The organism is Mesorhizobium sp. M1328 (assembly GCF_040318075.1).
Classification (GTDB): domain Bacteria; phylum Pseudomonadota; class Alphaproteobacteria; order Rhizobiales; family Rhizobiaceae; genus Mesorhizobium.
Map to the genome: position 1 here is coordinate 107743 of NZ_JAMYLO010000003.1, position 54079 is coordinate 161821.

Annotated in this window: 58 protein-coding genes, 2 tRNA genes and 3 pseudogenes (1 of these 63 cut by a window edge); 32 read left to right on the forward strand and 31 right to left on the reverse strand. The window is 62.7% G+C overall.

Annotated elements, in window-relative coordinates; translation table 11 throughout:
* From NKH23_RS09010 to NKH23_RS09025, 4 genes are all read left to right on the forward strand, one after another.
* Nucleotides 1-65 carry the 3' portion of a DUF2270 domain-containing protein gene (locus tag NKH23_RS09010; RefSeq protein WP_502908322.1) on the forward strand. Its footprint begins 622 nt before the window's first position, so 65 of the gene's 687 nt are visible here — the last part of the coding sequence; its start codon lies off the left edge, out of view; the stop codon is at nucleotides 63-65.
* Nucleotides 66-250: 185 nt separating this feature from the next.
* The gene (locus NKH23_RS09015) at nucleotides 251-2473 is read left to right on the forward strand and encodes a cation:proton antiporter domain-containing protein (protein WP_502912338.1); all 2223 of its coding nucleotides are present in this window, start codon (nucleotides 251-253) and stop codon (nucleotides 2471-2473) included.
* 378 nt (nucleotides 2474-2851) lie between these two features.
* Entirely contained in the window at nucleotides 2852-3085 is a 234-nt protein-coding gene (locus NKH23_RS09020) for a DUF680 domain-containing protein (protein WP_352977718.1), read from the forward strand.
* 270 nt (nucleotides 3086-3355) lie between these two features.
* Nucleotides 3356-3628 carry a DUF680 domain-containing protein gene (locus NKH23_RS09025; protein ID WP_352911386.1) on the forward strand — a complete coding sequence of 91 codons (273 nt, stop codon included), beginning with the start codon at nucleotides 3356-3358 and terminating at the stop codon, nucleotides 3626-3628.
* 114 nt (nucleotides 3629-3742) lie between these two features.
* Here NKH23_RS09025 and NKH23_RS09030 read toward each other — a convergent pair whose 3' ends face one another.
* The 7 genes from NKH23_RS09030 to NKH23_RS09060 form a co-directional block, all read right to left on the reverse strand.
* Nucleotides 3743-4258 (reverse strand): SixA phosphatase family protein, encoded by a 516-nt coding sequence (locus tag NKH23_RS09030; RefSeq protein WP_352911385.1) that lies wholly within the window; start codon nucleotides 4256-4258, stop codon nucleotides 3743-3745.
* Nucleotides 4259-4262: 4 nt separating this feature from the next.
* Nucleotides 4263-4364, reverse strand: coding sequence for a hypothetical protein (locus NKH23_RS09035; protein ID WP_352911382.1), 102 nt, complete (start codon nucleotides 4362-4364; stop codon nucleotides 4263-4265).
* Nucleotides 4365-4375: 11 nt separating this feature from the next.
* Nucleotides 4376-4579, reverse strand: a complete 204-nt coding sequence (locus NKH23_RS09040) for a hypothetical protein (protein WP_352911381.1) — start codon at nucleotides 4577-4579, stop codon at nucleotides 4376-4378.
* Nucleotides 4580-4627: 48 nt separating this feature from the next.
* Nucleotides 4628-5329, reverse strand: a complete 702-nt coding sequence (locus NKH23_RS09045; protein WP_352911379.1) for a class I SAM-dependent methyltransferase — start codon at nucleotides 5327-5329, stop codon at nucleotides 4628-4630.
* A gap of 166 nt (nucleotides 5330-5495) precedes the next feature.
* Complete coding sequence (gene purN, locus NKH23_RS09050) at nucleotides 5496-6203, reverse strand: phosphoribosylglycinamide formyltransferase (RefSeq protein ID WP_352911376.1); 708 nt, start codon at nucleotides 6201-6203, stop codon at nucleotides 5496-5498.
* Entirely contained in the window at nucleotides 6200-7264 is a 1065-nt protein-coding gene (gene purM / locus NKH23_RS09055) for a phosphoribosylformylglycinamidine cyclo-ligase (RefSeq protein WP_352717616.1), read from the reverse strand. Before purM ends, purN begins: the two co-directional genes overlap by 4 nt.
* 618 nt (nucleotides 7265-7882) lie before the next feature.
* Nucleotides 7883-8641: a hypothetical protein gene (locus NKH23_RS09060; RefSeq protein ID WP_353024973.1), complete on the reverse strand. Its 759-nt coding sequence runs from the start codon at nucleotides 8639-8641 to the stop codon at nucleotides 7883-7885.
* A 75-nt stretch (nucleotides 8642-8716) separates the two neighbouring features.
* On the opposite strand from NKH23_RS09060, the gene NKH23_RS09065 reads away from it, so the two are divergent.
* The 3 genes from NKH23_RS09065 to hdaA are packed head-to-tail and all read left to right on the forward strand — an operon-like array spanning nucleotide 8717 to nucleotide 11194.
* Nucleotides 8717-9274, forward strand: coding sequence for a CDP-alcohol phosphatidyltransferase family protein (locus tag NKH23_RS09065; RefSeq protein ID WP_352911370.1), 558 nt, complete (start codon nucleotides 8717-8719; stop codon nucleotides 9272-9274).
* Nucleotides 9246-10487 carry an AI-2E family transporter gene (locus NKH23_RS09070; protein WP_353024974.1) on the forward strand — a complete coding sequence of 414 codons (1242 nt, stop codon included), beginning with the start codon at nucleotides 9246-9248 and terminating at the stop codon, nucleotides 10485-10487. Before NKH23_RS09065 ends, NKH23_RS09070 begins: the two co-directional genes overlap by 29 nt.
* A 5-nt stretch (nucleotides 10488-10492) precedes the next feature.
* Nucleotides 10493-11194: a DnaA regulatory inactivator HdaA gene (gene hdaA / locus NKH23_RS09075; RefSeq protein ID WP_254820322.1), complete on the forward strand. Its 702-nt coding sequence runs from the start codon at nucleotides 10493-10495 to the stop codon at nucleotides 11192-11194.
* A gap of 387 nt (nucleotides 11195-11581) precedes the next feature.
* Here the strand turns inward: hdaA and NKH23_RS09080 are convergent, their stop codons facing one another.
* Entirely contained in the window at nucleotides 11582-12544 is a 963-nt protein-coding gene (locus NKH23_RS09080) for a GlxA family transcriptional regulator (RefSeq protein ID WP_353034577.1), read from the reverse strand.
* Between the two features lie 195 nt (nucleotides 12545-12739).
* On the opposite strand from NKH23_RS09080, the gene NKH23_RS09085 reads away from it, so the two are divergent.
* Nucleotides 12740-13567, forward strand: coding sequence for an alpha/beta fold hydrolase (locus NKH23_RS09085; protein ID WP_352911363.1), 828 nt, complete (start codon nucleotides 12740-12742; stop codon nucleotides 13565-13567).
* Between the two features lie 123 nt (nucleotides 13568-13690).
* On the opposite strand, the gene NKH23_RS09090 is transcribed toward NKH23_RS09085, so the two are convergent.
* Nucleotides 13691-13767, reverse strand: a tRNA-Pro gene (locus NKH23_RS09090).
* Between the two features lie 160 nt (nucleotides 13768-13927).
* On the opposite strand from NKH23_RS09090, the gene NKH23_RS09095 reads away from it, so the two are divergent.
* The 3 genes from NKH23_RS09095 to NKH23_RS09105 all read left to right on the forward strand — a co-directional run bounded on the left by NKH23_RS09095 (nucleotide 13928) and on the right by NKH23_RS09105 (nucleotide 15639).
* The gene (locus tag NKH23_RS09095) at nucleotides 13928-14233 is read left to right on the forward strand and encodes an ETC complex I subunit (protein ID WP_023677641.1); all 306 of its coding nucleotides are present in this window, start codon (nucleotides 13928-13930) and stop codon (nucleotides 14231-14233) included.
* A 50-nt stretch (nucleotides 14234-14283) separates the two neighbouring features.
* Nucleotides 14284-14360: transfer RNA gene (locus NKH23_RS09100), tRNA-Arg, on the forward strand.
* Between the two features lie 58 nt (nucleotides 14361-14418).
* Nucleotides 14419-15639 (forward strand): anion transporter, encoded by a 1221-nt coding sequence (locus tag NKH23_RS09105; RefSeq protein ID WP_352911360.1) that lies wholly within the window; start codon nucleotides 14419-14421, stop codon nucleotides 15637-15639.
* 107 nt (nucleotides 15640-15746) lie between these two features.
* Here NKH23_RS09105 and NKH23_RS09110 read toward each other — a convergent pair whose 3' ends face one another.
* The 4 genes from NKH23_RS09110 to NKH23_RS09125 form a co-directional block, all read right to left on the reverse strand.
* The gene (locus NKH23_RS09110; RefSeq protein ID WP_352911357.1) at nucleotides 15747-16061 is read right to left on the reverse strand and encodes a cupredoxin domain-containing protein; all 315 of its coding nucleotides are present in this window, start codon (nucleotides 16059-16061) and stop codon (nucleotides 15747-15749) included.
* 11 nt (nucleotides 16062-16072) lie between these two features.
* Nucleotides 16073-16597, reverse strand: a complete 525-nt coding sequence (locus tag NKH23_RS09115; protein WP_352911354.1) for a DUF4142 domain-containing protein — start codon at nucleotides 16595-16597, stop codon at nucleotides 16073-16075.
* Nucleotides 16598-16701: 104 nt separating this feature from the next.
* Nucleotides 16702-17373 carry an RNA polymerase sigma factor gene (locus NKH23_RS09120; protein ID WP_352911351.1) on the reverse strand — a complete coding sequence of 224 codons (672 nt, stop codon included), beginning with the start codon at nucleotides 17371-17373 and terminating at the stop codon, nucleotides 16702-16704.
* A gap of 253 nt (nucleotides 17374-17626) precedes the next feature.
* Nucleotides 17627-18796 carry a cystathionine beta-lyase gene (locus NKH23_RS09125; RefSeq protein ID WP_352911348.1) on the reverse strand — a complete coding sequence of 390 codons (1170 nt, stop codon included), beginning with the start codon at nucleotides 18794-18796 and terminating at the stop codon, nucleotides 17627-17629.
* 427 nt (nucleotides 18797-19223) lie between these two features.
* Between NKH23_RS09125 and NKH23_RS09130 the strand changes: the two genes are divergently transcribed.
* From NKH23_RS09130 to NKH23_RS09145, 4 genes are all read left to right on the forward strand, one after another.
* Entirely contained in the window at nucleotides 19224-20252 is a 1029-nt protein-coding gene (locus NKH23_RS09130) for an amino acid ABC transporter substrate-binding protein (protein WP_352911345.1), read from the forward strand.
* Between the two features lie 63 nt (nucleotides 20253-20315).
* On the forward strand, nucleotides 20316-21503 hold the full coding sequence (locus tag NKH23_RS09135) for an amino acid ABC transporter permease (RefSeq protein ID WP_352911342.1): 1188 nt from the start codon (nucleotides 20316-20318) through the stop codon (nucleotides 21501-21503).
* A 4-nt stretch (nucleotides 21504-21507) separates the two neighbouring features.
* Complete coding sequence (locus NKH23_RS09140; protein WP_352911339.1) at nucleotides 21508-22665, forward strand: amino acid ABC transporter permease; 1158 nt, start codon at nucleotides 21508-21510, stop codon at nucleotides 22663-22665.
* Nucleotides 22666-22734: 69 nt separating this feature from the next.
* Nucleotides 22735-23484: an amino acid ABC transporter ATP-binding protein gene (locus NKH23_RS09145; RefSeq protein ID WP_031194215.1), complete on the forward strand. Its 750-nt coding sequence runs from the start codon at nucleotides 22735-22737 to the stop codon at nucleotides 23482-23484.
* A gap of 117 nt (nucleotides 23485-23601) precedes the next feature.
* Here the strand turns inward: NKH23_RS09145 and NKH23_RS09150 are convergent, their stop codons facing one another.
* From NKH23_RS09150 to NKH23_RS09160, 3 genes are read right to left on the reverse strand one after another with little or no spacing between them, the layout of a single operon-like run.
* Nucleotides 23602-24042, reverse strand: a complete 441-nt coding sequence (locus NKH23_RS09150) for a YqaA family protein (protein WP_352911336.1) — start codon at nucleotides 24040-24042, stop codon at nucleotides 23602-23604.
* Between the two features lie 13 nt (nucleotides 24043-24055).
* Nucleotides 24056-25564 (reverse strand): multicopper oxidase family protein, encoded by a 1509-nt coding sequence (locus NKH23_RS09155; protein WP_352911334.1) that lies wholly within the window; start codon nucleotides 25562-25564, stop codon nucleotides 24056-24058.
* 47 nt (nucleotides 25565-25611) lie between these two features.
* Nucleotides 25612-25764, reverse strand: a complete 153-nt coding sequence (locus tag NKH23_RS09160; protein WP_352911333.1) for a hypothetical protein — start codon at nucleotides 25762-25764, stop codon at nucleotides 25612-25614.
* 376 nt (nucleotides 25765-26140) lie between these two features.
* Here NKH23_RS09160 and NKH23_RS09165 point away from each other — a divergent pair, with 376 nt between their 5' ends.
* Nucleotides 26141-28057 carry a multicopper oxidase domain-containing protein gene (locus NKH23_RS09165; protein WP_353034580.1) on the forward strand — a complete coding sequence of 639 codons (1917 nt, stop codon included), beginning with the start codon at nucleotides 26141-26143 and terminating at the stop codon, nucleotides 28055-28057.
* A gap of 74 nt (nucleotides 28058-28131) precedes the next feature.
* On the opposite strand, the pseudogene NKH23_RS09170 reads toward NKH23_RS09165, so the two are convergent.
* The 3 genes and pseudogenes from NKH23_RS09170 to NKH23_RS09180 form a co-directional block, all read right to left on the reverse strand.
* Nucleotides 28132-28844, reverse strand: a pseudogene (locus tag NKH23_RS09170) (HoxN/HupN/NixA family nickel/cobalt transporter).
* 30 nt (nucleotides 28845-28874) lie between these two features.
* Nucleotides 28875-29903 (reverse strand): cation diffusion facilitator family transporter, encoded by a 1029-nt coding sequence (locus tag NKH23_RS09175; protein ID WP_502908324.1) that lies wholly within the window; start codon nucleotides 29901-29903, stop codon nucleotides 28875-28877.
* Entirely contained in the window at nucleotides 29900-30163 is a 264-nt protein-coding gene (locus NKH23_RS09180; protein ID WP_352911326.1) for a metal-sensing transcriptional repressor, read from the reverse strand. Before NKH23_RS09180 ends, NKH23_RS09175 begins: the two co-directional genes overlap by 4 nt.
* Before the next feature lie 104 nt (nucleotides 30164-30267).
* Between NKH23_RS09180 and NKH23_RS09185 the strand changes: the two are divergent.
* Nucleotides 30268-30938: pseudogene (locus tag NKH23_RS09185) on the forward strand (TIGR02117 family protein).
* Here NKH23_RS09185 and NKH23_RS09190 read toward each other — a convergent pair.
* From NKH23_RS09190 to NKH23_RS09200, 3 genes are all read right to left on the reverse strand, one after another.
* Nucleotides 30939-31157 (reverse strand): hypothetical protein, encoded by a 219-nt coding sequence (locus tag NKH23_RS09190; protein ID WP_352911320.1) that lies wholly within the window; start codon nucleotides 31155-31157, stop codon nucleotides 30939-30941.
* Between the two features lie 241 nt (nucleotides 31158-31398).
* A complete protein-coding gene (locus tag NKH23_RS09195) occupies nucleotides 31399-32634 on the reverse strand; it encodes an FAD-dependent monooxygenase (RefSeq protein ID WP_352911317.1) in 1236 nt (411 codons plus the stop codon).
* A gap of 19 nt (nucleotides 32635-32653) precedes the next feature.
* Nucleotides 32654-32899, reverse strand: a complete 246-nt coding sequence (locus tag NKH23_RS09200) for a zinc-finger domain-containing protein (protein ID WP_254820632.1) — start codon at nucleotides 32897-32899, stop codon at nucleotides 32654-32656.
* A 150-nt stretch (nucleotides 32900-33049) separates the two neighbouring features.
* Between NKH23_RS09200 and NKH23_RS09205 the strand changes: the two genes are divergently transcribed.
* Together NKH23_RS09205 and ppx are read left to right on the forward strand one after the other, a co-directional pair.
* Nucleotides 33050-35251, forward strand: coding sequence for an RNA degradosome polyphosphate kinase (locus NKH23_RS09205; protein ID WP_352911314.1), 2202 nt, complete (start codon nucleotides 33050-33052; stop codon nucleotides 35249-35251).
* The gene (gene ppx / locus NKH23_RS09210) at nucleotides 35251-36783 is read left to right on the forward strand and encodes an exopolyphosphatase (protein WP_352911312.1); all 1533 of its coding nucleotides are present in this window, start codon (nucleotides 35251-35253) and stop codon (nucleotides 36781-36783) included. The genes NKH23_RS09205 and ppx overlap by 1 nt, the downstream gene beginning before the upstream one ends.
* 262 nt (nucleotides 36784-37045) lie before the next feature.
* Here ppx and NKH23_RS09215 read toward each other — a convergent pair whose 3' ends face one another.
* From NKH23_RS09215 to betI, 5 genes are all read right to left on the reverse strand, one after another.
* Nucleotides 37046-37471, reverse strand: a complete 426-nt coding sequence (locus tag NKH23_RS09215) for a DoxX family protein (RefSeq protein WP_352911309.1) — start codon at nucleotides 37469-37471, stop codon at nucleotides 37046-37048.
* Nucleotides 37472-37590: 119 nt separating this feature from the next.
* Nucleotides 37591-38019 (reverse strand): DoxX family protein, encoded by a 429-nt coding sequence (locus NKH23_RS09220; protein WP_352911306.1) that lies wholly within the window; start codon nucleotides 38017-38019, stop codon nucleotides 37591-37593.
* Nucleotides 38020-38147: 128 nt separating this feature from the next.
* Entirely contained in the window at nucleotides 38148-39545 is a 1398-nt protein-coding gene (gene fumC, locus NKH23_RS09225) for a class II fumarate hydratase (protein WP_352911303.1), read from the reverse strand.
* 145 nt (nucleotides 39546-39690) lie between these two features.
* Nucleotides 39691-40449 carry an SDR family NAD(P)-dependent oxidoreductase gene (locus tag NKH23_RS09230; protein ID WP_352911301.1) on the reverse strand — a complete coding sequence of 253 codons (759 nt, stop codon included), beginning with the start codon at nucleotides 40447-40449 and terminating at the stop codon, nucleotides 39691-39693.
* 115 nt (nucleotides 40450-40564) lie between these two features.
* Nucleotides 40565-41167 carry a choline-binding transcriptional repressor BetI gene (gene betI / locus NKH23_RS09235; RefSeq protein ID WP_502908325.1) on the reverse strand — a complete coding sequence of 201 codons (603 nt, stop codon included), beginning with the start codon at nucleotides 41165-41167 and terminating at the stop codon, nucleotides 40565-40567.
* Nucleotides 41168-41289: 122 nt separating this feature from the next.
* On the opposite strand from betI, the gene choX reads away from it, so the two are divergent.
* The 3 genes from choX to NKH23_RS09250 are packed head-to-tail and all read left to right on the forward strand — an operon-like array spanning nucleotide 41290 to nucleotide 44527.
* Complete coding sequence (gene choX / locus NKH23_RS09240; protein ID WP_353034582.1) at nucleotides 41290-42225, forward strand: choline ABC transporter substrate-binding protein; 936 nt, start codon at nucleotides 41290-41292, stop codon at nucleotides 42223-42225.
* Nucleotides 42222-43070: an alpha/beta fold hydrolase gene (locus NKH23_RS09245; protein ID WP_352911295.1), complete on the forward strand. Its 849-nt coding sequence runs from the start codon at nucleotides 42222-42224 to the stop codon at nucleotides 43068-43070. The genes choX and NKH23_RS09245 overlap by 4 nt, the downstream gene beginning before the upstream one ends.
* Nucleotides 43071-43078: 8 nt before the next feature.
* Entirely contained in the window at nucleotides 43079-44527 is a 1449-nt protein-coding gene (locus NKH23_RS09250; RefSeq protein WP_353034584.1) for an amidase, read from the forward strand.
* Between the two features lie 34 nt (nucleotides 44528-44561).
* On the opposite strand, the gene NKH23_RS09255 is transcribed toward NKH23_RS09250, so the two are convergent.
* Nucleotides 44562-45362, reverse strand: a complete 801-nt coding sequence (locus tag NKH23_RS09255; RefSeq protein ID WP_352911290.1) for an NIPSNAP family protein — start codon at nucleotides 45360-45362, stop codon at nucleotides 44562-44564.
* A 149-nt stretch (nucleotides 45363-45511) separates the two neighbouring features.
* On the opposite strand from NKH23_RS09255, the gene NKH23_RS09260 reads away from it, so the two are divergent.
* The gene (locus NKH23_RS09260; protein ID WP_352911288.1) at nucleotides 45512-46123 is read left to right on the forward strand and encodes a TetR/AcrR family transcriptional regulator; all 612 of its coding nucleotides are present in this window, start codon (nucleotides 45512-45514) and stop codon (nucleotides 46121-46123) included.
* A 61-nt stretch (nucleotides 46124-46184) separates the two neighbouring features.
* Here NKH23_RS09260 and NKH23_RS09265 read toward each other — a convergent pair whose 3' ends face one another.
* Nucleotides 46185-46778 carry a hypothetical protein gene (locus NKH23_RS09265; RefSeq protein ID WP_352911286.1) on the reverse strand — a complete coding sequence of 198 codons (594 nt, stop codon included), beginning with the start codon at nucleotides 46776-46778 and terminating at the stop codon, nucleotides 46185-46187.
* 119 nt (nucleotides 46779-46897) lie between these two features.
* Here NKH23_RS09265 and NKH23_RS09270 point away from each other — a divergent pair, with 119 nt between their 5' ends.
* The gene (locus NKH23_RS09270) at nucleotides 46898-48028 is read left to right on the forward strand and encodes a metallophosphoesterase (RefSeq protein ID WP_352911283.1); all 1131 of its coding nucleotides are present in this window, start codon (nucleotides 46898-46900) and stop codon (nucleotides 48026-48028) included.
* Nucleotides 48029-48092: 64 nt separating this feature from the next.
* Here the strand turns inward: NKH23_RS09270 and NKH23_RS09275 are convergent, their stop codons facing one another.
* On the reverse strand, nucleotides 48093-48272 hold the full coding sequence (locus tag NKH23_RS09275) for a CsbD family protein (RefSeq protein WP_352911281.1): 180 nt from the start codon (nucleotides 48270-48272) through the stop codon (nucleotides 48093-48095).
* 148 nt (nucleotides 48273-48420) lie between these two features.
* Between NKH23_RS09275 and NKH23_RS09280 the strand changes: the two are divergent.
* Both NKH23_RS09280 and NKH23_RS09285 read left to right on the forward strand, forming a co-directional pair.
* A pseudogene (locus tag NKH23_RS09280) lies at nucleotides 48421-49049 on the forward strand (glutathione S-transferase).
* A 75-nt stretch (nucleotides 49050-49124) separates the two neighbouring features.
* Nucleotides 49125-49973 carry an SDR family NAD(P)-dependent oxidoreductase gene (locus tag NKH23_RS09285; protein WP_352911280.1) on the forward strand — a complete coding sequence of 283 codons (849 nt, stop codon included), beginning with the start codon at nucleotides 49125-49127 and terminating at the stop codon, nucleotides 49971-49973.
* Here NKH23_RS09285 and NKH23_RS09290 read toward each other — a convergent pair.
* Nucleotides 49901-50752: a LysR family transcriptional regulator gene (locus NKH23_RS09290; protein ID WP_352911278.1), complete on the reverse strand. Its 852-nt coding sequence runs from the start codon at nucleotides 50750-50752 to the stop codon at nucleotides 49901-49903. The two genes, NKH23_RS09285 and NKH23_RS09290, sit on opposite strands and share 73 nt — an antisense overlap.
* A gap of 97 nt (nucleotides 50753-50849) precedes the next feature.
* Here NKH23_RS09290 and NKH23_RS09295 point away from each other — a divergent pair, with 97 nt between their 5' ends.
* The 6 genes from NKH23_RS09295 (at nucleotide 50850) to NKH23_RS09320 (ending at nucleotide 54054) form a co-directional block, all read left to right on the forward strand.
* On the forward strand, nucleotides 50850-51311 hold the full coding sequence (locus NKH23_RS09295) for a RidA family protein (RefSeq protein ID WP_352911275.1): 462 nt from the start codon (nucleotides 50850-50852) through the stop codon (nucleotides 51309-51311).
* Between the two features lie 47 nt (nucleotides 51312-51358).
* Nucleotides 51359-52147 (forward strand): SDR family oxidoreductase, encoded by a 789-nt coding sequence (locus NKH23_RS09300; RefSeq protein WP_352911273.1) that lies wholly within the window; start codon nucleotides 51359-51361, stop codon nucleotides 52145-52147.
* 541 nt (nucleotides 52148-52688) lie between these two features.
* Complete coding sequence (locus NKH23_RS09305) at nucleotides 52689-52898, forward strand: cold-shock protein (RefSeq protein WP_010915421.1); 210 nt, start codon at nucleotides 52689-52691, stop codon at nucleotides 52896-52898.
* 355 nt (nucleotides 52899-53253) lie between these two features.
* A complete protein-coding gene (locus NKH23_RS09310) occupies nucleotides 53254-53481 on the forward strand; it encodes a hypothetical protein (protein WP_352911631.1) in 228 nt (75 codons plus the stop codon).
* The gene (locus NKH23_RS09315) at nucleotides 53481-53888 is read left to right on the forward strand and encodes a hypothetical protein (protein ID WP_352492579.1); all 408 of its coding nucleotides are present in this window, start codon (nucleotides 53481-53483) and stop codon (nucleotides 53886-53888) included. The genes NKH23_RS09310 and NKH23_RS09315 overlap by 1 nt, the downstream gene beginning before the upstream one ends.
* Nucleotide 53889: 1 nt before the next feature.
* Nucleotides 53890-54054 (forward strand): hypothetical protein, encoded by a 165-nt coding sequence (locus NKH23_RS09320; RefSeq protein ID WP_352867447.1) that lies wholly within the window; start codon nucleotides 53890-53892, stop codon nucleotides 54052-54054.
* The last annotated feature ends 25 nt before the right edge of the window (nucleotides 54055-54079 follow it).

Genomic DNA, 54079 nt, shown 5'->3' on the forward strand with positions numbered 1-54079 from the left:
TGGTGGCAGCCTTCCTGACGGAGAGCGACGACGGCGAACTCTCCTTCGGTGACGTCCACGTCTAGCAACGCCCTGTCTGGCAACGCAACGCGCTGTCGCGCGTTGTTGGACACGTGCATTGGGCGATGGGGGTTTCATGGCTTGGCAGGCTCCGACACGTTCCAGCCTGGCGCTGCTGGTTTGCGCTTTCGTCCCCGCAGGCGCGGCCTGGGCGGCGGAGACGCTTGTTGCCGGGTCCAAGGCCTCCGGCATGGGCGGTTCGGGCGAGGGCGCTTTCGTCGCCGAGATCGTGCTTCTGCTGCTTGTCGGGCGCGGCCTGGGCGAAGTGCTGCAGCGCTATGGCCAGCCGGCAATCATGGGCCAACTGATCGGCGGCATCCTGCTTGGTCCTTCGCTGTTCGGCTGGCTGTGGCCGTCGGCTCAGCACCTGATCTTTCCCAGCGATCCCGCGCAAAAGGGCATGATCGACGCGGTCTCGCAGCTCGGCATCCTGATGCTGCTTTTGCTGACCGGCATGGAGACGGACCTGCGGCTTGTGCGCCGGGTTGGCGCGGCCTGTTTTTCCATTTCGGCTACCGGCGTCGTGGTGCCCTTCATCTGCGGTTTCGCGCTGGCGCAGTTCCTGCCGGACGCATTGCTGGCTGACCCCACGCAACGCACCGTCGCCGGGCTGTTCCTGGGCACCGCGCTGTCGATCTCGTCGGTCAAGGTCGTCGCCATGGTGGTGCGCGAAATGAACTTCATGCGCCGCAACCTCGGACAGGTGATTATTTCCTCGGCGATCATCGAGGACACGATCGGCTGGCTGGTCATCGCCGTAACCTTCGGTATCGCCACCAACGGCAGGCTGCAGTTCGCGCCGCTGGTGACCACCATCGCCGCGGTGGCACTGTTCATGGTGTTCTCCTTCACCATTGGCCGCCGTCTTGTCTTCACCCTGATCCGCTGGACCAACGATCAATTCCGCAGCGAGTTTGCGGTGATCACCATGATCCTCATCATCATGGGAGCGATGGCGCTGATCACCAATCTGATAGGCGTCCATACCGTGCTGGGGGCGTTCGTCGCCGGCATCCTTGTCGGGGAATCGCCTATCCTCTCCAGCCATATCGAAGGCCAGCTTCGCGGCGTCATCACCGCGCTGTTCATGCCGATCTTCTTCGGCATGGCGGGGCTTTCCGCCGATCTCACCGTGCTCGCCGATCCGACGCTTGCCATGCTGACGGGCGCACTCGTGGTCATCGCCAGCATCGGCAAGTTTGGCGGCGCATTCATCGGCGCCAAATTCGCCGCCATGTCGTTCAAGGAAGCAATCGCCGTCGGCAGTGCAATGAACGCGCGCGGCTCGACCGAGGTGATCGTCGCCAGCATCGGCCTGTCGATGAACATCCTGTCGCACAATCTCTTCACCATGATCGTCACCATGGCCGTGATCACCACCTTGGCCATGCCTCCGATGCTGCGCTGGGCGCTCGGCCGGCTGCCGGTTGGGCACGACGAGCAGCAGCGTGTCGAGCGCGAGGCGTTGGACGAATACGGCTTCATTTCCAGGCTGGAGCGGCTGCTGGTGCTGGTCGACGACAGCAGGATCGGCAAGTTCACTGCCTATCTCGCCGGACTAGTCGGCGGAGGCAGCGGCATGCCCACCACCTTGCTTCGCCTGCCCACCACCTTGCTTCAGCCGAAAGACGGCCGAATTGACAGGCCAACCGATAGCAAGGGACAGGAGCGCGCCCTGCAGGAAATCAAGAAGGGTGCAAGAAAAAGCGCCCAGGCGGTGAAACGGATCGATGATACGCTTGTCGATAAAGTCCACCTGACGGCCCGCACCGAATTGGAAGCCACGGGTAAGACGATCGCCGAAGAGGCCCGCAAGGGATACGGCCTGTTGCTGGTCGGCCTTGACGATGTGCTGACCGCCGATGGCGCCTTTGCACCGGCCCTCAACGACATTGCCGCAGGATTTGACGGCCCGCTTTGCCTGGTCCTGAACGGCGGCAATGCTGCCGAAAAGATGCCGACGCTGAAGGCCGGCACCAGCATTCTCGTCCCCGTCAACGGAACCCAGGTGGCGCGTCGCGCCGCCGACTTGGCACTGGCGCTGGCCCGTCCAAACCGGGCGCGGATCAAGGTTCTCTACGTCTCGCAAAGGGCAGCCAAGGGCCGCAGGTCGACATCCGTGTCGCATAGCCGCGAAGAGGCCGTGCTGAAAGACATCGCCGATCTGGCGGGCCGCTACGGCCTGCATGTCGACACAGCGTTCCATACCCGCGTCACACCCGACAAGGCGATCGCCCGGGAGGCGGCCAAAGGCGCGGCGATCGTCGTGATGGGCGTTACCCAACGTCCGGGTGAGGACCTGTTCTTCGGCGAAACCGCCGGCGCTGTTTTAGCCGCCTGCAACTGCCCCGTCGTGCTTCTGGCCAGCGCGCGGCCCAAGCATGAAACCGCTGGCGCTGAACTGGCAGCGTGATTTTCATTGCCTATTGATCCGTCGGCAGGCATGTCGATCGAGGCTCTGAAAGCGCTGATCAGCCAAACGTAAACGAACTCGAACCGAACGGTTCGGTTCTGTTGACGGAGCGTACGGGAAGCGGTGAACGCCGGCTCACAGAATGTTAGCGCCGCAAATCACCAATGACCGCATAACCAATTGAAAAGAAAGAATAACATTGTGGCTAAAGGAGCCGCATGTCGAATTTCAAGCGGCCAATTTGGCGCACCCGTACAAAATTTTCGTGATTGGAAACGACAGGCTTGCCGACCCATCTCGGGGTGGTCCGAGCGACGCGAATTCCTCCCAAGGCACGCCACGTGACGGACAGAACGAAGAAATACCGGAGTACCTGAAATGACCAAGATCGCTCTTACCGCCGCGGCCATCCTTGTTGCCACCGGCACCGCTTTTGCCGGCAGCGACCATTATGGCTCGGACAATGTCAACCAGCCGGCCGCTCCTGCTGCCAACGTCGACAACACCTTGACCGGTTCGATCCGCAAGCCGGTCGCTTCCGAGCATACCGGGGCCAAGACGACCTCCGAGTCGGTGGCGCCTGAATCCGGCCAAGGCATCTGGGGCCGCTGATTATCACAGCCCTGGAACACAAGAGCGGCGGGCTTGGCCCGCTACTCTTGCTTTCGCCTATCAACGGGCGTGCGCGCCGGGTCGTATCCTACGCCATACTTTGATTTGCAGGTTTCATCTGTAGCCACAATCTCGGTTGCTGAAATCGTCCAGCAACGTGCACGTCGGAAAAGGCCGGGTGCGTATTCGTCGGCGCGGACAGCGCTCTCATCTCGAATGCGTTGAAAGCAACGACAACTCACGAATGACCAGTACACTGGAGTACCTGAAATGACCAAGATTGCTCTTACCGTCGCCACCATCGTCCTCATCGCCACGGGCAGCGCCTTAGCCGGCAGCGATCATTTTGGTTCGGACGGCGTCAACCAGCCGGCCGCGCCTGTTGGCAATGCGCCTGTCGGCAATATCGACGGCGGGTTAACCGGTTCCATCCGCAAGCCGCTGACGGCTGAGCACAACGCCGTCGACACCGAGGCGACGACCCGCTTCGGCACGGATCAACCCGTAGTGCCCCAATCTGGCCGGGGCAACTGGGGCCGATAGGTCCTCAAACTCCGGAGCACAAAGAGCGGCGGGCCTGGCCCGCCGCTCTTGTTTGTGCGAAGCTCGGTCGGTCGAAAGGATCGGCGATCCTTCCCCCGGCCTGTTGGTAAATCCCTAACGCAGATCCTTCGGCCAAATGCAGTGCGTCAGCCGGGCGCCGCCGAAGCTGAGACCGGCCCAATCGCCATCGACATCGAACCGAGCCAGGGCCGCGGTGGGGAATTTTTCCGCCAGCTTCTTCAGCGCCGCTTCATCCGATCCAGCCCCGGCAAGACCGCGCGCGAACTCCTCCAACCCGGGATTGTGGCCAAGCACCAGCAGCGTTCCGGTCCCCGCCTTTACTTGCCGAACCTTGGCGAGGATGTCCGCCGCCGCTGCCTCGTAGAGCGCCTGGGCAAATTTGGCCTGCACCTTCGCCGGCAATTCCGCCGAGACCAGCCGCCAAGTGTCGCGGGTGCGCAGCGCCGGCGATACCAGCGCCAGCTCCGGCAGCCAGCCGCGCCGGGCCAGTTCGCGGCCGACCAGCGGCGCTGCCTTCAGCCCGCGCCCGGACAGCGGCCGGTCGAAGTCGATGAGATCGGGATCGTCCCAACTCGACTTGGCGTGACGCAGGAGCAGCAGTTGCTTCATGGATTCAAAATAAGGCCGAAACGTCGCGTGCGCCATGCACGACGCGGACGGTCTCGACGCGCTGTTCGGCCAGCCGATAAAGCACGAGATAATTGTCGATCGTCAACGATCTGGATGTCAGCCATTCCGCTGGTTGTTGGTGGCGTTGCCGAACCGGCCGCGAGCTTTCTGTATTATCTCCCCGATGTCGAACCGCGCGAACGGACCGCTTTCCAGCCCATCTGTCCAGGCTTTCCGTAGTCGCTCCGCTTCGGCTATGCGCAAGGGCTGGTCAAGCCCCCATTCGGGTAGCACCTCGCTGACTTTTTCGACGGTGACCATCAAGCTGTCTCCTTTGATTTACCTGCGTTGTCGGCGACATCACGTCATCTATGAGCTGCCCTTCCGGGCGCGCACGAAAATGAACGCCGGGAGGCGGCAAAGTCGATCATGTCCCTTTGGGTCCTTCAGCCTCAGTTCCTCACTTGGCGTCGGCTCGCACATCCGCTCAATGACAAATCCGGCATCCGCAAGAGGATCAGTCAGATCGCGCAGCGGCCTTCGATAGTAGAGCATTTTCTCGCCGAGCCATCCCCATTCCTCCTCGATCAGTTCGGCATTCAAATATCCAGGATCGAGAATGCTGACGTGATCGTGAACTGGGTGATGCGTCGAAAATACCAGCGTGCCAGTTGGTCGAAGCAGCCGCGCATATTCAGAAAAGACGGCTGGTAGGTCCGCCAGGTAGTGGAGGACGAGCGAAGATAGCACGAGGTCAAAAGTCTCGTCGCCGAGGGTACCTCGCAGATTGCTCACGTCGCCCTTGATCACGCGGGCGCGACCTGCGACGCGCTTCTGCGCGAGAGCAACCATTGCGGCGCTGCGGTCTACAGCGACCACGCGAGCACCGTGGCACGTCAGCCAATCGGCGTACCAGCCGTGACCGCAACCGGCGTCAAGAACATCGATATTGTCGACCGATGGCAGGAGCTGCAAGGTCGTCGGGCGCTCGTAGAGAGCATTCCAGGGCCGGTCATCGATCATCGCCGAGTAACGCCCTGCGATGGTGTCATAGTCTGTCGTTTCGGGCACGGACGTCATACCTCGTTGTACCCGAAATCAATATCACTGGCGTCTGCCTTTGGCACATCGCATCCTTGCGCTGCGCTGCCGAAAAATCTGGGTCGAGACAGCAGACTCTCGCAGCCCACCGCACGGCTAATTTGTGGGGCTCACGACCCAGCCGATTAAAAAGCAATCACGGCGTGATCCGCGCCAGGTGCTCGAGATCGGTCTCTTCGCGCAGCGGGTCGGGCGCGATCACCACCGACGTGGCGTTGTCGGCATCGTCGGCGAAGCGCGAAAACACCGTGCGGCCGCCTTCCATCCGCGCCTTGCCTTCGGCGACCAGCCCCAGCGCCAGCGGATAGAGCTGGTGCTCGGCCTTGAGCACGCGCGCGGCCAGCGTATCCTCATTGTCGCCGACCATCACCGGCACGGCGGCCTGGGCGATGATCGGCCCATCATCCATGTCGAGCGTGACGAAATGCACCGTGCAGCCATGGATGCGCATGCCCGCGCGGATGGCTCGCGCGTGCGTATCCAGCCCCTTGAAGGCAGGCAGCAGGGCAGGGTGGATATTGATCATGCGGCCCTGCCATTTCTCGACGAAACGCGCGCCGAGGATGCGCATATAGCCGGCCAGCGCGATGATCTCGGCGCCGAAAGAGACAAGGGCCGCGTCGATCGCCCCGTCATGCGCTTCCTTGCTGGCATGGTCCGAGCGCGAAATCACCCTGGTGGCGATGCCGCGAGCCGCGGCGATGCCGAGACCGGCGGCATTGGCGCGATCGGAGATGACGCCGACGATCTCGGCCGGATAGGCCGGGTTGCTCGCCGCCGCAATCAGCGCCGTCATGTTGGAGCCGCGCCCAGAGATCAGTACGACCGTCCGTTTCTTGCTCATAGGCCGATCGAGCCCCGATAGATGACGCCGGCATCGCGGCGCGGCACGATCTGGCCGATCGGCGTCACCGTCTCGCCGGCTTCCTGTAGCACGGCAGCGACCTGAGCCGCCTGGCCCGAGGCGACGACCAGGATCATGCCGATACCGCAATTGAAGGTGCGCATCATCTCTTCCGGCGCGACGCCGCCGGTCTTGGCCAGCCACGAAAACACCGGCGGCACCTCGATGGCGCCGAGATCGAGCTCGGCCGAAAAATCCTTGGGCAGAACGCGCGGGATGTTTTCGGGAAAGCCGCCGCCAGTGATATGGGCCAGCGCCTTGATGCCATGCGTGTTGCGGATCGCCTTGAGGATCGACTTGACGTAGATGCGCGTCGGCTCGAGCAGCGCCTCGGCCAGCGTCGCCTCGTCATTGAACGGCGCCGGATCGCCCCAGCCAAGGCCGCTTACCGCGACGATGCGGCGGACCAGCGAAAAGCCGTTCGAATGCAGGCCCGACGAGGCAAGGCCGAGCAGCACATCGCCCTCGACGATGTCGTCGGTCGGCAGCAGCTGGCCGCGTTCGGCGGCGCCGACGGCAAAGCCGGCAAGGTCGTAATCCTTGTCGTGATACATGCCGGGCATTTCCGCCGTCTCGCCACCGATCAGCGCGCAGCCGGCCTGCCGGCAGCCGGCAGCGATACCGCCGACGATCGAAGCACCCTGGTCGGGATCGAGCTTGCCGGTGGCGAAATAGTCGAGGAAGAACAGCGGCTCGGCGCCTTGTACGACGATGTCGTTGACGCACATGGCGACGAGATCGATGCCGATCGTGTCGTGCTTGCCGGCATCGATGGCGATCTTCAGCTTGGTGCCGACGCCGTCATTGGCGGCGACCAGCACGGGATCGGTAAAGCCGGCTGCCTTGAGATCGAACACGCCGCCGAAGCCGCCGATTTCGCCATCGGCGCCCGGCCGGCGGGTGGCGCGCACCAGCGGCTTGATCTTCTCGACCATGAGATTGCCGGCATCGATGTCGACGCCCGCTTCGGCATAGGTGAGCCCGTTCTTGCGCTTGCTCATTTCCGGCGCCTGCTCATCTGTTGCGCTTGCCTGTCGCTGGTTTCATTCGCTTGCGGGCTCTTCGCATGAACGGTTTTGCCCCGCAAGGCAAGCGCGCGATGATGGTGTTTTTAGTTGGATACCGGCGGAACCGGGCGCGATATACTCCAACAGTAAAAAGAAATCCCCGCCAGAATTGCGGCGAGGCCACCGACGGTGGCAAGAGACCTGATTTCGCCGTCGAAGGGCAGAATTCCATACGAGAAGCCGGCGGCGACCAAAGCCGCCGCGGCAGCCCACAGACCGGGGTTTGCAACGACCGACCTCGCGAACAAGAGACGACCACGCCCACGGCCAGCTCAAGAGCGAAGGCCCACAGAAGATCTTGCGTCGCTATGTTGCGGTGCGGGGTTCCGAAAGATGCGAAAGCCAGCAGACTTTCTGTCAGTCCGGCCAGATAGCAAAGCGTGACTCGCCAAGCGATTGTGATTCTCTGCGCCATCGTCGTTCGGCAGTTGGGAAAATAAGCTATTGCTTTCCCGGGCTCTTCGCATGAACGGCCGCACCTCGCAAGGATGACGGCGGGATCAGACGGTCTTGGCTCGACAAAAGAGTGGACAGTCGCCCAAGCTGCCGCCCTTACGGACGCCCCTCTCGTTCCGCCAGAACCATGTCGACGCGGTCGAGTTGTGCCTTGGCGTAGCCGCTCAGCGCTATTCCGCTATTGTTCGTTCGAATCCAGTGCACAGCCTGCTTCACCCGCTCGTAGTGCCCAAGTTCGATTTCGCAGGCAATCAGCGCGAGGATCCGAACTGCGAAGGGCTGTGTGAATTCGTAAGGTTTGTCGAGCAACTCGCTATGTCCGGCGACGTAACTGGCGAGGTCCGGGTTCTGAGCCCTGATCCGTCGCGCCAGCTCGACATATTTCCCCAGCAACCTATCTATGCTCGTCTGGTCAAGGTGCTCGAAGTAACGAGCATAAGCTTTCAGCTCATTGTTAAATATCGTTTCAGGATGAAACTGCGACAGTCCGGGCCAGATCCGTTTTTTGCCGTACAGCCTTTCAAGCAACGGCCTGACGGTAAGAAAGTCCAGGTAAACGAGCATGTTCACATGAACATCGCCATAGCTCGCAGTAAAGGCCTCTTCGAGAATTAGGCTGATATCGTCGCTCCGGTCGACTTCGAAGACGCCTTTCCGGATGCGGCGAAAGCCATGTCCCGTCATGAACGTATCGAGATACTTACGCGCTTCGCCAACGGCCAAAGACAAGGTTTCACTCCCTCTTTGTTGCGCCATGGTGCCCTTGATGGTTGCCGAAGAGTCCAGCCACTGCGCCGCTTGTTCCAAAACAGCTTCGCTGCCAGTGCGCTCTCGACAAACGCGTGCACGGCCCAACTTTTGTCGCTTCTCACTTGCCGTAACCCTCCATCTCGATCATGTATCGACAAACAAGTGCGACGGGATATGCGTTTGACCATCCCCAACATGATCACGATCATGCGCTTCGTGCTGGTGCCGGCCGTGGTGCTGGCCATGCTGCAGGAACGCTGGGACTGGGCCTTTGCCGGCTTCCTCATTGCCGGCATTTCAGATGGCGTCGACGGCTTCATTGCCCGCCATTTCAATCAGTTTTCCAGGCTCGGCGCCTATCTCGACCCGATGGCCGACAAGCTGCTGCTCGTCTCGGTCTTCGTGGTCATGGGCTTCAGCGGCGAACTGCCGCTGTGGCTGGTCATCACCATGGTGTCGCGCGACGCGCTGATCGTCTGCGCCGTGCTTTTGTCCACCGTCATGGCGCATCCCGTCGAGATGAAGCCGCTCCTGGTGTCGAAGGCCAATACTGCGATCCAGATCGTGCTGGCGGCGGTGGTGCTTGGCGAACTCGCCTTTGACATCAGTCTCGATCCGCTGAGGCCGGCCCTCATATTGCTGTCCGGGGTCTTGACCGTGGCTTCGGCCGCGGCCTATCTCGTGGCTTGGCTGAGGCATATGAGCGGCTATGGCGAAGGCTCCACACCCGGCACCTGAACGCGGGGCACCTGAACACGGGGCACCTGAACACCGGGCACCTGACGAACGGTCCATCGACGCCGAGGCCGAAGCCGCGGCAGCGGAGGCTGCGGCATCGGCGTCGTTTCGCCGCCAGATCCGCTTCTGGCTGGTCAGCGCCATCATCCTCGCCGTCTTCCTCTATGTCTTCAGCGGCATCCTTCTACCCTTCGTCGCTGGCATGGTGCTCGCCTATTTCCTCGATCCCGTCGCCGACCGGCTGGAGCGTCTCGGCCTGTCCAGGCTGATGGCGACGGTGGTCATCCTCATCGCCTTCATCGTCGTCCTGGTGCTGGCCGTCGTCATCCTGGTTCCGGTGCTCGCCTCGCAGATGGCTGATTTCGCCAGTAAGCTGCCGGACTATCTGACTCGGCTGCAAGGCCTGATCACCAGCTTCGACCCGAAATGGCTGGAAGAGAAATTTGGCGTCGACGCCAACGGCCTGCGCGAAGGCTTGAACTCGCTGCTGACCTCCGGCTTCGGCCTCCTGACCACTGTCTTCACCTCGATCTGGAGCTCCGGCGTGGCGCTGGTCTCGGTCATCAGCCTGTTCGTGGTGACGCCGGTCGTCGCCTTCTACATGCTGCTCGACTGGGACCGCATGGTGACAATCGTCGACAGCTGGGTGCCGCGCGACTATGTCAAGACCGTCAGGACGATCGCCAGGGACATCAACACGGCGACCGCCGGCTTCGTGCGCGGCCAGGGCACGCTGTGCCTGGTGCTCGGCGCCATGTATGCCACCGGGCTGACGCTGACGGGACTGAATTTCGGCATCCTCATCGGCCTGTTCGCCGGGCTGATCTCCTTCATCCCCTATGTCGGCTCGCTGACGGGCCTGGTGCTGGCCGTCGGCGTCGCCTTCGTCCAGTTCTGGCCGGACTGGACCATGGTCGCGGCAGTGGCCGGCGTGTTCTTCGTCGGCCAGTTCATCGAGGGCAACATCCTGCAGCCCAGGCTAGTCGGCAAAAGCGTCGGCCTGCATCCGGTGTGGCTGATGTTTGCGCTGTTTGCCTTCGGCGCGCTGTTCGGCTTCGTCGGCCTGCTGATTGCCGTACCGGCTTCCGCCGCCGTTGCCGTTCTGGTGCGCTTCGCCATCGCGCGCTATCTCGAATCGCCGCTCTACAAGGGCCATGCCGACGAGCCGGTGCCGCCGCTGCAGGTGCGCCGCCGCGGGGGCACGCGCGGTTGAGCCAGATGCCGGACAAGATCGATCCGCCGCGTCAATTGCCGCTCGATCTAGGCCACGGCACCGGCTATTCGCGCGACGAGCTCGTCGTCTCCAGCACCAACAGCCAGGCGGCGGCGCTTGTCGACCGCTGGCCGGACTGGCCGTCGCCGGTCGTTGTGCTGGCCGGGCCGGCCGGCTCGGGGAAAACCCATCTGGCCTCGATCTGGCGGACCCGCGCCGACGCGGTGAAAGTGGAGGCAGGCCGCATCGGCGACTGCATCGAAAATCTCGGCGCGCATCCGGCCCTGATCGACGATGTCGACGCCGGCCCGGTCGACGAGCACGGTCTGTTCCACCTGATCAACGCGGTGCGCGGCGCCGGCTCGACCTTGCTGTTGACGGCGCGGCGCTTTCCATCCGCCTGGGGTGTCAGGCTGCCCGACCTGGCGTCGCGGCTCAAGGCGGCGGCGACCGTCGAGATCCACGAACCCGACGATCTTCTGCTGGCCGGCGTCATCACAAAGCTGTTCGCCGACCGCCAGGTCGAGGTCGAGCCGCATGTCGTGCAATATCTGGTGCGCCGCATCGAACGCTCGCTGGCCACCGCCATGCGGGTGGTCGAACGGCTCGACCGCACCGCGCTCGAGCGCAAGACGCCGATCACCCGCGCCCTGGCAGCCGAGACGGTCAGCGCCATGGACGAAGGGCAGGGCGAGTTCGAGATTTGACGATTCCAGTTCCGCCACTGTCCCATTTCGAGAAAAAAGGCTGGCATCTGTCTTGCAGCAAAGAGCTTGCCGGCTAATCCCGGTCCTGATTGCGTATCAAATCAGGTTAGTGGGCTCGCCGGGAGATGGGTGGTTGGGGTTCTCGCCCGGCGAGCTTGCCGTCATGCGGCAATCCCGATCGCTATCGGTCTCGCCTGGAAGCGAGGTCGGCGACGTATTTTGATTGAGAGCCGTCCCACCCGCAGACCGTGCATCGGCCGTTTTCGAAATGATGCTGGCAGTTTGGATATCCATAGAGCCAAGATGCGCATTCGGCACTGGCCATTGCACTGCTGTCGGCGAAGTATGTACTGCCGCACTCATCGCAGGTCGTGCTTGGTCGATCGGTCATTGCTCTAGCCTCGCTATCGCTTCAGCCCGATCGCCGCCTGCAACCACCGCTCGTTCCGCGCCGAAGCGCCGGCGATAATCGCCGGGCACCAGCCCGGTTATCCTGGCGAATACTTTGCGGAAGGAGCCGGGATCGTCATAGCCGACCTCCCAGGCGATCTGGTCGATCGACCGTATCGTGGTTTCCAGCATCTCGCGCGCCTTGCCGACTCGCAGGTGCTGGCAATATTCCGTCGGCCTGAGGCCAGTGGCATTGCGGAACCTGCGCAGGAAAGTCCGCTCCTCCAGCCCGGCATGCTCGGCCATGGCGCCGAGCGTCACGTCGCGCGCGCCGTTCGCCTGAAGCCAATGCTGCACCTTGAGGATCGCTTCGTCGTCATGGGTCAGCCGCGGCGCAAACGGGCTGTAAAAACGTTGCTCGCGGCCCGGCGGGTCGACCAGCATGAAACGCGCCGTGTCCATCATGACGGCCGACCCGAGCACCCTGTCCACCAGCTTCAGCCCGAGGTCGGTCCAGGCCATGTAGCCGCCCGCGGTGATGATGTCGCCATCGTCGATGACCAGCCTGTCGGCGTCGAGCAGGATGTCTGGAAAGCGTAGCGCCAGCGCGTCGCGATAGGCCCAGTGCGTTGTCGCCGCGCGACCGGACAACAGGCCGGTCTCGGCAAGCACGAAGGCGCCGGCGCAGACCGAGCCGAGCGTCGCGCCTGCGGCATGACGGTCCCTGAGCCAGCCGGCATAGGGTGCTGCCGCCTCGCGCGGAATCGGATCACCTAGGGTCGGAGGCAAGATGACCATGGCAGGTCCATGGCGAGCACCGGACCCGCTGTCGAAGGTGCGGATGACCGTTTGGCTCGCCTCCTGCCACTGCCAATGGCTGACGCGAAGCCTCAGCGCGTCCGGCGACCGCTCGACAGCCAGCCGGTTTGCCAGCATGAAAAGATCGGTCAGGCCGAGCACGGCTGCTTCCTGCACGCCGGGATACAAGACAAGGCCGATTTCGATCAGATCACGCGCAGCCGTCGTTTGTCAGTTTTGCCACGTTGAATGTCCGTTTTGCCAATGCTCACCCTGACCGCGCTGTTATAATTTGTCCAGCTGAAGGGGCTAAAAGCTTCCGTGTTACCCCCCAACTTTCCATCAAGGAGTAGAACGATGAGCACATTCACCACCCATGACGGCACCGAGATTTTCTACAAGGATTGGGGCAAGGGCCAGCCGATCGTCTTCCATCACGGCTGGCCGCTCAGCGGCGACGATTGGGACAACCAGATGCTGTTCTTCCTCGAAAAGGGCTACCGCGTCATTGCCCATGACCGCCGCGGCCACGGCCGCTCGTCGCAGACCGCGACCGGCAACGATATGGACACCTATGCTGCTGACGTGGCGGCGCTGGCCGCGCATCTCGATCTCAGGGATGCGATCCACATCGGCCACTCGACCGGTGGCGGCGAGGTGGCGCGTTACGTCGCGCTTTATGGCGGCGGGGGGCGTGTTGCCAAGGCGGTGCTGATCGGCGCCGTGCCGCCGATCATGGTCAAGTCCGACAGCAATCCCGGCGGTCTTCCGATCGAGGTCTTCGACGGCTTTCGCGCCGCTCTGGCCGCCAATCGCGCCCAGTTCTACAGGGATGTGCCGGCCGGCCCGTTCTATGGCTTCAACCGCGACGGCGCCAAGGTTTCGCAAGGCGCCGTCGACAATTGGTGGCGCCAGGGCATGATGGGCGGAGCCAAGGCCCATTACGACTGCATCAAGGCATTCTCGGAGACCGATTTCACCGACGACCTCAAAAAGATCGAGGTTCCGGTCCTGATCATGCATGGCGACGACGACCAGATCGTGCCGATCGCCGATTCCGCGCTGCTTGCGGCCAAGCTGGTGAAGCACGGCACGCTCAAGGTCTACAAGGGCCTACCGCACGGCATGTGCACCACCCACCCGGAGATCATCAATCCGGATCTGCTGGCCTTCATCCAGGGCTGACGGCTTGCATGTCGGACGGGCAGCGCGGGCTCGTGCTGTCCGTCCGTCGCTTAAGCATGACCGACGACGGAGACACGCTCGAGCGTGATCCGCTTGCGCTGCCGACGAGATTCGCTTGATGAATGGTCGGAGTGGAGAGATTCGAACTCCCGACCCTCTGGTCCCAAACCAGATGCGCTACCAGGCTGCGCTACACTCCGAACGGTCTGTTGCCTAGTGATTTCGGCCCACCAAAGCAAGCGTAAAAAGCCATCGGCCTTGCTGCCGGCGGCATTGCGCAGTAATGACGGGCTAGTGCATGGCCAGAGAACAGTAATCTGGTGTCGGGGTCGTGTGCTTGCAACCAGCAATGAGGTGGTCATGTCAGCCCGCATTTTCAGCCCAGCCAAAACCGCGATGCAGTCCGGCAAGGCCAAGACCGGCTATTGGGTGCTGGAATTCGATCCGGAGCAGCGCAAGAAGATCGATCCGCTGATGGGCTACACCACGTCCGGCGACATGCGAAGCCAGATCAGGCTGACCTTCGACACAAGAGAAGAGGCGGTCGCCTATGCCGAGAAGGAAGGGCTGGCTTTCCGCGTCGAGGAGCCGAAGGAAATCAAGCGCCGCCAGATTTCCTATGCGGAGAATTTCCGCTATGACCGCAGGACGCCCTGGACGCATTGATCCCATACCGGCCCTGCCGGCACAATCCGCCGGTCATGCGGCCGGCCAGCGGTCCCGTAGCTCAGCTGGATAGAGCACCGGCCTTCTAAGCCGATGGTCACAGGTTCGAATCCTGTCGGGATCGCCAATATTTTTAGGTCCATTCCGGACACGTTCACTCGCCAGTCGCACAGGATTTCCGAAACATGACAGCGATGGGCGCGGCGGCACTGCTGGTCCTTGTCCTGACCTATGCCGGCGTTGCCGTCGGCAGGGTACCCGGGCTGCGCCTCGACCGGGCAGGCATCGCGCTGCTCGGCGGTGCGGCGATGATCGCCATCGGCGCGCTCGACATGGAAGACGCCTACCGCGCCATCAGCTTCGACACCATCACGCTTCTGCTCGGCATGATGATCGTCGTGGCGCATCTGAAAGTGTCGGGCGCCTTTCGCGCGCTCGGCGGGTTCGCCATCGAGCATGCGCATGCGCCGTTCATGCTGCTGGTGATGGTGACGCTGTTGACCGGCGTCCTGTCGGCATTCCTCGTCAACGACGCCATCTGCCTGGTCATGGCGCCAATCGTCGTCCACGTCACCCGCGTCATCAACCGCAACCCGGTGCCCTACCTGATCGCCACGGCGACCGCATCCAATTGCGGCAGTGTCGCCACCATCACCGGCAATCCGCAGAACATGGTCATCGGCGCCCTGTCGGGGATTTCCTATCCGGCCTTCTCGGCGGCGCTTGCGCCGGTGGCCCTGTTCGGCCTCGTCGCCGTCATCGTCATCATCCGCATCGTCTACCGCGCCGAATTTTCGCGCAAGGCCGAGCTCAGCCCCGAAGTCTATCGCGGTCGCATGCTGCCGGGGCAGGTGCTCAAGGCGGTGGTCGTCTGTATCGGTTTGGCGGTCGCCTTCTTTGCCGGCGTTCCCGTTGCCAAGGCGGCGCTGATCGGCGGCGCGATTCTGTTGCTGACCCGCGCCATCAAGCCTGAGCGCATCTATCGCGAGATCGATGGGCCGCTGCTGTTCATGTTCGCCGGGCTTTTCATCGTCGTCGCCGGGGCGGAGAAGACGCTGCTTACGCCCGACATCATCGCTTCGGCAAAAGACCTTGGACTAAATGATGTCTGGCGGCTGTCCGGCTTCACCGCAGTGCTGTCCAACATCATGAGCAATGTCCCGGCCGTGCTGGCGCTGAAGCCGTTCGTGCCCGGACTGGAAAACCCCGAGCGGGCCTGGCTGGTCGTCGCCATGAGCTCGACACTGGCCGGCAATTTCACGCTGCTCGGCTCGGTCGCCAATCTGATCGTTGCCGAGCACGCGCGGGTCTCCGGCAAACCGCTGGGCTTCATCGCCTTCTTCAAGGTCGGCCTGCCATTGACGCTGGTCACGCTTCTTGTAGGGACGGCATGGCTGGCGGCCTAAAAGCGCGTCGCATTCGACCCGCCTCATGCGACGCGCTTTAGGCTCTTGTTTATGCATGTCGTTATCGCAAAACCGCTGCACACTTTTGCGCGACATGCAGTAGCCTGTCAGGGCGACGTCACCGTGAGATGGCCTTTCATGTTCGGATGGAAGCGGCAGAAATAATCGACTGATTCCACGTTCTTCACCGTCAGGCTCGCCGCCTTCTTCGGCAGGATCATCACTTCCCAGCCGCCGTTGACGGTTGCCGTGTGGGCGAACACGTCCTTGTTCACCCACCTGATTGTGTCGCCGACCTTCGCCTCGATCCTTGCCGGCGAAAACACAAGCTTGTCGATCGTCACCTCGATGGTTTCGGCCTTGGCCGGCGCGGCGCCGATGGTCAGCGCCAGCGCGACCCACAGATGCCGCCTCGACACCATTGGCCCTATCCTCACTTCAGCATGCCGGCGACGTGCTCGGCGTGCTGTTCGTGGCCCTGGAATATTTTCAGGCCGGTTTCCAGCAGGCTCTTCAGCTCGGCATTGCTGGCCGACGGGATCAGCAGCGTTTCGAGCGCGCCGTTGACCTGCTTGTGGTAGGCCACTTCGCTGGCGACATAGGCCTTGTCGAACGCCGCACCCTTGAGCTTGGCAAGCTTGGTACGTTCCTCGGCCGCCGCCTTGGTCAGCGCCTTGCTGGTCGGATTGTCCTCAGGCGTGACCTTGAGCTTCTTGACCAGGTCGAGAGCCTGTTTGTTGACCGCCTCGTGATCTTGCACCATGTCCTTGGCGAAATCCACGACCTCTTTGTTTTTCGATTTCTTCAGCGCCTGCTTGGCCGCTTCGACGTCAAGCACGCCCGCTGTGTAGGCGATATGCGCGATCTGCGGATCGGTCGGCTTGTCGGCAGCTTGCGACAAGGGCGCTGCGCTAAGCAGCAAAAATGCGGCCAGTGCCGCGGTCGGTCGAATAAACATGATGCTCTCCTTCACCCCGACGCGGAGCTGCATCGGGCTTCGTTTTCAGTGACGCTCATTGGATGCAGGTCGCCGGCAAACGTTCCCGCGAAAATCGGCGCGACCTATCCGGAAAGACCAAGCCGCTGCATCACGGCATTGGTCAGCCGTTCGCAGCGCCGGCCCGCGAACGGAAAGGCGTCGGGCAGCACCGGGCCGATCTGGTCGTCCAGCGCCTTGCGCACCAGCGCACGGGCGCGGTGCAGCCGGGTCTTGATGGTTTCTGGTCGCACGCCAAGCAGTTCGGCGGTCTCCTCGATGCTCAATCCTTCGATGACGCGCGCCACGAACACCATCCGGTAGACATCGGGAAGACTGTCGGTTGCCCGTTCGACAAGCTCAAGGATCTGCCGTTGCGCCATCGTCCGCTCCGGATCGTCGCTCGGGTTGAGGGGAAACCGGATGATTTCGGCTTGCGGGTTTTCAGGCATCGCTACCATTCGCCGCCTTTTGCGCAAGCGGCCGAGCGCTTCGTTGATCACGATACGCGACAGCCACGTGGCGAGCGAGGCATCGCCGCGAAAGGCCTCGAGATGGGCAAAGGCGCTGACATAGGCCTCCTGGACGATGTCCTCGGCCTCGCTGTCGTTCCGCACAACGCCGCGGGCGATGCGGTAGAGCCTTTGGTTGTGCGTCTTGATGATGGTGCGGAATGCATCGCCATCGCGTGCCAGCGCGCGGCCGACAAGCTGCATGTCGCCGGAAGCGGCGGGCGTTGCCGTCAACGCAGCAGGCATGGCCGATCTCCTGATAGGCTTCTCATCGCGACATTGGATGCATCGGCCGGCAAAAGGTTCCCGACCAATCCGCCGGCCAGCCTCGATCCGCATCAAGCGCCGGCAGAGGCTATTCTACCGCCTCCACCACACCGGGGTTTCTATTTTGTAGACGCCGTATCATCGGCTGGTCGGTCGCCATGACATCGCTCAGGATCGCAATTTTTCCAGGCTGTTACGCCGATTTCCTGGCTCAGCCTGGAAAGGTGCTGGCTCAGGCCTCTGCGGCAGCCGCCAGCCCGCGCGCCAGGTCGGCCTTCAAATCCTCGACATCCTCGAGCCCGATCTGCAGGCGCACCAGCGGCCCGTCATACGGGCCCTTGGCGATGGTGCGGTCGCCCAGGAATACCGGCACGGCAAGGCTCTCATAGCCGCCCCACGAATAGCCGAGGCCGAAAAACTTCAACGCGTCGAGGAAGGCGTGCTGCTGCTTCTGTCCGCCGCCTGCAAGAACGATAGAGAAGATGCCGCTCGATCCGCAAAAATCGCGCTTCCACAAAGCGTGGTCGGGATGGCTGGGCAGCCCCGGATGCAGCACCTGCGCCACGCCCGGCTGGCTCTCCAGCCAGCCGGCGAGAGCAAGCGCGCTCTTTTGATGGCGCTCCAGCCGCACGCCCATCGTGCGCAGGCCGCGCAGCACCTGGTAGACGTCGTCTGGTCCGGCGCAGCAGCCCAGCGTGTTGAAGGTCTCGCAAAGCTGATTCCAGCAGGCTGCATTGGCCGAGACCGTGCCGAGCAGCACGTCGGAATGGCCGGCAGGGTATTTCGTCGCCGCATGGATCGAGATGTCGACGCCGTGATCGAGCGGGCGGAAGTAGAGCGGCGTCGCCCAGGTGTTGTCCATCATGACGATGGCGCCGGCGGCATGTGCTGCCTTGGCGATGGCCGGTATGTCCTGCACCTCGAAAGTGTTGGAAGCCGGCGATTCGGTGAGCACCACCCTGGTGTTGGGCTTGATCAGCGCTGCGATGCCGGCGCCGATGCGCGGTTCGTAATACTCGACCTCGATGCCCAGCCGCTTCAGCATCGTGTCGGCGAAGTTGCGGGTCGGATGATAGACGGAATCGACGATCAACAGATGATCGCCGGCCGACAGGAAGGCGAGCAGCGGCAGCGTCACCGCGGCCAGGCCCGATGGCACCGCGACCGTGCCGGCGGAGCCTTCCAGCGCATCGATCGCGCTGTTCAGCGCATCGGTGGTCGGCGTGCCGCGCGTGCCGTAGGTGTATTTCTGGCTGCGTGAAGCCATCGTCGCCGCGTTGGGATAGAGCACGGTCGAGGCATGCACCACCGGCGGATTGACGAAGCCGAAATAGTCATGCGGGTTGTTGCCGGAATGGGCGAGCCGCGTGTTGATGCCCGTCTCGCTGCCGTCTTTTGCCATTGCTTTTCGTCCCATGGGTAGGTCGTTAGCCATAGTGCGGCGGCATTGGCCGCGCAACCGCACCGCACTCGCCAGGCCAAGGTCTTGAATATGCCAATTCAGCAGTGCGCCGTAGATCCTCTGGGCGGCTGCTAGGTGCGCTTGGCAAGTCACGGTCGGACTTTGCCGGCTTTATTGGCGCGCTGACCAATTTGCGAGCGCGTTTGTCTGCAATTTCAGGCATTTCAGGCGGTGGGTTTTCAAAGTCTTTCGGATTTGGTCATTTCCCTTGACCTCACAGGAATAATCGCCTTCGATGTTGTTCGTGAATGGGAGGCAGCGCGTCGGTTACGATGCGGGATTCCGGTAACGGGCCGGAATACATAGCTGCGTTCACACGGGAAAAAGTCAGGTTCGCCTGGAAAAAACAGAAAAGGGTCTGTGGGTCATGAAACACATTGCAATCGGCATTTTGGGCGCCGCCGCGTTTGGATTGGCGGCTTCGGCGGCCTCGGCGGCCACGCTCGACGATGTCAAGGCGAAGGGCTTCATCCAATGCGGCGTCTCGACCGGTCTGGCCGGCTTCTCGGCGCCGGACGACAAGGGTGAGTGGCAAGGCATCGACGCGGACTTCTGTCGCGCTGTGGCGGCCGCCGTGTTCGGCGATGGCACCAAGGTGAAGTTTACGCCGCTCAGCGCCAAGGAGCGGTTCACCGCTCTGCAGTCGGGCGAGATCGACATCCTGTCGCGCAATACCACCTGGACCATCAATCGCGACACCGCACTCGGCCTGAACTTCGTCGGCACGACTTATTATGACGGCCAGGGCTTCATGATCAACGCCAAGAAGCTTCCGGGCGTGAACTCGGCGCTGCAGCTTTCGGGCGCGGCGGTCTGCGTGCAGAGCGGCACCACGACCGAACTCAACCTTGCCGACTATTTCAAGTCGAACAAGATGGAGTACAACCCGGTCGTCTTCGAAAAGTTGGAAGAGGTCAACGCCGCCTATGACGCCGGCCGCTGCGACGTCTACACCACCGACCAGTCGGGCCTCTATGGCATCCGCCTGACGCTCGGTGCGCCGGCCGACCACGTCGTGTTGCCCGAAATCATCTCCAAGGAACCGCTTGGGCCGGCCGTACGCCAGGGCGACGACCAATGGTACCACATCGTCAAGTGGACCTATTTCGCGTTGCTCGACGCCGAGGAACTGGGCATCACCAAGGCCAATGTCGACGAGATGAAGAACTCGGATAGTCCCGAGATCAAGCGCGTGCTCGGCCAGGAAGCCGACACCAAGATCGGCACCGATCTCGGGGTCTCCAACGATTGGGTCGTCAACATCGTCAAGGCCGTCGGTAATTACGGCGAGATGTTCGAGCGCAATGTCGGCTCGGGCAGCCCGCTGAAGATCGCGCGCGGCATCAACGCGCTGTGGACCAAGGGCGGCCTGCAATACGCTCCGCCGATCCGCTGATCGAAAATGGATCCGGAAGGCAGATCGTCTGCCTTCCGGTCTCTCTTTCCAGGGGACTGTCGAATGGCATCGCAGGAAGTTCTTCGCGAGGAGCCAAGCCGCGGTTCCTTCATCAATGATCCTCGCGTCCGCGGTATATTCTTTCAGGCAGTGGTCCTCGTCCTGCTTGTAGCCGGGGTCTGGTGGGTTACCCACAACGTCCTCGTCAATCTGACGCGCTTGCACATCGCTTCCGGCTTTGGCTTCCTCAAGGGCCGCGCCGGCTTCGATATCAGCGAAAGCGCGATCGCTTATTCGTCGGATTCGACCTATTTCCGAGCCATCCTGGTTGGCTTTATCAACACCGTGATCGTTGCCGTCTTCGGCATCATCACCGCCACCATTATCGGTTTCATCGTCGGCATCGGCCGACTGTCGCGCAACTGGCTGATCAGGAAGATCTGCACTGTCTACGTCGAGGTCTTCCGCAACATCCCGCCGCTGCTGGTCATCTTCTTCTGGTATTCCGGCGTGCTTGCTGTGCTGCCGCCGCCGCGCGAGAGCATCAATTTGCCGTTCGGCTCCTTTCTCAACCAGCGCGGCTTCTATTTTCCGCGCGCTGTCTGGGGCGAAGGCTCCTGGCTGATCCTGGTCGCTCTGCTCCTCGGCATTGCCATGGCCTGGTTCGTCGCCCGCAAGGCGCGACAGCGGCAGATGGCGACGGGTCAGCCGTTCCCGGTGCTCTGGACATCCATAGCGTTGATCGTCGGCCTGCCGCTGCTGGCTTACGCGCTGAGCGGCTTTCCGCTGAGCTTCGAATTCCCGAAACAATCGACCTTCAACCTGGTCGGTGGCTTTCAGGTCAGGCCGGAGTTCCTGTCGCTCTATCTGGCGTTGTCCTGCTATACGGCCGCCTTCATCGCCGAGATCGTGCGCGCCGGCATCAGGGGCGTCAGCACGGGCCAGACCGAGGCGGCCGCGGCACTCGGGCTGCGCTCGGGATCGATCCTCAGGCTTGTCGTCGTGCCGCAGGCGATGCGCATCGTCATTCCGCCGCTGACCAGCCAGTATCTGAACCTGACCAAGAACTCTTCGCTCGCCATCGCCATCGGCTATCCGGACCTGACGGCGACTGCCGGCACTGTCTTGAACCAGACCGGGCAGGCGGTCGAAGGCGTGGTGATCATGATGGCTGTCTATCTCGCGCTCAGCCTGATCACGTCGGCGATCATGAACGTCGTCAATGCCAGGATGGCGCTGGTGGAGAGGTAGGGCCATGCAGGAACACGACATGTCCTGGGTGCGGACGGAGATGACGCTGGCGCAGCCGGCGCCGTCGAGCGAGCGTGGCCTCACCGCCTGGATCCGCAAGAACCTGATTGCCACCACGGGCGACACCATCTTGACCATCGTCGGCATCGCGCTGGTCGCTATGATCCTGCCGCAAATCATCAATTGGGCCTTCATCAACGCCCAGTGGACCGGACCGGACCGCTCGGTCTGCGCCACCGTGGCGCAAGGCGGCATCCAGCCAGATGGCTGGACCGGTGCTTGCTGGGCATTCGTCAACGCCAAGTTCGGCCAGTTCATGTTCGGCACCTATCCTGTCGAGGAGCGTTGGCGGCCGATCGTGGTGGCCATTCTGTTCGTGGCACTGCTGGTGCCTTTGCTCATACCGCGCGTACCGCGCAAAGGGCTGAACGCCATCCTTCTCTTCCTGGCGCTGCCGGTCGTCGCCTTCGTTCTGCTGGTCGGCGGCATGTTCGGCCTGCCGCATGTCGAGACGTCGCGTTGGGGTGGGCTGCTGGTGACGCTCAGCCTGTCCTTCGTCGGCATTGCCGTGTCGCTGCCGATCGGTATCGTGCTGGCGCTCGGCCGGCGCTCGAACATGCCGATCGTCAAGCTGCTGTGCGTGATCTTCATCGAGACGGTACGCGGCATCCCGCTGATTACGGTGCTGTTCTTTGCCAGCGTGATGCTGCCGCTGTTCCTGCCGGCCGGCGTCAGCTTCGACAAGTTCCTGCGCGCGCTGATCGGCGTGTCGCTGTTTGCCGCCGCCTACATGGCCGAAGTGGTGCGCGGCGGCCTGCAGGCGATCCCCAAAGGCCAGTATGAGGGCGCCGACTCGCTCGGCCTCAGCTACTGGCAGAAGATGGGTCTGGTCGTCATGCCGCAGGCGCTGAAGCTGGTCATTCCCGGCATCGTCAACACCTTCATCGGCATGTTCAAGGACACCAGCCTGGTCATCGTCATCTCGATGTTCGACCTGCTCGGCATCGTCAAACAGAACTTCTCCGACGCCAACTGGGCGACGCCGCAGACGGCCAGATCCGGCCTGGTGTTCGCGGCCTTCATCTTCTGGCTGTTCTGCTTCGGCATGTCGCGCTATTCAATGTACACGGAACGCCGTCTCGACACCGGCCACAAACGCTAAAAAGGGGACCTTGTTATGGCCATAGAAAACGCCGTCAGCGCGGAAGAGATCAAGGTCAATGCCGCTAAGATGCACATTTCCACCACCGATGTCGCCATCGACATCATTGCCATGCACAAATGGTACGGCGAATTCCATGTGCTGAAGGACATCAATCTGAAGGTGATGCGCGGCGAGCGCATCGTCATCTGCGGCCCGTCTGGCTCCGGCAAATCGACGATGATCCGCTGCATCAACCGGCTGGAGGAACACCAGAAGGGCAAGATCATAGTCGACGGCAAGGAACTGACCAACGATCTGAAGAAGATCGACGAGGTGCGCCGAGAGGTCGGCATGGTGTTCCAGCACTTCAACCTGTTCCCGCACTTGACCATCCTGGAGAATTGCACGCTGGCGCCGATCTGGGTGCGCAAGATGCCGCGGAAGCAGGCCGAGGAAATCGCCATGCATTTCCTCACGCGCGTCAAGATTCCGGAACAGGCCAACAAATATCCCGGTCAGCTTTCCGGCGGCCAGCAACAGCGCGTGGCGATCGCCCGCTCGCTGTGCATGAACCCGCGCATCATGCTGTTCGACGAGCCGACCTCGGCGCTCGACCCGGAAATGATCAAGGAAGTGCTGGAGACGATGGTCGGGCTGGCCGAGGAGGGCATGACCATGCTCTGCGTCACCCACGAGATGGGCTTTGCGCGCAAAGTCGCCAACCGGGTGATCTTCATGGACCAAGGCCAGATCGTCGAGCAGAACACGCCGGCCGAGTTCTTCGACCACCCGCGCCATGAGCGCACGAAACTGTTCCTGTCGCAGATCTTGCACTGATCCTGTACGGTTCGGGACAAGACCGGCGGACCGGGCTCTCTGTCTTGCTCGGGCCGTATTCGACGAGCGGTGATGCTCGGGAGGATCTGCCCTTTGGTCGATGGCGAACATCGGGAACTATCTTAGCAGCCACAATCCTCCTGCGACGATCACCGCATATCGTGCAGCCTTGCCCAATGCGACAAGCATCACGAATACGCCGAGATGCATGCGGGCCGCGCCTGCCGCGACGGTGAAGGCGTCCCCGACGACCGGCAGCCAGGCGAATAGGAGCAACCACGCGCCAAAGCGGCGAAAGGTCCGGCTCGCCCGCTGGTATCGTTCACGAGTGATAGGAAACCATCGCTTGAATTGCAGCGTATCGATGCCACGCCCCAGCATCCAGTTCACCACCGAGCCGAGCGTGTTGCCGATTGTGGCGATCGCAAAAAGCAGCACCGGATCGCCACGTTCGGCGGCAACCAAGCCGGCGAGCATCACTTCCGACGAGATCGGCAAGATGGTTGCGGCGAGGAATGCGCTGGTGAACAGGGCGCCATAGATTGCCAGTGCAGCCACGTCGAGCGACCGGCTATGCCTGCACGTCGATGACGCCCATCATGCCAAGCTGCTCGTGCTCCAGGATGTGGCAATGATACATCCTCCGCCCGGGGCGATCCTGGCGCAGCAAGAGCCGCACCGTCTCGCCGCGCGCCACGTTGACCGTGTCCTTCCAGGCGAGATGGGCCGGTTTCGAGACCTGCCCACCACGTTCGTGCTCGACCACCTGGAACTGCGTCCCGTGAACATGGAACGGATGGTCCATGTCGGCATTGTTGACGATTTCCCAGAGCTCGACCTGTCCTGTTTTCGACACCACGTCGATGCGGCCCATGTCGAACGCCGCGCCGTTGATCAGGAAGCCCATCTGCATATCCGTCGCGCTCATCGTCATCGTTTCGGTGAACACGAAACGCCGGCTGACGGCAGGGGTGCCAAGTTGTGCAATTGGTCGAAGCTTTTCCGGCAGCGGAGGAAACGCCTCTGCAGGTGTGTCCGAAACATTGACCGTAAGCAATGTCAGGCCTGCATCGGCGGGGCGGCCTGCGCCCATCCAGCCGCGATCGTAGTCGAGCGTGTTCAGGGTGACGGGGCCGCGCTTCTCAAACGAGACGATCAGTTCAAGGCGTTCCGCCGGGCTGAGCAGGACATCCTTGGCTGCCACCGGCGCCTCCAGCAGACCGCCATCGGTGCCGATGATCGTCATGGGTGCGCCGTCGAAGGAGAGCCGCAAAAAGCGAGCGTTAGTCGCGTTGTAGAACCGAAATCGCCGCTTTGTTCCAAACGGGACCGATAGCGCGGGATTTTTCTGTCCGTTGACCAGCACGTGATCGCCGACGCGCCCGTTCATCAAATCGACCATGGTGTTGTCCGGCATGGTGCCGTCGGCGGCAAGGCGAAGGTCTGTGAACACCAGCACAGTGTCGCCATACTCGGCCGGGATCGGGTCCGCCTTCGGCTTGACCACGAACGCGCCGGCAAGTCCGCGATAGACCTGCTCGGCCGTCTTGCCGTGTGGATGCGGATGGTACCAATACGAACCCGCGCTTCCTTCGGGCAGTTCGAAGCTGTAGGTGCGCTCCGTGCCCGTCGCAACGGGGTCCATCGGATTGCCATCCTGGTCAGCCGGAACCGGCATGCCATGCCAATGGATGGTGCTCGTCTCTTCAGGAATTCGGTTCGTGAATGCAATCTCGACACGGTCGCCTTCAGTCACCTCGATCAATGGCCCCGGGCTCATGCCATTGTACCCAAGGATTGGCGTGTCGAGCCCTTCTGCAAAGCGAACCATGGCGGGTTCAGCCGTGAGGTTTGCTCTGAACAGGCGCGGCGCATTGGCTTCATTGGCTAGCAGCGGCAACTCGCGCAACGCCTGGCCCTCAGGCAGCATGGCCGCGCTTTTTGGTGCCGCGCCCATGTCGTGACCCGCGTGACCGCCCATATCCATGCCGGGCATCTCGTCCATCTTCATCTGGGCGATGGCGCGCGGTCTGGCGAGAACCGTGGCAACGCCTGCCGCCAGAAAACTGCGTCGATCCATGTGTTGTCTCCGAGATTAAGGTCACGCGCGTCGGCACGCGGTATAACTCAGGTGGCACGCTCCGTAGCCAGATTGACATTAGCCTCGGTCACGTCATGCCAGCCGGCGACATAGGAGGCGCAGGTCATGCCCTCGGTGCCAATCTGAATCGCGGGAGCGGAAACAGGCTCGTCTGGGATTCGAGGAGTGACGGCAGTCATGGGCTTGCAACTCCAACCGGGCAGTTGCCACACGACATAAAGGTTCCCATCACGGGAAGGTCAAGAGGCAAATTTGCGATGTGCTGCCTCGGCACGGCGGCGATGATTTGAGGTGGCTCAAAAGCCCTTGACCTTCCTGTGATGGGAAGCCTCATAACGACCCCACTAGAGGAGAGCCGCAATGATAAGACTGAAAGTTCCGGAAATGAGCTGCGGGCAGGCGTCAGCAGATCAGTCGGTTACAACGAAAAATTGGCCTGCCTGAACAGAGCACGGCCGACGCGGATCATAAGCGCGCCAGCCGCGTTTGTTGCCATTAGGAGTTGTATAACAAGCCGCGTGGGCGCGTGCGGCGACAGGTCAAGGGTTCATCCTGATGCTCATCCAACCGATCGATTATTTCCTCGTCGTCTGGTTCGCGTTGGCGCTGGCTTCGACGCTTTATGTCGGCTTCGACCAATATCGCAACAATCCCGAGCCGGTGGTGATGAAATGGGGCTTCATCCTGGTTACCCTCTATATGGGTCCGCTCGGCTTGCTGCTCTACGTGCTCGCCGACAAGGAGCCCCGGCCGGGCGAGCATGAACTCTTCACCCGGCCGCTCTGGAAGCAGGGCGTCGGCTCCACCATCCACTGCGTCGCCGGAGATGCCACCGGCATCATTCTTGCCGCCGCCGTCACGGCGGCGCTCGGCCTGCCGATGTGGATCGACCTGATCGTCGAATATCTCGCCGGCTTTGCCTTCGGCCTGTTCATCTTCCAGTCGCTGTTCATGAAATCGATGATGGGCGGCACCTATTGGGAGAACGTGCGCAAGAGCTTCCTGCCCGAATTCATCTCGATGAACTTCATGATGGCCGGCATGGCGCCGGTCATGAGTTTTCTGATGATGGGCCGCGACATGCGCGCGATGGAACCGACGGAGCTTTTGTTCTGGGGTGTAATGTCGATGGGTGTCATCGCCGGCTTTGCGCTTGCCTACCCGGCCAATGTCTGGCTGGTCGCCCGGGGGCTGAAGCATGGGCTGATGACGCAGCGCGCGCAGGCAGCCGGCATCGATGGTCGAGAGCAGCCTGCCACGAGGCAACATGCGCAGATGCAGATGCAGCAGGCCGACGCCAGTGGCCGTCGCGGACAGCGCCACGATATGGCTTCCCACAAAGGCAAAGGCGGCGGCCATCACATGGAGACAGATGCCACGACGCCGCAGGTCGCTGCCCTAGGTGCCGTCTCCCTGCTGGCGCTCGCCATCGGCATGGTCGCGCCGGCGAACTGGCTGAACCTGACGCTGTCGGCACGCGACGTCGGCGGGGTGATCATGCCGCAAGGCATGATCATGGATCGCGACACGCCGGCCGATACGATGCGCGACATGGCAGCAACCGATCCGCGCCTCGTGGCCGCCTCTTATGGCCTGACGGCAAAGGGTGACCAGGACCTGCCGTTTCGGATGGAGAACGGCATCAAGGTGTTCGAGCTCCGGCCTTCGGTGGTCCGCTGGCAGATCCTGCCGGACGTCGCGGTCGACGCCTATGCCTATAATGGCCAGATTCCCGGCCCGCGAATTCACATTCGCCAGGGCGACCGGGTCAGGATCAACGTCACCAACGGCCTGCCTGAGGAAACGACGGTGCATTGGCATGGCTTGATCCTGCCGAACCAGATGGATGGGCCGTCCGAGATCACGCAGGCGCCGATCGAGCCCGGCCAATCCTATTCATACGAATTCACCGCAACCCAGCACGGAACCTATTTCTACCACCCCCATGCCAAGCCGGACCGGACCCAGGCGCTCGGCCTCTACGGTGCGCTGATCATCGATCCCGCCAATCCCGCCGATGAGGTCGCGGCCGACCATGATTACGTCATCGAGCTTCAGGAGTGGCTGGTGCGGGAAGGGCTGACCTACCCGTCGATGCCGATGGAGGGCGGCATGCCGAATTTCTTCACCATCAACGGCAAGGCCTATCCCTCGACCGAGACGATCCCGATGAAGGTCGGCGAGACGCTCAAGGTGCGGTTCATCGGCACCAACAACGGCTTCATCCATCCGATGCATATCCATGGCGGGCCGTTCGAGGTCATTGCCCGCGACGGCGAGACGATCCCTGCCTCGGGTCGTTTCCTTGCCGATACGGTCAATGTCGGGCCGGGTCAGCGCTACGACGTGATCTGGAAGGCGCAGCGTCCGGGCAAATGGCTGATCCATTGCCATATCCCGCATCACACCACGAACAACAATGTCGAGGAGAAGGGCGGCGGCGGGCTGATGGTCGTGATCGATGTGACATGACCGGCGTCGCCTAGGCTCGTTCCAACCGCTGCACCGGCCCGGACGCCATGCAGTGGCTGGGGCCAAATTTTCCCTCAAGCTGAGGTGATCTGCCAGACAGCGACTCCGGCAAGGGCGAGACCGGCGGCGCCCTCGATGGCCCGGGAGATGGTTTCGAACAGCCGTGGCTGGCGCGCGAAAAACTGTACAAGCCGTTCCCGAAACAGGATCGACAACACCGCAACGCAGGACAGCGTCACCGCCACGCCGACCATCATGGTGATGGCAAACAGGACGCCCGCTGCCGGAACACCCCTGGAGATGGCGAAAGTCATCGCGAAAAGCGTCAGCGGGCATGGGATCAGGCCTGCCATGACGCCGACAGCCTCGCCCTCGTGTCTGTGGTGATGGCTGTGGCTCAAAGCGCGCCAGAGCATCGAGACGCCAATGAGGCCGAGCAGCCCGCGACTGATATGCTCCAGAAGCGGAGCGCGGCCGACGCTGCCAATGCTATTGAGACCAGTGGTAACGAGAGAGCCGCAATCAGAACGGCAATCGTCACATGCGTGAACGACAGCGTGATAGATACGAGCAGGCCGCGCGAGACCTTCGCATCCGAACCGGCAAGATAAGTCGCCAGGACGGCCTTGCTGTGACCCGGCGTCAGCGCATGGGCAGCCCCGAACACGACGCCCATTGGCAGGAAGGCCATGAACGCCAGCCAATTGCCTCCGGCCGAAAGCAGTTTGATCTGCTCGCCGAGCGTCAGGTAGATCGTGCGCTGAAATTCGACGAGGGTCTGGAACATCGGACGAGACTAGCAAAAAATGGGCGAGCGTCAGTGCATTTGGCCGTGGTCATGCGTGTGCTCGTGAGGGCGCGGATGGTCGTTCTCTCCATGTCCGGTTGAAAACCGCACATTCGCCTCGGCCAGGGCTGGCATATGCTGGGACAGTTCGTCCTTCAGCGCTGCCGCGATCTTGTTCGCTTCCGACAGCGGCAGGGTTTCGTTTGCGGCAATTGCGATGTCGGCGTGCAATCTATGACCGACCCAGCGCGCCTTGGCATCGACAATATGCGCGCCCGGAACATGCTCGGCGGCATGTCGGATTTCATCCATCACACCGGGTTCGATTCCATCCAGCATGCGGGTCAGCACCGAGCGGGCCGATTGCCAGACAATACCGAAGATCGCAATCGTGATCAGCAGGCCGACGATCGGGTCGGCCAAGGAAAAGCCGAGCCAGACGCCGATGGCTCCGATGACCACGGCAAGGCTGGTAAGTCCGTCGGTGCGGGCGTGGTAGCCGTCGGCAATCAGTGCCGCGCTGTTGATTTCGCGACCGACGCGGATACGGAACACGGCAACCGCCTCGTTGCCGAGGAAGCCGACAATGCCCGCCGCCGTCAGCCAGCCGAGGTGTGTCACCACTTGTGGATTAATCAGCCTGTCGATGGCTTGGTAGGCGGCGACTACAGCGCTGAACAGGATGATGAGCACGATGATAATGCCGGCCAGATCCTCGACCCGGCCCAAGCCATAGGTGAAGATCCGCGACGGCTTGCGCCGCGCCAGCACGAACGCAATCCATAGCGGGATCGCCGTGGTCGCATCGCCGATGTTATGGATCGTGTCGGCCAGCAATGCCACACTTCCCGACAACGCAACCACGACCATCTGCAATGCCGCGGTGATGGCCAGGATTACGAACGACCATTTGATTGCCCAGATGCCCCGATCGGTGGTGGCAATTGTCGCATCGATGACGCCATGGGTGTGACCGTGCGGACTGTGACCGCCGTGATGATGTGCGGCGTGCGAGCCGAACCCGAGCCAGTCCAGAATGCGGGCTACGATGGCATTCATAGATATTTCGCCAGCTGCTTGAGTTCCGCCAGCGAGTTGCCGCCGGTTTCTACGCTGTCCGTCAGGCAATGCTCGATGTGGTCGTTGATCAGCTCGCGCTTGGCGCTGCTGATCGCTTTTTCGACGGCATGAAGCTGCTGCGCCAGATCAACGCAAGGGCGACGCGCCTCGATCATGGCCAGCACCGCCGCGAGGTGGCCTTGCGCGCGCTTCAGGCGCTTTATGATGGAAGGATGCGAAGCGTGGAGGTGATCTGACATGCCTCAGCATATCCTCCCGGGGAGGATATGCGTCAAGCGCTTTGTCAGTGGCGCAAGTTCCGGAGAGGCTTCACCTTGAGCATTGCTTGTTCTATGCCTTTCCCATGAAGAAGCTTGCCCGCTTTCTTGGCCTGCTGGCCGTTGCAATAGCGCTAGCGGTAGCGCTGGGCACGCTGCTGCCGCGCCCGCTCTGGCCGGCGGCCGTTGCCGATCCGATCGGCGCAAGCCACCGTATCTTGGTGCTGCAAAATCCAATCCACACCGACATCGCCATCCCGGTCGACGACGATGTGCGCCGGCGCTTCCATTTCCCGGTCGATGCCGGATTACAGCCGACATGGTGGAGGTCCGCTACGTCGTCTTCGGCTGGGGCGGCCGCGCCTTCTATCTGGAGACGCCGACCTGGTCGGCGCTGAAGGCGGTGCCGGTGATGAAGGCGCTGACCGTCGATGCCTCGGTGATGCATGTCGACATTTCCGGCGAAATCGCCGAGCCGCATCCCGACGTCGCCGGCTTCGACATCGGCGACGAACGCTTTACCGCGCTGCTCGATTACATTGCGGCAAGCTTCCAGCAGGGGCCGAACGGGGCCATTCCGATCGAGAATGCGGCCTATTCCCGCTTCGACCGGTTCTTCGAAGCCAATGGCCATTTCAATGCGCTGATCGGCTGCAACACCTGGACGGCGGCGGCACTGCGCACGGCCGGCCTGCGCACCGGCTGGTGGAACCCGCTGCCAGCCTCGCTCGGCCTGTCGATGCGGCTTTACAATTAGCTATTTAGGCTCATCAATCGGTTCTGCGGTCCGGCCGATCCGCTTGAAATATGGATTTCGGACAGCGCTCTGCCAGAATTCTTCGGTCAATTCAGGGATGTCGTTCGTATCGACATCATCCGTCGAACGTGCTTTCAGCGCTGCGATTTCCGCTTTCTGGACATCTGTCAGCGGAGGCGAATTTGTTGGGTCAAATGCGTATCGGATGACCTTGGCCATAGCTCGTTCTTACTAGGCGGGGGTATTGCTGTCGAATGCTAACCTCTCATTCCTTCGCGCCCCCTCTGTCCTGCCGGACATCTCCCCCACGAGGGGGGAGATTAGCGGCTTCGGTGCCTTGCTAGGTCATGCAACCTTGAAGATTGGCGAAAGGCAATATGTGGTGGCCAATCTCCCCCCAAGTGGGGGAGATGTCCGGCAGGACAGAGAGGGGCGCTGTCCCGCCAGCCTGTCGTGCGTATCATCGCGCGCCATCGTCCAACGCCCGCCAGCCATAGAGCCAGTCGAGATCGGCGGCGAGTTTTTCGGGTGAGCGCATCGCCAGGAACAGGTTGCGGGCCATCGCCACCGGCCCGGCCGCGTGCCAGGCGAGGCGGTTGACGGCGCCGCGGCGGGCGACCTGGGCGACGCGCGGCCGCCGCGCCTGTTCCCAGGCGGCAAGCGCCCCCTCAAGATCGGCTGGCGAAGCGGCAACGAAGCCGGCAAGCGTCGCCGCGTCCTCGATCGCCATCGCCGCGCCCTGTGCGGCAAAGGGCGTCATCGCATGCGCCGCATCGCCGATCAGCGCGATGCCTTCCGGCGTCGTCCACCGCCGCTGCTCGACGGTGTGGATCGGCCATGCCGTCCACGGCGCGGCCTCGCTCACCAGACGGACCAGCGCCGGCGCGGTATCGCGCATGGCGCTTGAGAGGCTGGCGGGGTCGGCATGCCCCGACCAGCCCTCGGCGATGCGCTCGCCCCTGGTGAAGGCCGCGAGGTTGAAGACAGTGCCACGGCTCACCGGATAGGCGACCATATGGAAGCCGGGATAGAGGAATGCAGTAACGCAATCGGGCGCACCGATCGCTGCAAAGGTTTGTCCGGCAGGGCTGTCGGCACCGACGGTGGCGCGCCACGCCAGCTCACCTGAAAACCGGCTACTACCGAATTCGGCCGCGTTGCGGGCAAGCGTTTCTCGCACCGACGACCAGACGCCATCCGCGCCGATCAGCAACGATGCTTCCGTTTCGATGGCCGTGCCGGCAACCTCTATCGTTGCGGCGATGCCATTGGGTTTGACGGCGGCACTGACGACGAGAACGCCGGTGACAAGTTCGATGCCGGGCCGCTCGGCTATCCGCTCCATCAGCGCTGACTGCAGATCCGCGCGGTGGGCGACGAGATAGGGCGCTCCCCAGCGCGTTTCGGCTGCCTGGCCAAGCGGTACGCGCGCCAGCTCGCGCAGCGTGGGGGCATCCTTGAGTACGACCGCCTCCGGCCGCACCGCCGTCGGCAACAGCCGATCGAGTACGCCTAATTGTCGAAGAATGCGTGTCGCATTGGGCGAAAGCTGGATGCCGGCGCCGGCAGCCTCGAGGTGCTGCGCCTGTTCGAACAGTTTTATCCGATAGCCGCGGTCGGCGAAGGCCAGTGCCGCGGTCAGCCCGGCGACGCCCGCCCCGGCGATGACGACCTGCCGGGACTGCGTTTCCTGCATCAGGCTTGTCGCGGAAGAATCAGGCGGCCTGGTCGATATAGAGGCAGCCCGGCGGCTGCGTTTCCAATGCCTTCAGCTTCGGCGAATAGCGATAGAGCGTCGAGCAATAGGGGCAGACTTTTTCATTGTCGTCGCCCATGTCGAGAAATACATGCGGGTGATCGAAAGGCGGATTGGCGCCGGTGCACATGAATTCCTTGACGCCGATGTCGATTGCCGGATAGCCCGCATCGTTCTGGAAATGGGGAATGGAACCGCCTGCCATCGTCGTCTCCTGATCTTGTCGGTTGCATCTGGATCATAACCCGTCTCTTTGCAAGATCGATGAAATGAAACTGTCGCAAAAGCCTGTCAGAGGATAAGTTAAGCCGGTTAACACCGTAATCCGCGGACAGGTGTGAGAAGAGCAGGAACTATGAACGAACTGAAGCCGGTCCAGAACGAATTCATCACCATCGAGGCGGCGAGCCGCGAAGGCGGCAATCCTGACCGCTTCGTCAACCGCGAGTTTTCCTGGCTGCAATTCAACCGGCGCGTGCTCGAGGAATCGCTGAACGCCAATCATCCGCTGCTCGAGCGGGTTCGCTTCCTGTCGATATCGGCCGCCAATCTCGACGAGTTCTTCATGGTCCGCGTCGCCGGTCTTGCCGGCCAGGTGCGCGAGGGCATCGTGCTGAAGAGCCCGGACGGCCGCACACCCGAGCAGCAACTCGAACAATTGCTGCGCGAGGTCGAGCGCCTGCAGGAGGACCAGCAGAACAGCCTTTCGGCGCTGATGCTGCAGCTCAACAAGGAAGGCATCGAGAGCATCACCCGCGATGCCCTGACCAAGGACGAGAAGACCTGGCTCGAGGACCATTTCCAGGAGCAGGTGTTTCCGGTCCTGACGCCGCTGTCGATCGACCCGGCGCATCCGTTTCCGTTCATTCCCAATCTCGGTTTCTCGATGGCGCTGCAATTGCGCCACCGCAAGAACGGCGAGGAAATGAGCGCGCTTTTGCGCCTGCCGGTGGCGCTGAGGCGCTTCATCCGCTTGCCGGATCGCAAGCATCACGTCCGCTTCGTTCCGCTCGAAGAGGCGGTCAGCCTCTACATCGGCAAGCTGTTCCCCGGTTATGAGGTCAAGGGCTCCGGCACGTTCCGCATTATCCGCGACAGCGATATCGAGGTCGAGGAAGAATCCGAGGATCTGGTGCGGCTGTTCGAGACGGCGCTGAAGCGGCGACGCCGCGGCTCGGTCATCCGCATCGAGTTCGACAGGCTGATGCCGGCCGAATTGCGCGATTTCGTCGCCGGCGAGCTCGGCGTCTCGGCCAGCCGCATCAGCGTGCTTACCGGCCCGCTGGCGCTTAGCCAGATCTCGGAGATCGTCGCCGTCGCCCGCGACGATCTGAAGTTCACGCCCTACAATCCGCGCTTCCCCGAGCGCATCCGTGAGCACGGCGGCGATTGCTTTGCCGCCATCCGCGAGAAGGACATCATCGTCCACCACCCTTACGAATCCTTCGACGTGGTGGTGCAGTTCCTGCGCCAGGCGATGGCCGATCCGGAAGTGGTGGCGATCAAGCAGACGCTCTATCGCACCTCCAACGACAGCCCGATCGTGCGGGCTTTGGTCGATGCGGCGGAAGCCGGCAAGTCGGTGACGGCGCTGGTCGAGCTCAAGGCGCGTTTCGACGAGGAGGCCAACATCCGCTGGGCCCGCGACCTCGAGCGCGCCGGCGTCCAGGTTGTCTTCGGCTTCCTCGAGCTGAAGACCCACGCAAAGATGTCGCTGGTCGTGCGGCGCGAGGACGGCAGGCTACGCAATTACGTGCATCTCGGCACCGGCAACTACCACCCGGTCACCGCCCGCATCTACACCGACCTGTCCTTCTTCACCACCGACCCGACGATCGCGCGCGATGTTGCGCAATTGTTCAACTTCATCACCGGCTATGCCGAACCGGCCGAGCAGATGCGGCTGGCCATATCGCCGTTCACGCTGCGCAACCGCATTCTCAAGCACATTTCGGACGAGATCGGCCACGCGCTGGACGGCAGGCCGGCTCGCATCTGGATGAAGATGAATGCGCTGGTCGATCCGATCATCATCGATGCGCTTTATGACGCCAGCCGCGCCGGCGTCGAGATCGATCTCGTCGTGCGCGGCATCTGCTGCCTGAGGCCGCAGGTGCCCGGCCTGTCGGAGAACATAAGGGTGAAGTCGATCGTCGGCCGTTTCCTCGAGCACAGCCGCATCTATTGCTTCGGCAACGGCCACGGCCTGCCATCGGACGGGGCGATCGTCTACATCTCCTCGGCCGATCTAATGCCACGCAATCTCGACCGCCGCGTCGAGACCATGGTGCCGATCACCAATCCAACTGTGCATGAACAGGTGCTCGGCCAGATCATGCTCGGCAACATCATGGACAACCAGCAAAGTTTCGACGTATTGGCTGATGGAACCTCCCGGCGCGTCGTGCTGGAAGAGGGCGAGGAACCGTTCAACGCGCAGGAATATTTCATGACCAATCCGAGCCTGTCCGGACGGGGCGATGCGTTGAAGTCGCATGCCCCCAAGCGCATCGCGCAGTTCAAGCGCCGCAAGAAACAGAACGCAGCGACGGGCTGATGATTTCAGCGTCCCAGGGCCGGCTGCAGGACCGCCGACCGCTGTCCATCATCGATATCGGGTCGAACTCGATCCGTCTTGTCATCTATGAGGGGTTGGCGCGCTCGCCGACCTTGCTTTTCAACGAAAAGATGCTGGCCGGCCTCGGCCGCGGCATCGTTTCGACCGGAAAGCTCGATCCCGAGGCGGTGACGCGCTCGATGGAAGAGTTCCGCCGCTTCCACGCGCTTTCCGACCAGGCCGGCGCCGAGCGCATGTATGTGCTGGCGACCGCCGCCGCTCGCGAGGCCGTCAACGGCCCCGACTTCATCCACCGCGCCGAGGACGTGCTCAAGACCGAGATCCAGGTGCTGAGCGGCCGCGAGGAAGCCCATTATTCGGCACTCGGCGTCATCTCCGGTTTCCACCCGGCCAACGGCATTGCCGGCGACCTTGGCGGCGGCAGCCTCGAACTGATCGACATCGATGGTGAGACGATCGGTGACGGCATCACGCTGCCGTTGGGCGGCTTGCGCCTGCAGGACATGGCGAAGAACTCGCTGACCCAGGCGGCTAGGATCACGCGCGAGCAACTGGCGCGGGCGAAGCTGCTGAAGGGCGGGCAGGGCAGGGCCTTCTACACGGTCGGCGGCACCTGGCGAAACCTCGCCCGGCTGCACATGGAAATGACCAACTACCCGCTCGGCGTCATGCACCATTACGAGATCGGCATCGAAAGCGCCGCAAACTTCCTTCGGCAGGTCGCCAAGGCCGAGATCGATAAGATCAAAGGCATCGAGGGCGTCTCCAAGAACCGCCGCTCGCTGCTGCCCTACGGCGCCATCGTGCTGCAGGAGATCATGGCGGCGATGCAGCCCTCGAAGATCATCGTCTCGGCGCTGGGCGTGCGCGAGGGCTTTCTCTATTCGCTGCTCGACAAGGCCGAGCAGAAAGCCGATCCGCTGATCTCGGCGGCGGAAGAGCTTGCCCGCCTGCGCTCGCGCTCGGTCGACCACGCGCATGAGCTTGTCGAATGGACCGGGAAGGCGTTCGCCGCCTTCGGCATCGACGAAACCAGGGATGAAGCGCGCTACCGCCACGCCGCCTGCCTGCTCGCCGATATCGGCTGGCGTGCCCATCCCGAATATCGCGGCAAGCAATCGCTCAACATCATCGCCCACGCCTCGTTCATTGGCGTCGACCATCCCGGCCGCGCCTTCCTGGCGCTTGTCAGCCTGTTTCGCCACGAGGGGGTGTTCAATGAAGCCGCTCCGGAAATCCGTGGGCTGGCGACACCGCGCTATCTCGAACGCGCCCGCGTGCTGGCGGCACTGCTGCGCGTCGTCTATTTGCTGACCGCGGCAATGCCGGGCGTCATGCCACGGCTGAAATGGGAAAACCGCGGCAATGGCGTGCTGGCGCTGGTGCTGCCGGCAGCGCTGGCCGATCTTTACGGCGAGCGGCCGGCCGGCCGGCTGGCACAGCTGGCAAGGGTCACCAACCGCAGGCTGGTGCTGGCAGTCGAGGGCGGGCCGAGCATGACGGTGAAGTAGGCTGTCTCAGCCAAGTAATCTTAGCTCCGCCTCAAGGCAATCGCTTCAGGTTGGCGCTGCCTCTCATTGCCTTGCCGGGCATTTCTCCCCGTATAGCGACGGGGAGAAAGATCCCTTCGCAACAGATTTCGCTTACTCCTAGCGTTGCAGAAAGGGTGCCGGGGTCGCGGCCAGCTTCCTTCTCCCCGTCACTATACGGGGAGAAGATGCCGGCAGGCAGATGAGGGGCGGCGCCGACTTCTGCAGGTGGACGAGTCGAGCGCTAGCTTTTGGGTGAAGCAATTGCTCTGGGCATCCGCCCGTCAGCCGACCATGCGCCGGCGCCAGCCATTGCCAGCGCGAGGAAACCGCCTGATATGGCGATGTCCTTCATCAGCATCTGCGAATGCATGAAGGTCAGCGTCGGATCGTCGCCGCCCTGACCATAATGGCCGATGAAGCCCGCCGCGATGCAGAAGGCAGCGAGCAGCAGTGCCACGATAGGTGTCTTGAAGCCGACGAGGATGAGCAGTCCGGCGATCAGCTCGAACAGGCCTGTCGCCCAAGCCACCAGCGTCGGCAGCGGCAGGCCGAGGCCGGCGAAATAGCCCGATGTGCCGGCGATGTCGGCAAGCGCATGGAAGCCGGACGGCACGAACAGCGCGGCGAGCAGCAGCCGGGAAAGCAAGAGCAGCGCATTGCGAGGCATGGTCTCCTCCGATATCGGCGGCCGATCCTAGCAGAGTTCCAGCCAGCAGATATAAACCGACAACGAAAAAGGGGCGCGGAAAATTCCGCGCCCCTTTGTTCAGGAAATGCTGGGCCGCTTCAGCCGCGCTTGGCGTCGATCGAATAGGCGCCGGCACCCGACGAGGCGAGCACGAGGAAGCCGCCGGCAATGCCGAGGTTTTTCATGAAATTGATCATCTGCATCTGATCGTCCCAGCCGGTGTGGGCGACCAGTGCGGTGGCGACTGTGAAGATCGCCATCACCCAGCCGACGATCCGGGTCTGGAAGCCGACGAGGATGGCGAGGCCGCCAAGCAGTTCGATCAGGCCGACGACGATGGCGGTCACCATCGGCAGCGGCAGGCCGAGGCTGCCGAAATAGCCGGCGGTGCCGGCAATGGCCGTCAGCTTGCCGAAACCGGAAAGCAGGAAGATGACAGAAAGCAGGATGCGGCCGAGCAGGATCGTGCCCGAGGCGCCGGAGGCGGTGCCGGCAAACGAAGTGTTGGTGGACGTGTTGGTGGACATGCGTAACTCTCCAGAAGGGTTTGGCCAAACGACTTGGGATAGCCGTCCAGTTAGCGCATGCCGACTGTTCACCAAAGACGTCGGATTGGTTACGGATTGTTCACCGAGGTAACGTTTTCGCGATCAACTTACCCTGGGTGCGTCATGTCCTCCGGCCGTACCAGCCGCTCATAGTCGGCTTCGCTGACCAGCCCGGTGGCCAGCGCTTCCTCGCGCAGCGTTGTGCCGTTCTTGTGCGCCGCCTTGGCGATCTTGGCGGCGTTGTCGTAGCCGATTGTCGGCGCCAGCGCCGTCACCAGCATCAGCGAACGGTCGAGCGCTGCCTTGATGTTGTCTTCGCGGGCCTCGATGCCGACGACGCAATTGTCGGTGAACGACACCGAAGCGTCGGCCAGCAGCTGTACCGATTGCAGGAAACAATAGGCCATCAGCGGATTGTAGACGTTGAGCTCGAAATGGCCCTGGCTGCCGGCGAAGCTGATCGCCGCGTTGTTGCCGAACACCTGCACGCAAACCTGCGTCATGGCCTCGCATTGGGTCGGATTGACCTTGCCCGGCATGATCGAGGAGCCCGGCTCGTTTTCCGGCAGCGATAATTCGCCTAGGCCCGAACGCGGGCCCGAGCCGAGCAGGCGGATGTCGTTGGCGATCTTGAACAGCGCTGCCGCGCAGGCATTGATGGCGCCGTGCGAGAAGACCATGGAATCATGGGCGGCCAGCGCCTCGAATTTGTTCGGCGCGGTGACGAAATCGATGCCGGTGATTGCGGCGATGCGCGCCGCCACCTTTTCGGCAAAACCGACCGGCGCGTTGAGGCCGGTGCCGACCGCGGTGCCGCCCTGTGCCAATTCCTGCAGACCGGGCAGGGTCATCTCAATGCGCTTGACCGACGAGGCGACCTGCGCCGCGTAGCCCGAGAATTCCTGGCCGAGCGTCAACGGCGTGGCGTCCTGGGTGTGGGTGCGGCCGATCTTGACGATGTGGGCGAAAGCCCTGGTCTTGGCCTCGAGTGCCGCATGCAAATGTCTCAGCGCCGGCAGCAGATCGTGGATGATGCGTTCGGCGCAGGCGATGTGCATGGCCGTAGGATAGGTGTCGTTCGACGACTGGCTCATGTTGACGTGGTCATTGGGATGCACCGGCTTCTTCGACCCCATGACGCCGCCCAAAAGCTCGATCGCCCGGTTGGAAATCACCTCATTGGCGTTCATGTTGGACTGCGTGCCAGAACCGGTCTGCCAGACGACCAGCGGGAAATGCTCGTTCAGCTTGCCGTCGATGACCTCCTGGGAGGCCTCGATAATGGCTTTGCCGATCGCCGGATCGAGCCGCTTCAGCTCCATATTGGCCTCCGCTGCCGCCCGCTTGACGATGCCCAGCGCCCGCACGATCGAGGCCGGCTGTTTCTCCCAGCCGATCTTGAAATTGGCCAGCGAACGCTGCGCCTGCGCGCCCCAATAGCGGTCGGCGGCGACCTCGATGGGACCGAACGTGTCGGTTTCGGTTCTGGTCTCTGGCACGCTCACGAAGTCTCTCCGGTTTGCAATTTGCAAACGGCGTATCGCGTTGCACAAACGCGTTCAAGCGGAGATTGCGGACGATGGGGATGCAAATCGGTTGAAGCAGCGCCTTTTCCTTCTCCCGCAAGGGAGAAAGAAGAGCGCGCGCTCCTCACCCCGCCGTGTACCCTCCGTCGATGGCAAAGATACCGCCGCTGGTCCATGCCGCTTCGTCGCTCGCGAGATAGACCGCGATGCCGGCAAGGTCGCTGGTTCGGCCGATGCGGCCGAGCGGGTAGCTGCGCTCGACATAGGCCTTGAGCTCGGCTTGCGCGGCCTCAGGCAGATTTTCGATCGACCTGCGCCGCATCGCCGTGTCGACCGTGCCGGGCGCGATGGCGTTGACCCTTATACCGCGCGGCCCGAGCTCGAAGGCGAGCGACTTGGTCAGCGAATTGAGCGCGCCCTTCGACAGCGAATAGAGGCTGGACGGCCGCTTCGGGATCATCTTGTGCGCGAAATAGGACGAGATGTTGATCACCGAAGCCGCGCCCGGCGCGAGATGCGGCAACAGCCGCTGAGTGAGGAAGAATACCGCCGTGACGTTGAGTGCGAAGGACTGCTGGAACTGGTCCTCGCTGACGGTTTCGAACGGCACCAGGAACGCTACGCCTGCATTGTTGACGAGGATATCGACAGGCGGGCCGCGTTTGACATGCTCGACCACGGCATCGATGCCGGCACTGGCCGACAGGTCGGCCGACAGCGTTTCGACATTATCCCCGAGCTGCTTGCGGGCGGCCTCGAGTTTTTTGCCGTCGCGGCCGACGATCAGCACGTCCGCGCCTTCGCGCAAAAACGCCTCGGCGATTGCCAGCCCGATCCCGTCCGAGCCGCCGGTGACCAGTGCCCGTTTGCCGCCTAGTCTCATCCAACACTCCCGCGCATTGCCGTCTTGTCTGGTAAGGAGAGCAGCGCCGTCGCCGATTGTCGTCAAGCCGCCGGCCTATCTCACAGTATGAACTTCGGCTGTCGGGCACGATGGTCTATTCGGCAGCGGCTGCACCGCGCCGAACAGCCAGCCGCGTAGCGACGAAATCCTTGACCTGATGAATGGCCTGTTCACGCGTGACGCTGCCGGGCTGCAGGCCAAGCCGCAACCACAGCCCGTCGATCAGGGCGGTGACGCCGAAAGCGATCTCGTCAGCATCGCGCGCCGGCGCCAGACCGCGCAGGCCGGATAGCAGGTTGGAGCGCATGCGCGCATGGATCACCTTCTGGATGCGAGCCAGCTTTTCGTCGCGCGGCACCTCCGCGCAAAGCGAAAGCCAGGCATGGCAGAGGGACGGCTGGAAAAGATGCGGCTCGAAATTGCCTTCAATGATGGCGTCCATCCGTTGCATTGGCGTGCGCGCCTGTCTCAGCCGCTCGACCACCGCATGACGCAGCACCAGGTTCGATTCCCGCATGGCGTGCTCGAACAGTTCCCGCTTGCTGCTGAAATAGTGCAGCACGATGCCCTTCGACGCGCCGGCCTGTGCCGCCACTTTTTCGATGGTCGCGCCAGCTATGCCTTCGCGCTGAAGCACGGCAAAGGCAGCTTGCCGCAGCTCTTTGCGGCGTATGTCGCTGAGACGCTTGAGTTTCACGGGCCGGATCCATGCATCGAAAACCGACGTTGACATTTTCGTCCGTCGAGATCAAGAATTAACCAGCGGGACAATATAAAAACCGAGTGGTCAACACTGTTGATGAAATGAGGAGAACCGAAATGCTTCGTAGCCTTGGAATGGGCGCCTCGCTGTGCGTCCTGCTGGCTAGCCAGCCGGCCTTTGCGGCTGAACCCGAGCAATGCAAGGTCGTGCGCATGGCCGAGCCTGGATGGAACGACCTTGCCTTCACCACCGGCGTCACCAGCGTCTTGCTCGATGCGCTCGGCTACAAGCCGGCAAGCTCGCTTCTGGGCATCAACGTCATCTATGAATCCTTGAAGAACAATGATTTGGACGTGTTCCTTGGCTATTGGGATCCGGCGATGATCACCTACTACGGGCCCTATAAGAAGGACGGCTCGGTAGACGATGTGCGCGTCAATCTCGTCGGCGCCAAATACACCTTTGCCGTACCGACTTACGTCTGGGAGGCCGGTGTCAAGGATTTTGCCGACCTGCAAAAGTTCGCAGACAAGTTCGGCAGGAAGATGTACCGCATCGAGCCGGGCTCCAACCAGCTGATGATGGACGCCATCGCTGATAAGTCGCTCGGCCTCGATGGCTGGCAGGTCGTCGAATCGAGTGAAGCCGGCATGCTTTCCGAGGTCGGCTACGAGATCAAGGAAAGGCGCTTCATCGTCTTCCAGGGCTGGGCGCCGCATCCAATGAACACGATGTACGACTTCAGATATCTGAGCGGCGGCGACAAGTTCTACGGCCCCAACTTCGGCGCCGCGACGGTGACGACGCAGGTGCGCAAGGGCTATCTGCAGCAGTGCCCGAATGTCGGGCAGTTGCTGAAGAACCTCGCCTTCGATATCGATTTCGAAAATCTCGGCATGGGCTATCTCATCAACGACGGCATGAAGCCGGAGGAAGCCGGCCTGAAGGCGATCAAGGAGAATCCGGATAGGCTCGGCGCCTGGCTTGCCGGTGTCACCACATTCGATGGCAAGCCCGCGCTCGATGCAGTCAAGCAGCAGCTCGGCCTGTGATATCGGCCGATCAGGCGGGCTGGAACGGCCGCAAGCGCAGGGTCGGTCCCGGCTGCGCTGAAACGGCCTGCGTCGAAATCGACGGTCAGGAGCCCGCGCTGGTGCTGGTGCACGGCTTCTCCGACACGAGCCGCAGCTTCTCCTTGCTGGCGCCGCATCTCGCCGGGCGCCGGCTTGTCATGCCAGACCTGCGCGGGCATGGCGCCTCGCCGGCCGGCACACGCGGCTTCGCCCCGGCGGATTTCGCGGAAGACGTGGCGGGTTTGATCGAGCAATTGCGGCTCGAGCGGCCGGTTCTGGTCGGGCATTCCCTGGGCAGTATGGTGGCGATCGAGGCAGCCGCGCGCTACCCCGAGATGATCGGCGGCCTGGTGCTGATGGCCGGAACGCTGCGGCCGCAGATCGGTGAGGACCACCCGATGACCATTGGTGTGCGGGCGCTTCGAGATCCGATATCGCCGGCCGATCCGTTCTATGACTATTGGCATGCCTGCGAGGCCGAGGTTCCAGCGGACTTCCTGACCATGACTGCGGAGGAGGCGTCAGCCATGCCGGCGGCACTTTGGCGCGCAATCCTGGAGCAGGTTCGGCGCATCGATCTGACCGACAAGGCGCGCACGCTGCGCCTGCCGGCGCTTGTCATTGCTGGCGGGCGCGACGTTCTCTTCGACGAAACGCACCAACGGCGGCTCCTCGAAGAAATCCCTGCCGCCAAGCTCGTGAGCGCGGCGCGATGCGGGCATAATTCGCATTGGGAGGATCCGGCATTGGTTGCGGCAGCCATCGCCCGATATTTCAAGGTCTGGAATGAAGCCGACCTCGAAGCGACCGGCAATCCGGGCTGAGAGCAGTCATGAATCTTTCCGAATACGTGGCGTTGGATGCCGTCGCCCTGGCCGGGCATGTTCGCTCGGGCGAATTATCGCCTATCGAGGTCGTCGAGGCGGCTATCGAGGCGATCGAAAGCATCAATCCCGCCATCAATGCCGTGACACTAATCGATGCGGACCGGGCGCTTTCCGCCGCGGCAAGCTGCAACCGGCAAGCCGCACTCGCCGGCATTCCCTTCCTGGTCAAGGACACCGGCGTCAATGTACGGGAGTGGCCGACGACGCACTCGTCGCTCTACTTCAAGGACGCCGAGCCGAAGCCCGACAGCGAGATCGTCCGGCGCTGGCGGGCCGCCGGTCTGATCTTGCTGGGAAAGACAAACACGCCGGAATTTGCCAACGACTTCGTGACCGAGCCCAGCTTTCGCGGCCCCACCTTGAACCCCTGGGATCTTTCGCTGACGGCGGGCGGTTCGAGCGGTGGTGCTGCTGCCGCGGTGGCAAGCGGCATGGTGGCGGTCGCCCACGGTTCCGATATCGGCGGCTCGATCCGGGTGCCGGCTGTCTGTTGCGGCGTGTTCGGCATGAAGCCGTCGCGCGGGCTCACGCCTGTCGGGCCTGGTCGAGGTCAGGTCGGCGCCGGGCTCTACGCCGAGAACGTCCTGTCCCGCACCGTTCGGGACAGCGCCGCCATGCTGGACATGACTGCCGGTCCAGAACAAGGAGCGCCTTACTCCGTGTCGAAATCGGTGCCGTCCTACCTGGACTGGCTGTCTTCCGCCGGCGAGCGTCTACGCGTCGCGTGCCTGGCGCACCGGCCGGATGGCACGCCGGTCGCGTCCGAGATTGGGGAAAAATTCCAGGAAGCCATAATCCTCCTCGAGGATATGGGGCACGAGGTCACAGAGGCGCGTTTCCCGCGGGAAGCCAGCGCCGGAGCGGACTGGAGCATCTTCTGGATGTCGGAGGTTGCGCGGCTGGTTGACGAGCGCGCCGATGAGATCGGGCGGATGCCGGCGGCTGGCGAAATCGAAGGCCTGACTCGTCACGCGCTCGACTGTTTTTGGCGGTCTTCGGCCGCCGACTATCTGAGGGCGCAAGACCACGTGCACAGCGCTTCGCTGGCGATGGCGAGAGCCTTCGATGCGTTCGACCTGATCATGACGCCGACCACGGCCGACCTGCCACCCCGGCTTGGCGCCATCCATGGCGATGGTGCTGTCTTCGATTACGAGGCTTGGGCGAGCCGGGCCTACGGCTTTGCGCCTTTCACGGAAATCTTCAATGTCACCGGCCAACCGGCCGCCAGCCTGCCGCTGTTCCAGTCGAAAGGCGGCCTGCCGATTGGCATCCAGCTTATTGGCCGCAAGAACGAGGATCACCGGCTGCTTCGCGTTTCCCTTGACCTGGAGCAGGCAACCGCATGGACGGCGCGTTATCAGGTGATCCATGCCAGGCATTTTCAGGCGTGAACCAGATGAGGGGACTCCGGCGGATATAGGCGCTTCAACGGCGTTGGTCATACCGGCGCCCGAGCAGCGATCGCGCCGTCGGCGCCAGGCGCAGAACCTCCACGGGCCTGGCCAATTCCCGCTGCGCGGCCTGCTCGAATGCCTGCCATTCCGGGGAGGCAGCCAAGGCTGCCTCGTGGCGAGCGTGCGCTTCGGCGCTGTCGAAACCCGTGATGCTGATGAAGACGTTTTCGCCGGCCCGCACCGGCAGCCGCGGAAAGCTGTTTTCGGCATGCTCGGTGACGAAGGCGGCGAGCGGCCTTGCGCCAAGTGCGGCAAGCACCGGAAGAGCCCCGGTCTGGAAATCCCTGGCGAAGCCGGCTTCCAGGCCCGGCCGCAAATGATGAATCCTGATGACAACAATTGCCTGCAAATCATTGCTTACGGTTGGTTTTTCGAAATCCGGTGTGGCTGCCCGTTGCGATCCCGAGAGGTCTAGGCCGGCGCTCGGCCAGGCCGGCTTCAGCAGCAGCACGTCGTCGGATGAGATCATCGTGGCGTTGGCGGCGTCGCGCCAGGCAGCCCAGACCGGCCCGTCATAGAAGGCGGTCAGAGCGTTTTTCCGCGCTTCCATACCGTCGAAGCCGCGCAGCCAGACGAACATATCCGGCCGGTCGAGATCGCGGAACTGGCCGATGATGGTCATCCCCGCCGTTTCCTGGCCCTCGATCAGCTGATTGTCGAAGACGCCGATCAGCGTCTCGCGCCGGCCGGGTTTCAGCGTGTATTGCCGGAGTTCGACAACGGGCGAGGCGAGCAGATCGGATTTAGATTCGGCGTTCAAAGGCAGGTTCATCGCTGGATCTCCAAAACAGGACAGTCATCCTGTTTATAAAACAGACCGGTTGTCCTGTTTTGTCAATCTGCTATCGTCTGAAGATGTCAGCAGAGATAACCGCTCGCCCAAAGTCGCGGGCTCAAAAACGCACCAACGACCCCGAAGGCATGCGCAAAAAGTTGCTCGATGTCGCCGAGGAGGCGTTTCAGGCACGCGGCTATCACGCCTCCAGCATGGGCGACCTGATGGCGACGGCGGGCGTCACCGGCGGCGCGCTGCACCACCATTTCCCAACCAAGAAGGCGCTGGCGCTTGCAGTGATCGAGGAGCGGGTCGCCGCCGCGGTAGAAGAGACATGGATCGCACCGGTGCGGGAGGCTCCCTCAGCGCGCGAGGGCGTGCGCTCCGTGTTCGCGGCCGTCGCGGCGGAGCTGGAGCGGCAGGGTTTCGTGCGCGGCTGCCCGCTTAACAACCTGGCGCATGAGCTGTCGCTTGCCGATCCGGATTTCCGCATTGCCCTTGCCGGCATTTTTTCGACCTGGCGTCAGGCGATCGCCGACAAGATCAGCGCCGACCAGCAGGCGGGCCGGGAGCTGGGCACCGATCCGCAGCGCTTTGCAGCGTTAGCCGTCGCCAGCTATTCCGGCGCCATGTCGATGGCCAAGACCGCACAGGACGCAAGCGTGCTGCGCGACTGCCTGATGGCGTTGGAGCAGGGAGTTATGTCGTCCAAAACAGGAACGAGGCGACGTAGCAGGATACTGCACAGAGCCCTCTGACGCCGGCAGGACAGAGGCGCCCTGTCGCTGATGTCACGACCAAGGCGGGAAGGCCGAGCTCCTAATTCGGCAGCGGCTTGATCAGCTCGTAGCCGACCACGCTTTCGGCACTGGTGCCCTCGTCATAGCGCCTGGCCACAACTGCCTGCAGGTCGGGTGCGTAGAGCGCGGTAAACTCGTCCCGCGTCTCGCCGGCCTCGCTCCTGATCGTCTGCTTGACCGCGAGCACGGAGTATTTGCAATCACCCAGGCTGACCGTCTCCTTGCCCTTGACGTTGATCTCCAGCGTCTCGGTGCCCTTCGGCGGCTTGTTCGGTGCGAGACGGGCAAATACGATCTTGCTCTTAGCCCCCGCCTTCAGCGGGAACACCTTCCTGAGATCGGAAAACGGGATCATCGCCAGCTGCCCCGTGCTGCTGTCGCGAAACACTTCGATCAGCCCGCCGAACAGGTACTGCGACTGCGGCGATTGCGACTGGTATTTGTTGGCCACGGCAACCATTCCGCCCGCCGCCGGACGAAATTCGCTGTGGATGCCGGGCCTTTCGAGAATGAAGCCGGCCTTGGCCGATTTGGCGTCGATGCACTCGGAGGCATGCGCTGCGCTCGTCATCGCCAGAATGGCCATTGTCATGCCGATGGATGCAGTGTTCATGGCGTCCTCCTCTGCCCGCGCAAGTTGAATGCCGAAAGCAATGCCAGACCTGAGAGAACGTGTCGACACACTTTGCGAGCAACTGGACTGCCGGTCCGCGTCGTGCTGAATTTTAGCGCATGATGCATCGCATTTCCGCCCGACCGGTCTCCCGGCGCAGCTTCCTGATGAAGGCAGCGGGCCTTGCCGCGGCCGGCGCCGTTTCGCGCCCGGCCTTCGGCCAGACCGGGCAGCGCATTCCGCCGATCGACGCCACCTTCTTGTTTATCGCTGATGTCCATGCCTGCCGCATGGCGAACGGATTGAGCCCGCATTGCGAGCAGGAGGGCAAGACCGACGCTGCCTTGCTGCGCAATGTCGCCGCACTCAACGGCGTCGGTGACCGGCAATGGCCGGCTGAGATCGATGGCGTTGCCACCGGCCTGCGCTCGACGGGCAACATCGGCACACCGCTCGGCCTCGTCGTTGGCGGCGACATCACCGACGACGGCGGCGGCCAGATCACCCAGCCCAGCGAGGGCACGCAGCTGCTTCAGTTCAGCCAGCGCTACCAGCAAGGCGTCGGCCCCGACCGCGTGCACATGCCGGTCTATGTCGGCCTCGGCAACCACGACCTCGACCAGAACGGCCCGCGCTCTCATGTCGACTGGTATCGCCGCGAAATGCGCGACCACGTCGAGGTCAACCACCGCCCCGGCGTGTTCTTCAAGCCGCCTGCGCCGGCGACCGACTACGACGTCGAGACCGACTGCTATTCATGGGATTGGGGCGGCTTGCATCTTGTCCAGACGCACCGTTTTGCCGGCGATACCGGTCATGGCGCCGCCAGCAGCCTGCCATGGCTGAAGCAGGACCTGGCGACTTATGCCGGCGACGGCCGCCCGGTCATCCTGTTCCAGCATTACGGCTGGGATACTTTTTCGATCGAAAGATGGGACGCCGCCGAGAAAACCTTCGACGACGGCGGCACGGGTCCGCCGCACTGGTGGAGCGAAGCCGACAGGCAGGCGCTGCTGGCTGTGCTGAAGGGTTACAACGTCGTCGGCATCTTCCATGGCCACCAGCACGCGACGCCGATGATCTACCACCGTGACGGGCTCGATATGTTCAAGCCGAAGGCTGCCTTCATGGGCGGCTTTGCGTTGGCGCGGGTGAGCGAAAACAGCATGGATGTGGTGCTGGGCGAAGCCGCCGGAGATCATGGCGAGGTCACGTTCACCAATGCGTACAGCAAAAGCCTGATTTTCTGACGGGCAGGAGAGGACGCAAAAAAGGCGGCCGAGCCGCCTTTTCCTGGTTTGCGAAGGGCTGGCGTCAAAGCGCCTTCTTCACCTTGTCCTTCACGTCGCCGTAAGCCTTCTGCATCTTGCCGGTCGCCTTGTCGACGTTGCCTTCGGCCTCGGCGCGCTTGTTGCCGGTGGCCTTGCCGGCGGCCTGCTTGACCGAGCCCTTGGCTTGCTTGGCAACGCCGGCAACCTGATCCTTGTTCACCATCTCGCATCTCCTGAACCGTTCGCCTGGAGAAACGGTCGCGGATCGCTTAGGTTCCGGGTTCGGCCGGTCGAGTTGGGATAGCTTCCGGCCGCGAAGCCGACAGGATAGGGTGCACCAGAACGCCCGAACAGACAGGGCCGGAGGGACAATGGCTGAATTCACGCTCTTCATCGGCAACAAATGCTTCTCGTCCTGGTCGCTGAGGCCATGGCTGGCGATGAAGCATCTGGAGATCCCGTTCGAGGAAGGTTTTGTGCGCCTGCGCACGGCCAAGTGCCGGTGCTGAACCATCGGCTGCCGAACGGCGAGGTCCGGATCGTCTGGGAAACCCTTGCCATCCTTGAATATCTCGCCGAGCTGTTTCCCGAGAAAAAGCTCTGGCCGGCCGATATCGGCGCCCGCGCGCTGGCCCGCTCGGCGGCAACAGAGATGCATTCCGGCTTTCGCGAGGTCCGCTATGGCTGGCCGACGAATTTGCGCCGGCCGAAAGGCCACAAGCCGCTCGACGCCGAAGGTGAGGCGCAACGGGCGCGCATCGAGGATCTGTGGCGGCAATGCCGCGAAAAATACGTCAAAGGCGGGCCGTTTCTGTTTGGCCATTTCACCGCGGCCGACGCCAGGTACGCGCCGGTCGTCACCCGCTTCGACACCTATGGCGGCATGTTGGCAACCGATACCCGCGCCTATGTCGACGCCGTGCTTTCGATGCCGGCGATGCGCCACTGGTATGCCGAGGCGGCGAAAGAGCCTTGGCCGGAGCCCGGCCCAGACGAGTAACCAAGCAAAGCCGGTCTTCCACTTCGCGCCCCGCGGCCTATCTGAAGATCGGGCAGGGGCTTTGGAGACTTCACCATGATAGCTGTTTCTTCCGCACTGGCCGGCAAGGTCGCTCTCGTCACCGGCGCTTCATCGGGCATCGGCGAGGCAACCGCTGTGGCGCTGGCCGCCGCCGGGGCAAAGGTGGCGATTGCCGCACGCCGCGCCGATCGGCTCGAAGCGCTGGCCGCGCGTATCGAAAAGGCCGGCGGCACGGCGCTCCGCATCGAGGCCGACGTCACCAGCAACGACGATGTCAGCGCCATGGTCGACAAGGTTGTCGCCGAATGGAGCCGCCTCGACATCCTCGTCAACAATGCCGGGGTGATGCTTCTGTCGCCGGCCGCCGAGGCGGTGCTCGACGACTGGCGCCGCATGGTCGAGATCAACCTGCTGGCGCTGATGGGCGTCACCAAAGCGGCGCTGCCGCATCTGAGGGCCGCCAAAGGTCACATCGTCAATGTCTCGTCGGTCGCCGGCCGTGTCGCCAATCCGGGCGCCAGCGGCTACGCGGCAACCAAGTTCGGCGTCGTCGGCTTTTCCGAATCGCTGCGCCGCGAAGTCTATGCCGATAAGGTTCGCGTCACCGTCATCGAGCCCGGCCTGGTGCGCACCGAGCTCGGCGACCATATCACCAACCCGGCGGCGAAGGCCGGGCTCGACCAGCGGCTCGCCGCCATGAAGGCGCTGACCGTCGAGGACATCGCCGCGGCCCATTCTCTACGCAGTGAGCCAGCCGGCACACGTCAACGTCAACGAGATCGTTATCCGCCCGACCGACCAGGAACGGTGAACGGCGTCAGATCTTTTCGCTACGCTTCGAATCCCGCCCGCAGGAAATCGCCACACTCCTCGACCAGCCGCGACGGGTCCCTCGCGAGATAGACCCCGAAATCCGCCATCGGCGCCGGCGGCAGGTTGAAGCGTCCGTTGAGGCTTTGGCAGTCGGGCGGTAGTCCTTCCTGCAGCAGAAGCCCGATGCCAAGCCCGGCCCTCAGCGCCGAGATCAGTGTCGCGAAGGTCGACACGCGGCAGCCGATCTTCCAGCCGATCCCGGCCTCGGCGAGCGAAGCCAGCATTCTGTCCTGCCAGGAGCAGGCGCCTTCGAAGATGATTAGCGGAAGCTCGACCTCGTCATCGATCTCGATCATGCGGCTTGCCGCCCAGACCAGCTGTCGTGACAGATGGCCTCGCGGCGCCATTGTGAAGCGCGCCGGATCGGCCATGACGATGTCGCATTTTCCTTCGCCCAGCGACTTGCTGAGATCGGTGCTGCTGGCTGATGTCAGCTCGATCTCCACGGAAGGATGCCGGCGGCGGAAGTCGGCAATGATCAACGGCAGCCGCGTCACCGCCAAATCCTCGACGATGCCCAGCCGGACACGGCCGACCAGCCTGCGGCCTTCTATCTCGCGCCTGGCATCGTCGCCGATCGCGATGGCCTTGCGGGCGAAGGCGAGCAGGATCTCGCCGGCCTCGGTCAGCGTCACGCCGCGCGGCGAACGGCGCAGCAGCTCGGCGCCGACTTCACCCTCGAGGCGCTGAAGCTGCATACTCACCGCCGCTTGGGTGCGGGCAAGCCGATCGGCCGCCCGGCTCATCGTTCCCGTATCGGCCACGGTGACGAAGGCGCGCAGCAGCCTGACGTCGATATCTTCAGTCATAAGAATTCCTGATAGCTGTGTCAGCACTATCAGGCTATCCGAAAGCCCGATCTGAATTCAAGGTCCGCTCGCACGAACGGAAACAGGAGCAGCCACCTTGTCCTACAGAAGAAGATTTGAGGAGTTCGGTGTCGCTTGGCCATCGCTCGAGCGGCCTGCTTTGCCGTTCTCGCCGACGGTTCGGGTCGCCGACATCGTCTATGTCTCCGGTCAGATTCCCGAGATCGCGCAGGAGATCGCCGCGATCGGCCAGGTCGGCAGAGAGATCGATCTGGCTGCTGCGCAGAACGCCGCCCGGCTCTGCGCGGCCAACATCGTCTATTGGCTGGACAAGGAACTGGACGGCAATCTCGACCGTGTCGTGAAATTCGCCAAGCTGACCGTCTATGTGAATGCGGCGGCCGGCTTTTCGGCCTATTCGGAGGTCTGCAACGGAGCATCCGAATTTCTGCTCCATGTTTTCGGCGAGCGTGGCGAGCACGCCCGCTGCTCGCTCGGCATGGCCGGCTTGCCGGCCAATGTTCCGGTCGAAGCCGACGCTATCGTGCATGTCCGCTAGGGAAGTCGCCCGAAATGGGCAGTGAAACCAGGAGGACGCTTGGCTTGATGGCTGCAAATCTTGAGGGAAGGAAGGCGCTTGTTCTCGGCGGAGGCAAGGGCCTCGGTTTCGGCGTCGCCGAAGCGCTCGCGGCGAAAGGCGCCGAGATCATCCTGGTCGGACGAGGGGAGAAGACCCTGGATGCGGCGCGGCGCGCGATCGAGGCCGCCGGCCACATCTGCTCGACCTTCAGCGCCGACCTCTCCGACAACGACAGCGTCTCCCGGCTGATCCGTGCCGTCGAGGGCGAGCATCAGCGGATCGACATCGTCCTGCTCAACGGCGGCGGCCCGCCGCCCTTCGCGGCCAGCGTCTTCGATGCGAGCGTCTGGGAGAAGCAGTTCACCAGCATGGTGCTGAGCCAGATGCGCATCGCCATTTCTTTCCTGCCCGGCATGCGGGCGTGGCGCTGGGGACGCATCATCGCCGTTTCCTCGACTTCCGTCCGTGAGCCGATCCCCGGCCTTACCGCCTCGAACGCGCTGCGTGCGTCGCTCGCCGGCTGGGCCAAGACGCTGGCCGGCGAAGTGGCGGCGGACGGCGTCACCGTCAACCTGTTGCTGCCGGGCCGTTTTGCGACGGACCGGACGAAACAGTTCGACGCCATGGACGCCGCCGACAGGGGTGTCGACGCTGCTGTGATCGCCGCCGAGAGTCAGGCTGAAATCCCGGCAAAGCGCTACGGCACTCCCGCCGAATTCGGCGCGGTTGCCGCATTCCTGGCCAGCGACGCAGCCGCCTATGTCACCGGCGTGGCGTTGCCGGTGGATGGCGGGCTCAGCCGCGGCATGCTGTGAGGGGAAGGGTGCAGCGGCGCGAATGGTCGCATCACGCAGGAACGCCCCTCGTGCCTTTTATCTGCGCGGGGGGCGTCCTGTTTGTCGTCCGCCTTTCTCAAAATCGCTCTTTCGAGAACGGCTTTCGACATCGACAGTAATGCTCGCGTCGCCAAAATGGTTCCCGGCTGGAGCAATTCCAGGAAAAGTGTGAACGGTTTTCCGTCCGGAATTGCGCAAAAACAAAGAGATAGAGCGGTTCATCGTTTCCGTGAACGATGAACCGGTCTAAGTGGTTTTTCGGCGGGCAGTAGCCCGGTTTTGCTGTCGGATTTGCCGGAGCGCGGGTCGCCGCCGCGCGTCTCTGCGAGTGTGGCAAATCAAAAAAATTGACACAGCGCGCAAAGAAGTCTACAAGAATTTTGTCGATGTTTGTTTGACCGACTTTTGTTATCCGCGCGCCGAGGCGCGCCTTTGACGAACTTCCCCATCAAAATCGAGACAAACGTTGTTGTGCATCCGCATGACGACGAACGAATATTTGCCATGGAAAGGGTTCGTTATGAGCACAGGCACAGTTAAATGGTTCAACGCCACCAAGGGTTTTGGTTTTATTCAACCTGACGACGGTTCTGCCGACGTTTTTGTCCACATCTCAGCCGTCGAGCGCGCCGGAATGCGCGACATCGTCGAGGGCCAGAAGCTTGGCTACGAGATGGTCCGCGACAACAAGTCGGGCAAAATGTCCGCCGACCAGTTGAAGGCGGCCTAAGACGGAATTCAGCCTCACCGGTGACCACGGATGTACTGGCACCGGTGAATGGCAAATTCCGGCGCATGGTCGCGGGGAGGTTAAGTCCCCGCTCATGGGCATGAGAAGAACGTTTCTTTGCGCGTCTCTCGGGATGCGCGGGCGCTCTCATGGAAGGTCAGGCGGTGCCTGGCCTTTTTCATTTTTGCGCTTCGACCGCCGAAAGAGCGCTGCTCGACGGCCCGGACGTGCTAAGAGGCTGTAAGGACGTTCCAGCAATTTGAAACCGGCTGCCGTATTGCTTTGTGCGGGATCCTGGCCAAAAGACCAGTCTCGTCACTTTTTCGGCGGCGCGCTCCGAACCGGGAGAAAGACCTTGACCGAACCTTCAAAAAAACCCCGCGACCAGGCCGAATCCATTTTTAGCAAGACGCGGACCCAGTCGATGTCGCTCGACCGCATCAATTCCGAACGGGATGCCGTCAGCCAGGCCCGCGAAGCCAAGACCGCGCGGCTGCGCGAACTGCGCCTGGAAAAGGAAGCCGACGAAATGGCGGCAGCGGTTGCGCTCGCGGCCTCGCCAAGACGCGCAGGCAAACGCTGATGGCCACCAAACGTGTGCCTCAAAAGGCGATCGCCGCCGATTCGACCATCGCCGATGTCGTGAGCGAACTCGACAAGCCGGTCGAATATGTCCGGCGCGTGCTTGAAAAGCTCGAGCGCTGCCGGCGTGTCCACGGCGATGCCCAGGTTCGGCTCGGCGTCCGCGGCCGTGCCGAATGCCCCAATTATCTGATCGAATACGTCCGGGAAAACGCCAAGACCCACGAGCGCGTGACCTTTCAGGATGCCGCCTACAGCGGCAGCACGCATCGCGAGCTGGCGCCCCGGCACATCGAGGAAGCCAGGAACTGGTCGCCCGAAGAAATGAACATCACGGCCGTTTCGGCGCTCATCGGCCGCCTTCGCAATCCGAATGCGCCATCATCGCGTTTCTCTGACGAGGATTGATATGGCAATCAAGTTTTCCGCCAAGGGCCAACCGGCAGCACCTGCTGCCGCCGTGAAGCCGGCCAAGCCGTCCGCCGCGCCAAAAACCGGTGAAGCCGCCGAAGCAGGCACCGATCTGTTCAGGTCGCCGGCCGAAGCGCCGCCGCGCAAGCCGAAGAAGAAATAGCGCCCTTGCAGCAAAATGCCGGCCG

Bases quoted from the DNA above. Each gene is read 5' to 3' on its own strand.
- NKH23_RS09015 (WP_502912338.1), top strand. From the start codon at position 251: ATGGGCGGTTCGGGCGAGGGCGCTTTCGTCGCCGAGATCGTGCTTCTG.
- NKH23_RS09020 (WP_352977718.1), top strand. From the start codon at position 2,852: ATGACCAAGATCGCTCTTACCGCCGCGGCCATCCTTGTTGCCACCGGC.
- NKH23_RS09025 (WP_352911386.1), top strand. From the start codon at position 3,356: ATGACCAAGATTGCTCTTACCGTCGCCACCATCGTCCTCATCGCCACG.
- NKH23_RS09030 (WP_352911385.1), bottom strand. From the start codon at position 4,258: ATGAAGCAACTGCTGCTCCTGCGTCACGCCAAGTCGAGTTGGGACGAT.
- NKH23_RS09040 (WP_352911381.1), bottom strand. From the start codon at position 4,579: ATGGTCACCGTCGAAAAAGTCAGCGAGGTGCTACCCGAATGGGGGCTT.
- purN (WP_352911376.1), bottom strand. From the start codon at position 6,203: ATGAGCAAGAAACGGACGGTCGTACTGATCTCTGGGCGCGGCTCCAAC.
- purM (WP_352717616.1), bottom strand. From the start codon at position 7,264: ATGAGCAAGCGCAAGAACGGGCTCACCTATGCCGAAGCGGGCGTCGAC.
- NKH23_RS09070 (WP_353024974.1), top strand. From the start codon at position 9,246: ATGGCGAAGGCTCCACACCCGGCACCTGAACGCGGGGCACCTGAACAC.
- hdaA (WP_254820322.1), top strand. From the start codon at position 10,493: ATGCCGGACAAGATCGATCCGCCGCGTCAATTGCCGCTCGATCTAGGC.
- NKH23_RS09085 (WP_352911363.1), top strand. From the start codon at position 12,740: ATGAGCACATTCACCACCCATGACGGCACCGAGATTTTCTACAAGGAT.
- NKH23_RS09095 (WP_023677641.1), top strand. From the start codon at position 13,928: ATGTCAGCCCGCATTTTCAGCCCAGCCAAAACCGCGATGCAGTCCGGC.
- NKH23_RS09105 (WP_352911360.1), top strand. From the start codon at position 14,419: ATGACAGCGATGGGCGCGGCGGCACTGCTGGTCCTTGTCCTGACCTAT.
- NKH23_RS09110 (WP_352911357.1), bottom strand. From the start codon at position 16,061: ATGGTGTCGAGGCGGCATCTGTGGGTCGCGCTGGCGCTGACCATCGGC.
- NKH23_RS09115 (WP_352911354.1), bottom strand. From the start codon at position 16,597: ATGTTTATTCGACCGACCGCGGCACTGGCCGCATTTTTGCTGCTTAGC.
- NKH23_RS09120 (WP_352911351.1), bottom strand. From the start codon at position 17,373: ATGCCTGCTGCGTTGACGGCAACGCCCGCCGCTTCCGGCGACATGCAG.
- NKH23_RS09125 (WP_352911348.1), bottom strand. From the start codon at position 18,796: ATGGCAAAAGACGGCAGCGAGACGGGCATCAACACGCGGCTCGCCCAT.
- NKH23_RS09130 (WP_352911345.1), top strand. From the start codon at position 19,224: ATGAAACACATTGCAATCGGCATTTTGGGCGCCGCCGCGTTTGGATTG.
- NKH23_RS09135 (WP_352911342.1), top strand. From the start codon at position 20,316: ATGGCATCGCAGGAAGTTCTTCGCGAGGAGCCAAGCCGCGGTTCCTTC.
- NKH23_RS09140 (WP_352911339.1), top strand. From the start codon at position 21,508: ATGCAGGAACACGACATGTCCTGGGTGCGGACGGAGATGACGCTGGCG.
- NKH23_RS09145 (WP_031194215.1), top strand. From the start codon at position 22,735: ATGCACATTTCCACCACCGATGTCGCCATCGACATCATTGCCATGCAC.
- NKH23_RS09155 (WP_352911334.1), bottom strand. From the start codon at position 25,564: ATGGATCGACGCAGTTTTCTGGCGGCAGGCGTTGCCACGGTTCTCGCC.
- NKH23_RS09160 (WP_352911333.1), bottom strand. From the start codon at position 25,764: ATGACTGCCGTCACTCCTCGAATCCCAGACGAGCCTGTTTCCGCTCCC.
- NKH23_RS09165 (WP_353034580.1), top strand. From the start codon at position 26,141: ATGCTCATCCAACCGATCGATTATTTCCTCGTCGTCTGGTTCGCGTTG.
- NKH23_RS09175 (WP_502908324.1), bottom strand. From the start codon at position 29,903: ATGAATGCCATCGTAGCCCGCATTCTGGACTGGCTCGGGTTCGGCTCG.
- NKH23_RS09180 (WP_352911326.1), bottom strand. From the start codon at position 30,163: ATGTCAGATCACCTCCACGCTTCGCATCCTTCCATCATAAAGCGCCTG.
- NKH23_RS09190 (WP_352911320.1), bottom strand. From the start codon at position 31,157: ATGGCCAAGGTCATCCGATACGCATTTGACCCAACAAATTCGCCTCCG.
- NKH23_RS09195 (WP_352911317.1), bottom strand. From the start codon at position 32,634: ATGCAGGAAACGCAGTCCCGGCAGGTCGTCATCGCCGGGGCGGGCGTC.
- NKH23_RS09200 (WP_254820632.1), bottom strand. From the start codon at position 32,899: ATGGCAGGCGGTTCCATTCCCCATTTCCAGAACGATGCGGGCTATCCG.
- NKH23_RS09205 (WP_352911314.1), top strand. From the start codon at position 33,050: ATGAACGAACTGAAGCCGGTCCAGAACGAATTCATCACCATCGAGGCG.
- ppx (WP_352911312.1), top strand. From the start codon at position 35,251: ATGATTTCAGCGTCCCAGGGCCGGCTGCAGGACCGCCGACCGCTGTCC.
- NKH23_RS09215 (WP_352911309.1), bottom strand. From the start codon at position 37,471: ATGCCTCGCAATGCGCTGCTCTTGCTTTCCCGGCTGCTGCTCGCCGCG.
- NKH23_RS09220 (WP_352911306.1), bottom strand. From the start codon at position 38,019: ATGTCCACCAACACGTCCACCAACACTTCGTTTGCCGGCACCGCCTCC.
- NKH23_RS09230 (WP_352911301.1), bottom strand. From the start codon at position 40,449: ATGAGACTAGGCGGCAAACGGGCACTGGTCACCGGCGGCTCGGACGGG.
- choX (WP_353034582.1), top strand. From the start codon at position 41,290: ATGCTTCGTAGCCTTGGAATGGGCGCCTCGCTGTGCGTCCTGCTGGCT.
- NKH23_RS09250 (WP_353034584.1), top strand. From the start codon at position 43,079: ATGAATCTTTCCGAATACGTGGCGTTGGATGCCGTCGCCCTGGCCGGG.
- NKH23_RS09255 (WP_352911290.1), bottom strand. From the start codon at position 45,362: ATGAACCTGCCTTTGAACGCCGAATCTAAATCCGATCTGCTCGCCTCG.
- NKH23_RS09260 (WP_352911288.1), top strand. From the start codon at position 45,512: ATGCGCAAAAAGTTGCTCGATGTCGCCGAGGAGGCGTTTCAGGCACGC.
- NKH23_RS09265 (WP_352911286.1), bottom strand. From the start codon at position 46,778: ATGAACACTGCATCCATCGGCATGACAATGGCCATTCTGGCGATGACG.
- NKH23_RS09270 (WP_352911283.1), top strand. From the start codon at position 46,898: ATGATGCATCGCATTTCCGCCCGACCGGTCTCCCGGCGCAGCTTCCTG.
- NKH23_RS09275 (WP_352911281.1), bottom strand. From the start codon at position 48,272: ATGGTGAACAAGGATCAGGTTGCCGGCGTTGCCAAGCAAGCCAAGGGC.
- NKH23_RS09285 (WP_352911280.1), top strand. From the start codon at position 49,125: ATGATAGCTGTTTCTTCCGCACTGGCCGGCAAGGTCGCTCTCGTCACC.
- NKH23_RS09290 (WP_352911278.1), bottom strand. From the start codon at position 50,752: ATGACTGAAGATATCGACGTCAGGCTGCTGCGCGCCTTCGTCACCGTG.
- NKH23_RS09300 (WP_352911273.1), top strand. From the start codon at position 51,359: ATGGCTGCAAATCTTGAGGGAAGGAAGGCGCTTGTTCTCGGCGGAGGC.
- NKH23_RS09305 (WP_010915421.1), top strand. From the start codon at position 52,689: ATGAGCACAGGCACAGTTAAATGGTTCAACGCCACCAAGGGTTTTGGT.
- NKH23_RS09315 (WP_352492579.1), top strand. From the start codon at position 53,481: ATGGCCACCAAACGTGTGCCTCAAAAGGCGATCGCCGCCGATTCGACC.
- NKH23_RS09320 (WP_352867447.1), top strand. From the start codon at position 53,890: ATGGCAATCAAGTTTTCCGCCAAGGGCCAACCGGCAGCACCTGCTGCC.